The sequence below is a fragment of the Butyrivibrio sp. NC2007 genome, from assembly GCF_000421405.1.
Lineage (GTDB): Bacteria > Bacillota > Clostridia > Lachnospirales > Lachnospiraceae > Butyrivibrio.
The window spans coordinates 57,672-115,342 of record NZ_ATWY01000011.1 but is presented as its reverse complement, the minus strand read 5'-3'; the positions used below and the strand labels follow the sequence as shown (position 1 = coordinate 115,342).

Below are 57,671 nucleotides of genomic sequence, written 5' to 3'. Positions count from 1 at the left end.
TATTAGACTTATTTTATAAATAATTAATAAGAAGGTAGGGGAAATAGTGAAAGACTTAAAACATCTGATTTTCTTCGAGAATCTGCTCCTTGAGGCAAACAATGAGCTGGTTCAAAAAGCACAGGCAGATGGCAATATTTGTGTTGCCTACGCCTGCGAAAACACTCCCGAACCACTACTTAATCTTCCGGGGTGTTTTTCCGCACGTCTCCGTGCACCAAGGACAGGATCCTTGGACATCTCCACTTACTACATGACAAGCTTTCTATGCGAATACAGCCGTGCTCTTTTAGAGCGCGCCATTGAAGGAGGCTATAATTTTGCTGACGCGGTAATTACTCCGGACGGCTGCTCTATGATGAATCGCTGCATAGAGAACATGGAACTTCTTAATACTCTTGGCAAGGGTAAGGACAAGTTCTTTTTCGAGTATATGGAGATTCCCATGAAGGCCGATGACAACGGTCTTAATCTCTATGTAGTTCAGTGCAGAAACCATATTTTAAAGCCGCTTAGCGAGAAATACGGCATCGATATTTCCGATGAGGCTATCAGGAAAGCCATAGCAGATCACAACCGCGTATGCGAGCTGATCCGTGCAATAGGTGATTTCAGGAAGGAAGAAAATCCACGTATCACCGGCTATGAATTTAATGTGATCACTCTGGCAACCTATGTTGCTCCTAAATATCTTTTACTGGATAAGCTCGAAGAGACTTTAGAGGAATTAAAGACCCGCGAGCCTGATGAGAAGAATGCTTTCAGGGCAAGGGTACTTGTTGTAGGCTCTGAAGTTGACGACACAGACTTTGTTAAGCTCATTGAGGACGCCGGCGCCTATGTATGTGCCGACCGTTTCTGCTACGGCTCTCTTCCGGGCAGAAATCCTATCATTTTAAACGATGAGGAAGATCCTCTTACTCAGATCTGCAGAGCTTATATGAACAGAGGTGAATGCCCTCGCTACATGAACACTGACAAAATGGATCACCGCAGGATCTACGTGGATGAGCTTGCCAAGGAATATAAAGCCGACGGCATTATCTACCAGCAGATGAAATTCTGCGACCCATGGGCTTATGAAAAGATGATGGGTTCAACTATCCTCAGAAACACTTACGGCTATCCTGTTCTTTCAGTTGACAGGCCTTACAGCATAGGTGTATCCGGACAGATGACCACCAGAGTACAGGCCTTTGTCGAGAGCATAGAGATTAAAAAGATTCAGCGAGGTGATGCAAATGGCTAAAGAGATTGGCGCCGACAGGCTCGGTGATTTTTATAAAGAGGGATCCCTGGTCAGAAAAAGACGTGAATGGCGCGGACTTGCGGACACAATGTACGACTATTCAAGATGGCTTAAGATCATGATGACACTTGGTAAATTCGTCTTGAAGCCAAGAAATGTAAAGGCCATGTTCAGATATCGCTGGATGGCCAACTACCTGGCAGTTCCCATGATGGTTGACAGACATACACAAGGTCTTAGAGGCGAGTACCTGCGTATCTGTCACGAGGAGCAGGACCTTGTTATCGACGACGTAGCCAAGCTCCTTGACTCACTCTTTAGGGGTGATCGCAGGATCGGCAATGACAAGAAGTTTTCAGATAAGGTGGTTCTTGTTGACGAAAACGAGATGACAGCTGTAATGATGGGCTTCCCCACTCTTAAATGTCTCTCAAGAGAAACTCCTTCCACCTATGTATCGGTTCTCCTTAATCAGTACGCTGCATGCCACTATATCGATGTGGCTCAGGAATACGGTCTTGCCGGAGACGTATGCCCCATGCCCGAGGCTGAGGCAGGTGTTTCCATAGACGATGATGCTCCGATCCTTGGTGCATGCGCTATCCAATGCAACACAACCTGCGACGGTTCACTTCTTGGTAACGGTGTAATCTCCCAGCGTCTTGAGAAGGAGAATGGAATCCCTGTATTCCAGCTTGCTGCTCCTCTTCGTCACAGAGAGGATGACGTTCAGGAATATGCTGCTCAGGAGATCAGAAACGCCATCGCCTTCATCGAGAAGCACACCGGCGTTAAATGGGACTGGAAGGCATACTTTGAGTGTGCAAAGCGTGTTAACTACGCAACCGAGTGCCGTCAGGAGTGGCTTGAAATGAACCGTACTCCTTACCCTCAGGTATTTGGTTCAAACCTTGCTCTCTACACAGAGACCAACTACATGGCCATCTGCGGAAGAGTTGCAGCCTTCGAGAAGGCAGATAAAAAGATAACCAAACTTGCTCGTCAGGCTTATGCAAAAAAGAAAATGGCAGCCAAGGAATACAGACACCGTGCTATCGTTTGGGGCGTTCAGTCCCACTACTACATGGACTTCCTGGTATGGCTCCTTAACTGCTGGGGTATTGTTCCTCTTACAGATATGCTTTCAATGGTATCCACCAAGAAGCTTGTCACCGAGGACACTCCCGAGAACAGAGAACAGGCCATCTACGATATGGCATGGCTTACTGAGAACATGATCATGAGAAACAGAACCCACGGCGGTTACAAGGTTCTTCTTGATGAGCTCTGGGAGTTTGTTGAGATGTTCAACGCAGACATGGTTATCCTCTGGGAGCACATGAGCTGCAAGGCCCTCGATGGAATGCATGGTCTCTTCGAAGAAAAGGCCCGTGAAAAGGGTATCCCTCTTGTCTGGGTATCCCACGACCTCTTCGATCCACGTATCATCTCCCGCCAGGGCGTTCGTGATCAGATCAACTCCTTCATGAGGACAGTATTTAACGAGGAGCCGATTGATCCATCACTTGAAGTTCTTCCGGATGAAAAGAGCTGGTAATGGAATTTCACTTAAATCTATAACACAAGGAGAAAAAGAAATGGCAACATTTTTGCATGTTATAAAAGTAATAGTGATCGTTATCGCTGCTCTCTTCGCCCTGACCTTCACTGTCTACATCTTCAACCTTGATATGAAGCTCACAGCAGCTATCTATCCATGGCTCAACAAGCAGTACGATAAGGTTAAGAGAGATCAGCACCTTTAATATTGATCGTATATGAAAAGAAGCCTGCCACGCAATCTGCATGGCAGGCTTAATTTTTGTTGAATTACTTAATTGTCTGATCTCCGCGAGGCTCAGCATACTTACTTCCTATATTTCCATGAAGTTCTTCTGTTATGTATGCCATAACTGCCTCGTCAAGAGGAATACCTGTGTCAAACTTCTCTGTTGCCTGTGAGAAACCATAATAGGTATCTCCACCATCAGAGATGAAGTTGTTTGTAACTACAGCATATGTATCTGTCTTAGAGAAAGGCTGATCATTAATACTCTCAATTGTTACCCTGTTAATGCTTGCAGGCTTATGATAAGTTGATGCAGGATATGCCGGGCCTGCTGCATATGACTTGCCGGTATTGATGGTAAATTTAATTCCTGTTGTCTGAGGGTAGCCACCAACGGGATCCGGTGTACAGAAGGTTGAAGCCTCAAGAGCCTCAAGAAGCTGCTCACCTGTTACATATACAACAGTAACTGTATTGCCGAAAGGAAGAACCGTGTTGACGTCTTTCTTGGTAACATCTCCGGCCTTAATTGGCGCTCTAAGTCCACCACCGTTTGTAATTGCTACCGCATGGGAAGGGTCAACAGATATTGAGCCTGCATCCTTTGTAACTGTCCAGAGCATTGCCTCTGATACAAGGTCGCCCATGTTGGTCTCCTGAGTTCTGTTTCCGGGTGCTTTCTCACCGTTAAGATTAACCTCGCTCTTAGCAAATACAACATCATACTCAGCGTTTATTCTTTTGATAATGTTTGTTGTGATCGCATCTGCTACTACTTCCTTCTGAAGTCCGTCAAGACTAAGGACATAGCTGTTTTCAATCTTCTTTGTAGCATCATCGATAACAAGAACGCCGATGGTCTCAAGCTTAGTTCCTGTAGATTCCATCTGTTCCTTGCCTTCAGCACTCATAACTGTGTGTGAATGTCCATCAAAAAGAAAATCTATACCCTTTACATGATCATAGAAGATATCGCTGCTGATGCCTTCTCTTGCAGCTTCTTTATCAACTCCAAGGTGAGCAAGGCAGATAACAAGATCAGCGCCCTGTGCCTTGAGCTCATCTACCTGCTTCTGTCCACAGGCATACAGATCACCCTTTGAAAGGAATGTAAGTCCCTTAATAAATACAGGATTGGACTTAGTCTGTGTCTCGGGTGTATTTACACCAAAGAATCCAAGCTTAAGACCTGACTTTGTTGTATACATGGTATTGGGATCAAAAATAGGATTGCCATTTGCATCAAGAATGTTAGCGCAGACTGTCTTAAACTTACCAACTGCAATATTAGCGCGCAGCTGAGTCTGGCCATAATCAAATTCATGATTACCGATGGTAATTATGTCATATCCCGCTGCATTCATTGAAGTAACAGCATCAGCTCCCTTTGACTGAGCTACATAAGAAGTACCCTGGGAGAAGTCTCCGGAATCAACCAGAATAACTTCAGCTCCCCTCTTCTGGAAGTTCTGCTTAACAGATGCTATATAAGCATAACGTCCGATAGCTCCGTGAACATCATTGGAATGAAGAATGATTGTCTTGCCGGAAAGATCGGCAGGAACATCGGCAATTGTCATGACCTCTGCTATAGGATTGTAAGCAAAAGCTGTCAAAGCTGTAGCTCTTGTGGCTAATACCATTGCCAATACAAGAAGAACTGATAATACACTTTTTAAAACTCTTTGTCTTTTCATACACTTTCCTCCTAAGAAATATTTAGAGTACATCAATCATTATATAATTCACGGGCTACAATTCATACAGTATTCTGACAAATTAAAATTGGTCAAAATTGTGCAGTTTCACCATAAAAAAGAGACATCTCTTTTATGGGGCCCAGAAGATCCTCCGGCAGGAACAGTTTCCCCATTCCCGTCCCCAGATCAATCTTTGGTTTATTGGCTCCATGGAAGTCAGAGCCTCCGCTCACAGCAAGGTTGTACTTAGCTGCCAGTTCTTTTATCTGCCTCTCTTCTGAGGGACTGTAGGTTGAGTAGATGGCCTCTATTCCCTTAAGCCCGGCGTCTTTTAGCCTTGACACCAAGGCATCAAGCTTTCTGTCGCTCATATGATACAGTATGGGATGAGCCAAAATAGGTACTCCACCGGCTTCAAGCACATAGCCAATGGCTTCCTCCGGTGATATCTTTTCTCTTTCAACGTAGTATGGGCAGTTGTCTCCTATGTATTTATCAAATACCTCGTTTCTGTTCCTGGCATATCCCCTGTCCACCATGAACCCCGCATAATGGGCTCTTGTGAGCACAGCTCCCGGAAAAGAGCTGACAAGCTCCTCGTAGGATATTGGAATGCCGGCTTCCTCAGATAGCTTTTTGCACATCTTCTTGTTTCTCTCAGTTCTTGAGTCAATGAATTGCTGCAGCTTACCGGTAAATTCAGTGTTGTGATGATCTATATAGAGTCCGACAATATGAACGTCTTTCCCCTCTTCCACAGTAGAAAACTCAATTCCCGGGACAAACTCCATATCAGGATAATTCTCTTTTACATATAAAGCTCCCTCATCAAGGCCATCAACCGTGTCATGGTCGGTAAGGGCAATGGCGGAAAGGTTCTTCTCATGGGCATAGTCCATAAGCTCTTTTACCGAAAAGGTTCCATCTGAACAGTTTGAATGTGTATGTAAGTCTATTCCTCGCATTTTAAACCTCCAACATCCCCTATTTTATCATAAAAAAGAGAACCACCCGTATTGGATGGTTCTCTAAAGATCATTTAATGATCAATTATTTGTTTCTAGCCTCTTTGTAAGCCTTAACTGCAGCGTCAACGCCTGCCTTAAGACCCTCAAGACCAGCCTTGGCAACCTCAGCTGACTGCTCAGCGAGCTCCTTAGCGATCTCCTCAGCCTTCTTTGCAGCCTCTTCAAGCTTAGCCTTTGTCTCGTCATCTACGAAAGACTTTGTGTCTGCACCACACTTGTCGCACTTCTTCTCAGCCTTCTCAGCGATAGCAGCCTGAGCAGCAGCAAGTCTAGCAACAGGAACACGGAAAGGTGAGCATGATACATAGTCAAGTCCGATCTTGTGGCAGAACTCAACTGATGAAGGATCTCCACCGTGCTCTCCGCAGATACCTACATGAAGTGAAGGATTTACAGGCTTACCGAGCTTGAGTGACATCTCCATGAGCTTACCAACACCTGTCTGGTCAAGCTTAGCAAATGGATCGTTCTCAAAGATCTTGGTGTCATAGTATGCATTGAGGAACTTACCAGCGTCATCACGTGAGAATCCGAATGTCATCTGTGTAAGGTCGTTTGTACCGAAGCAGAAGAAATCAGCTTCCTTAGCGATCTCATCAGCTGTAAGAGCAGCTCTTGGGATCTCGATCATTGTACCAACTTCGTAGTCAAGCTTAGCACCTGCAGCAGCGATCTCAGCATCAGCTGTCTCTACTACTATCTGCTTAACATACTTAAGCTCCTTAACTTCGCATACAAGAGGGATCATTATCTCAGGCTTAACGTTCCAGTCTGAGTGAGCCTTCTGTACTTCAAGAGCAGCACGGATAACAGCCTTTGTCTGCATCTTAGCGATCTCAGGATATGTAACTGCAAGACGACATCCTCTGTGACCCATCATAGGGTTGAACTCGTGAAGAGAATTGATGATAGCCTTGATTTCGTCTACGCTCTTGCCCTTAGCGTCAGCAAGCTTCTTGATCTCGTCCTCAGTTGTAGGAACGAACTCGTGAAGAGGTGGATCAAGGAATCTGATTGTAACAGGGCATCCCTCAAGAGCCTCATAGAGCTGCTTGAAGTCGTTCTGCTGATAAGGAAGGATCTTCTCAAGAGCAGCTTCTCTCTCTTCTACTGTATCTGAGCAGATCATCTCACGGAATGCAGCAATTCTGTCTTCCTCGAAGAACATGTGCTCTGTACGGCAAAGACCGATACCCTCAGCACCAAGCTCTCTAGCCTTCTTAGCATCAGCAGGTGTATCAGCGTTTGTACGAACCTTAAGTCTTCTGAACTCATCAGCCCATGCCATGATACGTCCGAACTCGCCGGCGATCTTAGCATCAACTGTTGCGATCTGACCATCGTAAATGTTACCTGTTGTACCATCGATTGAGATGTAATCTCCCTCGTGGAACTCTTTTCCTGCAAGAGTGAACTTCTTGTTCTCCTCGTCCATGTTGATGTCGCCACAACCTGATACGCAGCACTCACCCATACCACGAGCAACTACTGCAGCGTGTGATGTCATACCACCACGAACTGTAAGGATACCCTGAGCAGCCTTCATACCTGTGATGTCCTCAGGTGATGTCTCAAGACGAACAAGAACAACCTTCTCGCCTCTCTCAGCCCAAGCTACAGCGTCATCAGCTGTGAATACAACCTTACCGCAAGCAGCTCCGGGTGATGCGCCAAGACCCTTTCCAAGAGGAGTAGCAGCCTTAAGTGCAGCAGCGTCGAACTGAGGGTGAAGAAGTGTATCAAGGTTACGAGGATCGATCATTGCAACTGCCTCTTCAGGAGTCTTGTGTCCCTCGTCAACAAGGTCGCAAGCGATCTTAAGAGCAGCAGGAGCTGTTCTCTTACCGTTACGGCACTGAAGCATGTAGAGCTTCTTGTTCTCTACTGTGAACTCCATATCCTGCATGTCATGGTAGTGATTCTCTAAAGTCTCACAAACCTTGATGAACTCTGCATAAGCCTCAGGGAATTCCTGCTCCATCTGAGCGATTGGCATAGGTGTACGAACACCTGCAACTACGTCCTCACCCTGAGCGTTGATAAGGAACTCACCCATGAGCTTGTTCTCACCAGTAGCAGGGTCACGTGTGAATGCAACACCTGTACCTGACTCATTGTTAAGGTTACCGAATACCATAGGCATTACGTTAACAGCTGTTCCCCATGAGTAAGGGATGTCGTTGTCACGACGATATACGTTAGCACGAGGGTTATCCCATGAACGGAATACAGCCTCGATAGCAAGCTTAAGCTGCTCTACAGGATCTGAAGGGAAGTCCTTACCAAGCTGGTTCTTGTACTCGGCCTTGAACTGCTCAGCAAGCTCTTTAAGATCTGCTGCTGTAAGGTCAACGTCAAACTTAACGCCCTTCTTCTCTTTCATCTGGTCGATAAGCTGCTCGAAGTACTTCTTACCAACCTCCATAACTACATCAGAGAACATCTGAATGAAACGACGATATGAATCATATACGAAACGCTCGAAAGCAGGATCAGGATTGCCCTTGATCATAGCTGCTACAACTTCGTCATTAAGACCAAGGTTAAGGATTGTATCCATCATACCAGGCATAGATGCACGAGCACCTGAACGAACGGAAACAAGGAGAGGATTCTGAAGATCACCAAACTTCTTGCCGTTGATCTCTTCCATCTTCTTAACGCCTTCCATAGCCTGAGCCATGATCTCGTCGTTAATCTTACGACCATCCTCGTAATACTGTGTACAAGCCTCAGTTGTGATTGTGAAGCCCTGTGGTACCGGAAGGCCAATGCTTGTCATCTCAGCAAGGTTAGCACCCTTACCACCGAGGAGGTTACGCATTGTCATGTCACCTTCACTAAACATATAAACCCATTTGTTCGCCATGTTTTTACCTTTCTTACCGGAATACAGTCCGGTAACCTTTCATATATACATTTTTTATAACTACTGTGTGATTAATACACAGGAATTACCTTATGATGGTATAAAGCTGTCAAAAATATAAATGTCAAAGTCCTCTTTAGCTGCTTCAAGCTGCTCCTGATCCTTGATAGTCCAGGCAGCGGTAACACATTTGTACAAATGTCTGCAAAGCTGCATTGAAAGACTCTTTGGATATTTGCGGTTAAACGCAATAAAATCCGGTTTTGCCAAAAAATTGAAAAACAGATTGGTGAGTATAAAATACAGTGCTCCTTTAAATTCCTCGGGCTTATCCCTGTGGAACTGATCTGAAAGCTGACCCCTGAAAATCTCGGGGCGATGTCTTCTGTACCAGATTATCCCCAACGGATTAAAAGATTCAATACAGTACACACCTTTGTAGTTTCTAAGAAGCGTATCTACCTTAGGACATACGGACAAATCTCCTCGCTCGATCTTAAGCTCAATGATAAGCGGAACCTTTCCGTCTACAAGCTTAAGAAAATCTTCAAACCTCGGTATCTTTTCTTCAGAATTTAGAATATGAAACTTCTGAAGTTCCTCAAAGGTATAATCGATAACCTTACCGGCTACGCCTATGCTGCCATCTTCGTTTCTGACTGCATCTTCCGGTATCTCACTGCCTGAGTATCTTGCTACTCTTGCCAGTGTGAAATCATGGAAAATTACCGGAACACCATCCCTGGTCAGCTGAACATCGCACTCTATTCCATATCCTGCCATAACAGCCTTGCCAAAAGCAGCCATTGTGTTCTCCGGGGCATCGGTATTGTTATCATGAAGTCCCCTGTGAGCATAAAGGACATTCAGGTATGGTTTTCTGTCAGGTCTCCTTGTCATTCTTGGCATGATAATAAGTAAGTAAAGAACTGCCAAAACTGCCAGAACTATGCATAAAACCTTGATTGTAACCATCAAATCACTTCCTGAAATTGATAAATTTATAACTTGTCCGCCAATTATTTTACATTGTCTTCCTTGATTACGCAAGAAATATAGTGCCTATAATGGAAAAAATTCTGTGAAGTGATTGTAAAAAGTTTATTTTTACACTATTCTTAATTCATATCCTATACAAAAAGGGGGATTTTGGGGGAAATGAAACTAAATTATAGGAGAACCATTCTAATTGGACTTGCATTTTTGTCCATCACAGCTTTCTGGCAGTTCTACGACAACGAGATTCCAAAGATACTCAAATACAACTTTGGCCTGGGCGAGACTCTTACCGGCGTTATAATGGCCCTGGACAATGTCCTTGCGCTGTTTCTTCTTCCGCTTTTCGGAGCTCTCTCCGACAAGACAAACACAAAGCTCGGAAAAAGAACTCCGTACATCTTATTCGGAACCATATCTGCCATGGTACTTTACTTCGTGCTCATCCAGGTAGCAAAGCCTTCCGGCAGCCTTATCTTCTTTATTATAGTGCTTCTGCTTCTTCTCGTAGCCATGGGTACATACAGATCACCTGCCGTATCGCTTATGCCTGACCTTACACCGGCTCCGCTTCGAAGCTCAGCTAATGCCATAATCAATCTCATGGGAGCTCTCGGTGGTGCTTTCACTCTGGTTCTTACCATGGTATTCATTGACAGCAATACTTCAGCTGCTGAAGTCAACTACACTCCTATCATGTGTGGCGTACTTGCGATCATGGGCATAGCAGTCCTGGTACTTCTTCTTACGGTAAAAGAGCCTGTCATAGCCAAAAAGATACAGGAAGAAGGCGGACTTCACTCCCTTGGTGAAGAGCTTGAAAACGAAGAAGGGAACAATGCAAACAAAGGTAAAGCTCTTCCAAAAGACGTATTTAAGAGCCTTGTATTCCTATTATTATCGGTTGCATTCTGGTACATGGCATACAACGCTGTCACCACTGCTTACACCAGATATGTCAGCGAAGTCTGGCACCTTAACGGTGATGGCTACGCAATGACCATGATGATTGCCATGGTTGCAGCCATCATCAGCTATGTTCCCGTAGGTATTGTTTCCAGCAAGATAGGACGAAAGAAAGTAATACTCTTTGGCGTAGTTCTCATGAGTATATGCTATCTTGTAGCAGCGCTGATGCCTGTATATAACGGAATCGTCAATGTCTTTTTCGCAATAATCGGAATCGGCTGGGCAGCCATCAACGTAAACAGCTATCCTATGGTTGTTGAGATGAGTAAATCAGGCGACATCGGCAAGTACACCGGGACCTACTACACCTTCTCAATGGCCGCTCAGGTATTTACACCTATCCTTTCAGGCTTCCTTCTTGAACACGTATCCTATAGGACACTGTTCCCATACGCCTTTATCTTCTCAACCCTGGCATTCTTCACAATGCTCATGGTTAAACACGGCGACTCAAGACCTGAAGCTAAAAAGAATGTCCTTGAACACTTTGATGTAGATGATTAAATAATGGCAAAAATAAACCGCCCGGACCTGTATATGGTCCGAGCGGTATTTTTTATTCATATTCTTAATCAGATCTCAAGTTCTTTTCCTGTGAGGAGTCTGTAAGCCTCAAGGTACTTGTCGATGGTCTTGTCGATGACTTCCTGAGGAAGGTTGTAGTCGCACTCAGGATTAGCCTTTAAGTAGTTACGTACGAACTGCTTGTCGAAGGAAGGCTGGTCATGACCGGGCTCATATCCTTCTACAGGCCAGAAACGTGAGCTGTCGGGTGTGAGCATCTCATCACCGATAACTACCTCTCCGTTCTCATCAAGGCCAAACTCAAACTTGGTGTCTGCAATGATGATTCCCTTTGTGAGGGCGTACTCTGCACATTTCTTGTAAAGAGCTATTGTGTAGTCTCTTATCTTTGTAGCATACTCAAGGCCATGTCCGGGGAAGTCTCTCTCAAGAACTTCTACGCTGCGGTCAAAATCGATATTCTCGTCGTGATCACCGATCTCAGCCTTGGTGCTTGGTGTGTAGATGGGTTCAGGGATCTTGTCGCATTCCTTAAGTCCCTCAGGGAGCTTGATTCCGCATACTGTTCCGTCCTGAACGTAGCTCTTCCAGCCTGAACCTGTTATATATCCTCTTACGATGCACTCTATAGGAAGCATTGTCAGCTTTTTACAGAGCATACTGTTACCTGTAAACTTAGGTGATCTGAAAAACTCAGGCATATCTGCCGTATCTGTACTGATCATGTGGTTCTTTACAATGTCTTTTGTCAGATCAAACCAGAACTTAGACATCTGTGTAAGAACTGCACCCTTCTTTGTGACCTTGTTCTTAAGGATCACGTCAAATGCTGAGATCCTGTCGGTAGCAACCATGATAAGGTTCTCACCGATATCGTAGATCTCACGAACTTTTCCCTCTTTTACTGGACTGTACTCCTGCATAACTGCTCCTCCTATATAGATATTGACCTTATTTATATAAAGACGTAATTAGTCGTCTTCTTCCTCATCGGCAACAGTGTTATAAACTGTACGCTTTCTGGCCATCTCATCATTTTCAAGGTACTCATCATATGTGGATCTCTTATCCACAAGTGTTCCGTCCGGAAGGATCTCCATGATCCTGTTGGCTGTTGTCTGTACAACCTGGTGGTCTCTGCAGGCAAAAAGTTCAACGCCCGGGAACTTTATCATTCCGTCATTAAGTGCGGAGATTGACTCCATATCAAGGTGGTTTGTAGGCTCATCGAAGATAAGGCAGTTTGCACCGCTGATCATCATCTTTGAAAGAAGACATCTTACCTTCTCTCCTCCGGAAAGAACCTTAACCTTCTTGATTCCGTCCTCTCCCGCAAAGAGCATACGTCCAAGGAAGCCTCTTACATAAGTGGAATCCTTGATCTCAGAATAACCTGTAAGCCACTCTGTGATGTTGTAATCGTTGTCAAACTCTTTTGTATTATCCTTGGGGAAGTACGCCTGTGAAGTTGTTACGCCCCACTTGTAGGTTCCCTCATCCGGCTCAATCTCTCCCATAAGGATTTGGAAAAGAGTTGTCTTAGCCAGCTCGTTACCGCCTACAAAAGCGATCTTGTCGTCGTGCTGAACCACGAATGAGATATTATCAAGAACCTTCTCTCCGTTAATGGTCTTGGAGATTCCGTCAACAGTGAGGACTTCGTTACCGATCTCACGATCAGGTCTGAAATCAATGTAAGGATATTTTCTGCTTGAAGGCTTGATGGTATCAAGCTCGATCTTCTCAAGAGCTCTTTTTCTTGAAGTAGCCTGCTTGGATTTGGAAGCATTAGCTGAGAATCTTGCAATGAACTCTTTAAGTTCCTTGATCTGCTCTTCCTTCTTCTTGTTGGCTTCTTTCATCTGGCGGATCATGAGCTGTGAAGACTCATACCAGAAGTCATAGTTACCGGCATAGAGCTGGATCTTGCCGTAATCGATATCAGCAATGTATGTACATACCTTATTAAGGAAGTATCTGTCGTGGGATACTACAATAACGATGTTCTCATAATTGATGAGGAACTCCTCAAGCCATGCAATAGCGTCCAAATCCAGGTGGTTGGTAGGCTCGTCGAGAAGCAGGATATCGGGATTTCCGAAAAGAGCTCTCGCAAGAAGAACCTTGACCTTCTGATTACCGTCAAGCTCCTTCATAAGCTTGTAGTGGTTCTCAGTCTCAATACCAAGTCCGTTAAGAAGACTCTCGGCATCTGACTCAGCTTCCCATCCGTTCATCTCGGCAAATTCAGCCTCAAGCTCACTTGCTCTTATTCCGTCCTCATCGGAGAAATCCTCTTTGGCGTAGATTGCATCCTTCTCCTTCATTACCTCAAGAAGACGGGCATTTCCACCCATAACGGTGTCAAGAACAACGTTATCATCGTACTTAAAGTGATCCTGTTCAAGGAAAGAAAGACGCTCACCGGGAGTTATAGCGATATCTCCATTGGTGGTCTCTATCTGTCCTGACAGGATCTTAAGAAATGTAGATTTACCTGCTCCGTTGGCACCGATGATGCCATAGCAGTTACCTTCTGTGAATTTGATGTTTACATCTTCAAAAAGAGCCTTTTTACCGACTCTAAGGGTTACATTGTTTGCACTGATCATTTAATAAATCCTCATATAATAAACTTTAGCTTGCAACAGTTCGTATTATATGGGATTGCCCGGCAAATTGCAACTGCTGTATTTCTTTATAAACTCATCCATGGGAATCGGTTTGGAATAGTAATATCCCTGAAGATAGTCAGCTCCAAGCTCTGTTACTATCTTTCTCATTTTATCATCTTCTATTCCTTCACATGTGGTCTTAAATCCCATGCGTTTAAAAGTCGATATCATGCTGGGAAGAATCTCGTCAGGCTTTTTGCAATAGTCCCATACAACACTCATATCGATCTTAATATCAACAAAGGGATAGCTCTTTATTCTGGAGAGATTTGACGATCCCGTTCCGTAATCATCCAGGGCAAATTCAAATCCCTTCTCTATCATGGCCTGAACCTGTTTGTTCATTATGCTCTCATCTGCCAGGGAAACCTCGGTGATCTCAAGGTGTATCTTCTCTGGATCAACACCATACTTTTCAACTATGGAAGCGTATCTTTCCGCCAGATCTCTTTTTATGAACTGAGCAGGAGAAAGATTGACACTCACCCACTTCATTCCAATATCTGTCATATTGTAATCTGAAGCAAACTTACATGCTTTCTCAAATATCTGTTCTCCGAGAGCATTGATCCTGCCGTTTGCCTCAGCCACAGGGATAAATAAACCGGGAGGAATGATATTGCCCTTTTCATCCCTTATCCTGGCCAGTGCCTCTGCTCCGACGAGCCTTCCGCTTTTTGCTTCTATAAAGGGCTGGAAGAAAACTTCAACCTTATCATGCTCTACAGCATACTCAAGGTTCTTCTTGAGAGCAGCCTTATCTACGTATTCATTTAGTTCCTTCTCGGTTACAACTACAGTCTCTTTCAGGTCGCCCTTATCAGCCTTCTCCATGGCATCCATAAGTGTACTTAAAAGGAAATCGGATGAAGCAACTTTTCCGTTTACGAGAGCTCCGCAAAAAGCAACCTCCAAATAAATCTCCAGGTTCTCAGATACCCATGGATTCTTAAACCTCTCTCTGATAATTTCTACAGCCTTCTCCAGGGGCATTTCCTTATCGCTGACCAAAAAGAATCTTCCGTTTCTGTAATAAAATGCATCATATTCAGGGAATGCAGTTAAAAGATACTGGCTTATCAGAGTAAGTCCCTGATCCAGCTGCCTTCCGCCATAAATGTCTCTCATTTCCATATAATTATGGATAACTATACCCAAAATCTTATGTTTTAACTTTCCGTTGTTCTCTTCGAAATAATCCCTAAAGGCATTACTGTTGAAAATTTTTCCTCTCGTCTCAAGATAAAACTCCGGATTACCGAATGCCAGATATGCAGTAATTATCGCTATTAAACAGAAACTATCCATAAGCAGATATGATGGAAAGATTTTTCTGAAGATAATCCCGGCTAAAAGCACGGCATTATAAAACAGCATCGTTAGAAAATGCCTTTTTCTGATAGTATTTCTATACTTAAGTGTGACATAAACAGAAAATGCTATATAGAAATATGAAACATAATACAGCAGGAAATAATATGGCCCGTTGTGATACTGCCCTCCATCCAGGTTATAGATAAGTCCGGTCCATGGGCTTAATAAGCTGAACATAAAACCCGCGCCAAAGGGCACACAAACAAGGGCTAAAACAGCCCTGTTTGAAGCATAATTGCGTTTAAATACAATTGAAGTAAATTCGAAAAAAGCAAGAGCTCTGCAGAAAAAGAATGCAAAGTAGCAGGCATTCAAAAGATGAGCTACCGATAAGCCCACCTCTGAAATATTACTGTCGGCCCAGCTTGCAATGATATCAAAGAATAAAACTGCACTTTCAACCCACAAAAGATACAAAAATGTCCTATTGATTTTAACCGAAAGCCTGGGTAACGAGAAATAAAACAGCAAGATTATAAATAGTACGAATAAACTATGGATTGCGTAGCCGTAATTCCACATACGGTTCCTCAATTCTTTCCTTACTGCACGTTAATAGTTAATTTAATTTTAAATAATTATTCACGCTATTACAATTGAAATAGTATTAAGACTTTATAAAACATTTTTTATTGCTGCAAGAAGATCGCTGTATTCCTCAAAAGCCTGAAGATGAGGATAATCCTCTTTTATCTTATCTGTAGTCCTGAATAAAAATCCACTCTTGGAGGCCTCGATCATAGCAAGATCGTTGTAGCTGTCTCCGCTGGCTATAGTATCATAACCGATAGACTGAAGTGCCTTAACGGTTGTGAGTTTGGAATTCTCGATTCTCATCTTAAAGCCTGTGATCTCTCCGCTTTCCGCAACCTCAAGGCTGTTGCAGAAAATAGTGGGCCATCCCAGCTTCTCCATAAGAGGAGTTGCAAACTGAGTGAAGGTATCGCTTATGATGATAACCTGGGTAAGGCTTCTGAGCTCGTCCAAAAACTCTTTTGCTCCGGGAAGCGGATCTATGGTTCTTATGGTATCCTGGATCTCTTTAAGTCCAAGGCCATGCTCCTTAAGAATTCCGATACGCCATTTCATGAGCTTGTCATAGTCGGGCTCATCTCTGGTTGTTCTCTTAAGCTCCGGTATTCCGCTGGCCTGTGAAAAGGCAATCCAAATCTCAGGTACCAGTACTCCTTCAAGGTCAAGACAAACTATATTCATGGCAAAATCCTCTTTTCTTCATTTTTTTACAAAACCTCGTTTAGTTTAGCACATTAAAGTGATGCAGACAACACTAAATTTATATCGCACCCAGAATAAACTCAGCAAGTCCGTCGTGGTCATTGTCAAACCTTGTCACCACATCAGCAGACTCTTTTACAAGGTCCGTTCCGTTTATCATGGCGATTCCGCATCCGGCCGCCTCGATCATGGAGATATCATTCTGCTCATCACCTGCTGCGTAGGTATTCTTTTCGTCAACCCCAAGGATACCGGCGAGTCTTTTGACTGCACTGCCCTTTCCGGCCTCGGAAGGGAATATCTCCATATAATTTGGATTTGAATACAAAAGAGTAAGCCTATCCCCTACCATTTCCTGAAGTGCCAGCCTAAACCTCTCCTGTTTTTCTCTGTCATGAAGCTCAATTGCTATCATCTTTGAAGGTGGCTGCTTCAAATAGGACATTACATCGTCAGTGACGATAAGCGGAGTCTTGATGACCCTTCTGTAGTACTGCATGCACTCGTTATCGTGCCTTGATACAATGTGATCTTCATTGTAGGTATGACAGTGCATATCATACTCCTCTGCAAGATCAAGGATGCTCTCCACAAGCTCCAGCGGAACTCCGGTCTTATATACGTATTTCTGTTCATCTACGCTGTATATCTCAGTTCCATTTGATCCGCACAGAAAGCTCCCTTTAAAATCAAGTCCCAGTCCATCGTAAACTGCTTTTGCGCTGTCTATCGCCCTTCCTGTATTTATACAAAAATAATGCCCTGAATCAGTGAATCTCTTCAGGGCATCTAAAGTATTCGGAGTAATCTTTTTTTCTGAATTAAGAAGTGTTCCATCCAGATCAAAAAAGAATATCTTTTTGTCCATTTTATCCCTCAACTATTAAGTATCTTCCGTCTCCGATATCAAACACCTCATCAGCATCAAGAACATTACCGCCCTCTGTATCGACGCCGGATTCCTCGAAGTATTCTTCTACCTCTTCAACTCCTTCAACAACTACAGCCATGCAGTCTTCAAGAAAAGCTTCAGCCTCTTCCTCATTGGATGCTACATCCTCAGGAAACAGCTGCCCCTGGTTTTCAAGAAAACATCTGATTACAGCTTCGTCATACTCATGCATAAACTTTTCCTCCATACCTCTCATAATAGTCCATGTTCTTTGAGTTCTTTGTAAAGCCTTGCCACAGGAAGTCCCATAACATTGTAATAATCACCCTTGATACCGGTTATGAACCTTGCAAAAAGCCCCTGTATCCCATAGGCTCCTGCCTTGTCATCGCACTCGCCGCTGTCAACATACCACTGAATTTCATCAGCGGACATTGATGCCACATCCACATCTGTGCACTCCGAAAAGGTAAAGCTCTTTAACAGTCCTTTTTCATTCCAGAAGACGCTGACTCCGGTATAAACGCTGTGTGCCTTACCCGAGAGCATTTCAACCATTTTGTAAGCATCGCTTCTGTCTGACGGTTTACCGAGTATCTTATGATTATATGATACAACGGTGTCTGCGCCGATTACAACAAGTGTGTCCTCTTCATTCGTAAAAGTTTTGTTAAATATTTCTTCGGCCTTCTGAAAAGAGAGTTCCTCAACAATCTCAGACGGAAGCTCTTTGGTCATTACCTCTTCTGAAACTGCAGGGATTATCTCAAATTCCGGTATGATTTTCGAAAGAAGTTCCTTTCTTCTTGGCGATCCGGAAGCCAGTATATATCTCATTGTTATAAATTCCCCTATCTGTTTATTATGCTTTTGGATTCATCTCCGGTATAAAGACTCTGCTACTGCCGGGATCATGCCTTTCAACCGCCTCCACAGCTTCTTTTCCAAATACCATCTGAGAGTTGACTCTCTCTGTGCCCTCAAGTTTCCTTTCTGACATCTTCTCATATACACCCTTGCTGTTCATGATGTGAGCCTTCTCTGTGTCCTTAAGTTCAACATCAAGAATATGCCAGAGTTTCTCCTTAAGTCCCGGATCCTCTACAGGGAAAAGAATCTCAACCCTTCGCTCAAGGTTTCTGGGCATCCAGTCAGCACTAGATGCATACATCTCAGGACTTCCGCCGTTTTCAAAGTAGAATATCCTGCTGTGCTCAAGGAAGTTTCCGACTATGGATCTGACGGTGATATTCTCGCTCACTCCCTCTACGCCTGCTCTAAGACAGCATATACCTCTTACTATGAGATCAACCTTAACACCTACGCTGCTGGCTCTGTAAAGCTCTGCAATGACGTCTTTGTGGCAGATGGCATTCATCTTGGCAACTATCCTTGCCCTCTCGCCCATACGTGCATGCTCTTCTTCTCTCTTAATGAGATCAATGATCCTGTCCTTGAGCCAGAGAGGCGCGATGGCAAGCCTGTTCCATCCAAGTGGCTCGCTATAACCGGAGAGCATGTTAAATACAGCCGTTGCATCCTCACCAAATGCCGGAGCACAGGTAAAGAGACCAACGTCAGTGTACTGCTTGGCTGTCGAGTCGTTGTAGTTACCGGTTCCAAGGTGGACGTATCTCTTTATACCATCCTCTTCACGTCTTACAACAAGAGTTATCTTACAGTGAGTCTTAAGTCCAACAAGACCATATATTACATGGCATCCGGCTTTCTCAAGCATCTTGGCCCAGACGATGTTGTTCTCTTCATCGAACCTTGCCTTTAGCTCAACTAAAACCGTTACCTGCTTGCCGTTATCGGCAGCCTTTGCAAGGGCTGCAATAATGGGAGAATTACCGCTGACTCTGTAAAGCGTCTGCTTGATGGCAAGAACATCCGGATCCACAGCTGCCATCTCAACAAACTTAACCACATTCTCAAAGGTCTGATATGGATGATGCATAAGGATATCGCCCTTTGAGATCACATCAAAGATGTTCTCTCCCGTTTCAAATTCCGGAACGCTCTGAGGAGGATAATAGCTGTGTTCCTTGAGATCATCAAAGCCCTCGAGCTTGTACATCTTCATAAGGAAGGTCAGGTCGATCGGGCCTTCGATGCTGTAAATCTCGTTATCTTCCACTTCAAGTTCTGAAGTTATCTTTTTAAGAAGCTTTTTATCTATACCCTTTTCAACTTCAAGTCTGATGGCCTGACCCCACTGACGACGCTTGATCTGCTTCTCGATCTCTTTTAAAAGATCTTCCGCCTCGTCCTCATCGATAGAAAGGTCGGCATTTCTTCCGACTCTGTAAGCTGAGCAGGTGATAACATCATAGTTTAAAAAGAGCTTGTGCATGTTGCGAAGAATAATCTTCTCAAGAAGAATGACCTTCCTTGGCTTGTCACTGTCATCTCCCTCAGGAATCTCAATGATTCTTGGAAGCACGTCAGGAACCTGAACCGTTGCAAAGTCAATCTCATCGCTTTTCTCCTTCTTTTTAAGAAGAGCTGCGATATTTAAAGACTTGTTCCTGATAAGTGGGAACGGTCTTGAAGAATCCACTGCCATCGGTGTAAGAACCGGGTACACATATTCATCGAAGTATCTGTCGACAAACTCAGTCTCCCTGGAAGTAAGGTCCTTATCTCCCACTACCTCAAGTCCCTTTTCCAGCAAAAGAGGCTTAAGCTGAGTGTTGTAGATGTCATATTGCTTATCCACAAAGCTGTGAACCTGCTCCAAGACCTTCTCAAGCTGTTCTCTTGCAGTCATTCCGGCTATATCAGGCTTTTTGTAACCGGCGTTGATCATGTCTTTTAATGAAGCTACCCTGACCATAAAAAACTCATCAAGGTTGCTGGCAGAGATAGAAAGGAACTTAATTCTCTCAAAAAGCGGATTGGATGTATCCTCGGCCTCAGAAAGAACTCTTGCATTAAATTGCAGCCAGCTGAGCTCTCTGTTTATATACAGTTTTGGATCTTCAAAATTGATGGATGACTTGTCTTTTGCCATTTGCTATTCCTCACATCATTTTCTTTTGTTTGATGACCGGCATTATGCCAAATACTTCTTCAAAGAAGGCCGCTCTGTTGGTGAACAGGCCCTTCTCCAGCGTGATGTCCGCCCTTGTATCAATGTTGATGATAAGCTGTTTGTCTTTTATGCTGACCTTAATGTCCTTGAACTTCTGCTTGTGTGTTCTGTCAAGGCCGTTGGCAACACGAAGGATTGCCGTGAGCTTGGCAACCACAAGGTATTCCTCCTGTGAAAGGCCCTCGAGATAAGGACTCTTACTGCCGAAGTAGTCGAATTCTTCGTGATTGTACCTTACAACGTTGGCCACAATGGTCCTCTCCTTGTGAGAAAGACCTATGATCTCCGTAGACATGATGATGTTGTAGGAGCAGTCTCCGAGGTTGACCATACTGATGTATTTGCCACAGTCATGGAGCATTGTTGCAACCTGCAAAAGAAGGCGCTCTCTTTTTCCAAGTCCGTGGAACTTCTTGGTGTTGTCAAATATCGCCAGCGCAATCTGCTGCAGAGTCTCTCTTCTTGACTTACTTCCCATATATCTCTTGGAGATGTTCTGAGCGCAGGAAATGATATCATGTTCAAAATCGTGGGGCGACTTGATAAAGTTCTTTTTCTCAGCGTATTCATAGGCGATGCCATCACATAAAGTAACGCCCGGAGCCCATAGGTTCTCGGCATTGGTGATATCCATGATGCACTTTATAAGGATAGCGGAAACATACAGGAGAGATACGTTCTCTTCAGGGATATCGAGTTTCTTGGCTACCTGCCTTGCGTTGATATCCGCTGCATTCTCAAGTACCTGTCTGTACTCCTCATTAGACGCATAACCTATGACCTTGCCTTCACTCTTAAACTTTCTGAGTACAGGTGATACATAGTCGTCGATAATTATCAGGTTTTCAACTCTTCTGTCTTTTAAATACATCTTGGAAAAGACAGCGAGCTGAGAATTTACAAGTTCAGAAATAAGTTCGGGATACTCTCTTCTTGTGGCATGCACTGTCTGCATGACAGCATTAAGTCTTAATACACCGGTCTTAAGGTTCTGGGTTGCGATAAGAGCATCCTTCTCAAACAGCGATATCTGAATACTTCCGCCGCCAATATCGATGATCGCAGTAGGTTTTTTGATAACCTCCTGGAACTGTTCATTCTTAAGAGCGATGGACTTATAATCAAGAAATCTCTGTTCAGAGTTACTCAGTACATCGATATGCAGATGGGTCCTCTGCCTGATGAGCTCCTGAAGGATCACGATATCTCTGGTCTCTCTGATGGCGCTGGTTCCGTAGGCCTTGTAGTGAGTTGCCCCGTACTCCTTCATTTTCTGGCGAAACTCAGAGAGAATCCTTATCAGCTCATCAACATGGCTACTGCTGATACTTCCCTTGGCATAAGTTTCTGTTCCAAGATCCATGCGATGTCTTACGTGATCAAGCTCCCTTACTCCGTTCTTGTCGGAGAGCTCAAAGATCTTCATTGCCATTTCATATGAGCCAACATCAATTGCTGCAAAAACTTCACCGGTCATATTCGCTCCTTAAAACGCTAATTAGTAATTTCCAAGAATCTTCATCATCTTTGCTTCTTCTCTAAGGCCTCTTAAAGCGTTCTTAACAGAACTGTCCTCTAGATTTCCGTCGAAGTCGATAAAGAATCTGTACTCCCAGTTTCTGTCCTCAATTGGCCTTGACTCTATCTTGGTCATGTTAAGGCCGTTGTAGATAAAGTGAGACATGATGTGGTACAAAGATCCTGCCTCATGAGGAATCTCAAGGCACAGGCTGATCTTGCCTGCCCCCTTAAGGAATACCTTTTGATTGGTAACAACTATAAATCTAGTGGAATTGGACTCCGCCTGATTTATAGCCTCTTTTATAATTTCAAGACCATAAATCTCTCCGGCCCTCTTACTTGCTATGGCCGCCTGGGTCTTGTCTTTATCCTCAGAGACCTTCCTTGCTGCAAAGGCGTTATTCTTCATGCTTATCTGTTTGATATCACTGTGCTCTGCAAGGAATCTTGATGACTGCATAAGTGACTGTGGATGAGAATAAACAGTCTGTATGTCCTCAAGCTTTGCACCGGGAATGCCTAAAAGACAGTGCTTTATGTCAATTATCTGCTCTCCTACAATGTAATTCTCATACTCAGTCAGAAGGTCGTATACTTCACTGACAATGCCCGCTGTGGAATTCTCTATGGGAAGAACCGCGTAGTCTGCGCTTCCATCCTCCAGTGCTCCGAAGGCATCTCTGAAGGTATCCACGTGAAAACTGTTTACACCCTCTCCGAAGAATCTGATGGTTGCTTCTTCAGAATAGGCTCCCTCTGCCCCCTGGTAGCAGACTCTCCTGGCAGAATCCAAAAGAGAATCTATCTGAATAAAGGGAAGTCTCAGCGATGCGCCTTTTTCAGAGAGCTTCTGATACTGAAGCTTTCTTGACATAGACATTATCTGGGAAAAGAGCTCTTCCACCCCGATACTGTTAAACTCAGAATGGGTAAGGCTCTTTACGGTCTTTATCTTCTCAAGCTCCCTCTCCCTGTCATAGACTTTTTTGCCGTTTTCTATCTTGTAATCCGCAATTGCAGAAGAGACTTCCATCCTCTTTTCATATAGCTCAACTAAAGAAGAATCTATCTCATCAATCTGTTTTCTCAGGTCCTTTAAATCCAAGTGTCTGCTCCTCCACGTACTTTTTCCATTATTTTACATGATTAATGATATAACAAATTACTTCTTGATAGCAAGAAGACACTCGCTATATAATAAAAAGCGGAGGGAAAAGAATGAATAAGAAATTTGCACTGTTTTTCATACTGATGCTTCTGGTCATAACCGGTGCTCTTACTCTCTATTTCATTGATAAACATGTCCCTATGAGTCCTACCGATTCAGGTAATATTCCCGGCAACATGCAAAACGGCGGTCTGTTTTTTGAAATGGACGGCAAAGTATATTTTTCAAATGCATATGACGATGGATGCCTTTATTCCATGAATGTTGATGAGTCCAAGCCCAAGCGCCTTACAAGCATGGGCTGCAAATATATCAGCGGTGCTAACGGATATCTTTATTTCTATATGGATTCCACCAGCAAATCCTCCAAGGTCACAGGTCTTGGCGCAGCTTCCAAACAGTACGGTATCTACAGATGCAAGACTTCCGGCCGCGATCAGGTTTGCCTCGTCAGAGATTTCTGTGGCGAGACCCAGCTCTGCGGAGAATACCTCTACTATCAGATCAAGGATGCCAATGGCGGAACTCTTCACAAGATCAAGTGCAACAAGAAAGACAACACTCTGGTGGCGGATGAGCTCATCTCTCCTATGTGTTATGACAACGGTATTATCTATTACACCGGCGTTAACAATGATCATGATATTCACGCTCTCCATACAAAGGACGGCGATATTACCACTCCTGTTATAAGTGGTTTTTATTTCTTCCCTGTAGTCAAGGACGGATACCTTTATTACCTCAACGGAACCTCCAACTACAGCCTCTGGAGAACCAATCTCACAAACGGCGAGCAGCAGCTGGTTACTTCAGACAGATGCGATTGTTTCACTATTGATAACAATCATATTTACTATTCCTATTCAAATGCCATGAATCCTTCTCTTCGCAGATGCGATCTGGACGGTGGCAATAAAGTTGTTCTCTTCGAAGGCGTTGTCAACAGCATTAATGTGACAAGCCGTTATGTATATTTCAAAGTATTTGGTGACGACAATACTTACTTTCACATTCCTGTAGATCTGTCGGCTCCCGCGTCGGCATTTACAGTCATAGCGAATTAATGAATTAAGCGCGTATTCTATTTCAGGATACGCGCTTACATTAAGTATAAAATAATAATAGGGAGAGAGTATGAACACATTAAGACACATGATGAATCCTCTGGACTTTTCAGTGGAGGAGCTGGAAGAGCTTTTTGACCTGGCAGGCGATATAGAAAGGAACATGGAGGGCTATGCTCACAAGTGTGACGGCAAGATCCTTGCTACCTGCTTCTATGAGCCAAGCACCAGAACAAGACTGTCCTTTGAGACAGCAATGCTGCGCCTTGGCGGCAAAACGCTGGGCTTTGCAGATGCATCAAATTCCTCTGCAGCCAAGGGAGAAAGCGTTGCAGACACAATAAGGGTAATCTCCTGCTTTGCAGACATCTGCGCCATGAGACACCCCAAGGAAGGTGCTCCTATGGTAGCAGCCACCAAATCAGGAATCCCGGTGATCAACGCAGGTGACGGCGGACATCAGCATCCGACCCAGACCCTTACAGACCTTCTCACCATCAGGTCTTTATATGGCAAACTCGGCGACTTTACCATAGGCCTTTGCGGAGACCTTAAATTCGGCAGAACCGTCCACTCACTTATAAATGCCCTCAGCAGATATGAAGGCATCCGCTTTATCTTTATTTCGCCAAAAGAGCTAAGGGTCCCCGATTACATAACAGAGATGCTCACACAAAAGAACATCCCCTATGAAGAAGTAATAAAGCTTGAAGAAGTAATGCCTCAGCTTGATTTCCTCTACATGACAAGAGTTCAGAAGGAACGTTTCTTCAACGAGGAAGACTACATAAGACTCAAAGATTTCTACATCCTCAACAAAGAGAAAATGGCAAAAGCCAAAGAGAGTATGTATATTCTCCACCCTCTCCCAAGGGTAAATGAGATATCCGTTGAAATAGATGATGACCCAAGGGCAGCTTACTTTAAGCAGGTTCAGTACGGACTGTACGTAAGAATGGCTCTGATACTCACACTTCTTAATATCAAATAAATCGGGAGGAACAGATAATGCTTAATATTGGAAAAATAGAGGAAGGCTTTGTTCTTGACCACATCCAGGCAGGAAAAAGCATGCAGATATACAGACACCTTGGACTTGATAAGCTCGATTCCACAGTTGCCATCATAAAGAACGCCAAGAGTAAGGCAATGGGTAAAAAAGATATTCTTAAAGTTGAATGTGACATCGATTCCCTGGACCTTGACGTACTTGCTTTCATCGATCACAACATCACGGTAAACGTAATTAAGGCCGGTGAGATCATCGAAAAGAGGTCTTTGGTTCTTCCTAAAGAGATCACCGGAGTTATCAGATGCCACAACCCAAGATGCATCTCATCAATCGAGCAGGAACTGCCACAGATCTTCTATCTCGCCGATGAGAGAAAAGAGATCTATCGCTGCAAATACTGCGATGAGAAATACTCAGAGAGTACCATAGACAGACTTTAATGCTATACTGCAAAAAAGCGCCTGCTTCAGGTTAAAGAAGCAGGCGCTTTGTTTGTTTTCAATATTTACTTGATGTAACCGTTCTGTCTGTTGTGAATGTCATCGCGGTTTTTCTCACGGCGCTTCTCTTCGCCTCTGAGCATCTCCTGCATGTAAGGATTGTCATTGGCACCTGAAACAGACAGTGGTCTTGTTTCGTTGTTGATGTAGATGTCCTTTGATGATTTTCCAAACATAGTAACACCTCCCCAGGTATTATATAGTCAACTATATTATAACACATTCGGAAGAAGTGAGTCAGTGGGGACGTTTCAGTTTGACTCATTTTGTGAAGCAAAATGAGTCAAACTGAAACGTCCCCACTGACTCACTTCTTTAATCGAAGAATCTACGTGTTGGATATTAAACGCATTGCTCCACTGCGTTCTCGCAATACTAAACACATTCGGAAATCGCGCCGTATAAAGACACGTCGCTTCTTTCCTCATGGTGTTTAGTCGTCAAATAAAAAAACACAGTCACTCTTGCAAGCAAGTGACTGTGTTTTTTAATTTTCCTCGTTTAATATCCAAATTCCTGTGCCCAGTACCAGCTGCCGTCGCCTGTCTGGCAAATAGCGATACCAACTGTCTTGTATCCGCCATCCATAATATTAGCAGCGTGTGTAGGTGAATTCATCCATGCTGTGTAAACAGCATCAGCTGACTGATACAGCTTAGCAAGATTCTCACCATACTGGCAATTTGAATCAACTGTCCAGAATGCTGATCCGTTAGGTCTTGTGTGTGAGAACATTGTTGTGATCTCATTAGCACGAACCTGTGCAGCATCTGTAAGTGGCTGGCTCCAAGTAAGCGCTGAAAGACCTCTTGCTACTCTCTGCTGATTCATGATATTAAATACAGCAGTGCAGGCATCAAGTGCTGCCTGAGATGATGCAGCTGATCCTGCAAGGGCAATTGCTTCATCATCAATCCAGATCTCTCCGGCTCCCTCTTCCAGACCTCTGACAGCAGCCTGATCATCGACAATCGCATCATTCGTTGCACCACATGCAAGAAGTGTGAATGTCATGACAGCAGTCAGTGTCATTGCAAGTACTCTTCTTAATCTTAACTTCTTCATAATCCATTACTCCTGTACACTTTTTCACAACCTAAACATAATTACCTATGTTCTTAACTAAATACTAACCTACAAAAAGGGTGTTTTCAACACAAAAAAGCATAAAATTTAGCGAAAATAAATATTTATTTCATCAAAAAAGAAGCCAAAATGAAACTTTATTTTACTTCCACAAGCTCTATTTTGAAATTAAGCTCTTTTCCTGCCATCTCGTGATTAGCATCGAAGGTGATCTGTGTGTCGTCCTTGGCTGTAACCTTAACAGGAATAGGCCTTCCGTAGATATCCTGAAGGTAAACTTTCTGGTCAACTGTAAGCTCTTCTGATCCCGGAAGATCTGAAATATTCATTGTAATAAAAGCACTTGGATCAACATCGCCATATGCTTCTGAAGGCTCTAAGTGAATATCGATGATATCTCCGACATTCATTGTTGCAACAGCCTTATCAAAACCGTGAATCATCATTCCTGTTCCGCAGATAAACTCTAAAGGTTCTCCTCTGTCATAGGATGAATCAAACTTGGTTCCGTCATTAAATGTTCCTGTGTAATGAGTTCTGCAGGTCTTACCGATATTCTGGCCTTCAAAATCAGGCTCGTATGTATGGCATCCGCCGCATCCACCGCAGCCGCCTTCTGATCCGCCACAGCATCCGCCGTCGCCACATCCCTCGTCTGCTCCGCAGCAGCACTCTTCTCTCTCTTCGTAATCGCTCATATTAATAGTCCTCCAAATAAAATACCCGACCATTATACATTTTTAGCAATTACCTGTAAATACATGATCCAGTTCTTTTTTTGCCACATCTCTTAACCTGTAGATAAGTCCTACATCCGTGGCAGGTCTGTCAAGCTTAAACCTTGGAAAATATCTGCTTAAATGAAGGGCGACCTTCTCTTTTCCCCTGCCATCATCCAAGGACGCTACCCATTTCGACAGCTCTTTTATCTCATCCTCTGTATCGTTATAGCCGGGAACCACAAGGGTTGTGACTTCTACATGACAAGTCACCACCGCCATGCTTATAAAGTCCATTACCATCTGCCTGTCGCCACCAAGCACATCCTTATAATAGCTGTCGGTAAATCCCTTTAGATCAATGTTCATTGCATCTATATTGGGGATCACCTGCTGCGCCACTTCTGCGCTCACGCATCCGTTTGACACAAGCACAGTCTTCATGCCCCTCTCATGGACCTCTTTAGCCGCATCCACCACAAACTCATAGCCCACCAGAGGCTCATTATAGGTAAACGCAACTCCAATGTTCCCCTCTGACTTATACTCCAGGGCAATATCAGCGAGCTCTTTTGGCGACATCTCTCTGTAGCCATAAAGATACTCCTTCCCAAAATCATAGGAAATCTCGTGATTCTGGCAGAACGGGCATCTTAAGTTACAGCCATAGCTTCCCACGGATATGATATTTGATCCGGGGTAAAAGAGATTTAGAGGCTTTTTCTCTATCGGATCAAGGGCGATGGATGTTATATGGCCATAGTTTCTTGCTACGACCTCTCCGCCTCTGCATATCCTTGCTTTGCAAAGACCTATCTGACCCTCTTCCAGACTACAATGGTTGTGACAGACATTACATTTTGGCATACCTATCCCTCATACGAAAAATCAGTAGTGGCGAATAACTTCAAAGCGCTCCAGGCTATAGTCCTCATCCTCATAGATTCCGGCCTTCTGACGTGCGATATCGATCTGCTGCTCTATGCTGTCAACGCCGTCGAGATTAGGTAAAAGAAGACCTCTTTTTCTTCCGTGGGTCACAATGACTCCGTATCTCTTGACATCAAGCTGATCCGGGCTATCTATCGGCTCAGGCTCATCCAGAACATCAACACTCATCTCAAGGTATGGAAGCTCATCCTCCTTGATCATAGGAAATCTCGGATCGTTTGTGCCGGCGCTGATGGCATTTTGCATTATCTCATCAGCGATGCAGGAGGTTGTCGGAAGTATGGTTCCGATGCAGCCTCTAAGAGCTCCGTCCTTGTGTATGGACACAAAGGTTCCGGCTCTTCTTGCAAACATCTCGCCGTCCATATCAGACCACTTATCACCCTTTATGTCCTTTTTGGTGATCCTCTTGCCCATGGTGATATAGCTCTCAAGCGAATATCTGGCAAGCCTTACATAAGGATCTTCATCCTGCTTTCTCTTCTCAAGCTGTGCTTTCTTTTTATCTCTCCACTTCTCAAGGAAATGCCTGTTTTCATCAGTGCCTCCCACCTCGAAGGTGCAGATGCCATAACCAACACCAAAGGTAGCCTCATGAGAGAGCTTATGCGCAGTAACGGCTAATCCGTCCAGCGCGCCTGCCATCATGACAAAAGACCTGTGGCCACACTCGGCAGCTTTGTCGCAGAAGGTTTCATCAAAGTCAAGGAGCCTGTCAAACTCACCGCTACCGCATACTTCCATTATTCTCTCATCATACTCAGGTCCTTCCTTGGCAAAACCATAAGGCCCATCTTCCTTCATCTTGTGCGAGAGATCTCCGCTGGCAACGTAAACTGCCCTTACGCCGGTCCTTGCGACCGCTTCCGCAATTATCTGTCCCATCTCATAGTGCATAGGAAGTGAAAGACCTGACAGACCAATCCTTACAATCTTAAAGTCCTTATATTTCTCTCTTATGTAGTACAGAGGGATCATTGTTCCGTGGTCAAGCTCAGGGTTTCTCTCGCCCATAGTTCCTGCAGGAAAGCCCTGGATTTCCATGCTCTTTATGTCATCCTTCTCCTGTCCGTAGGAGTCGGAAATAGCACAGATTTCGGCGACAAGATCTGTATCATATTCCACATTAAATTTCACCTGGCCTGCTCTGAACTGCCCCATATCTCCTGTAGCTCTTTTACCCGGAGAAACATGGAAGTAATCGGCATACATGACGCTGTGAGGGCTTGAAATAATGATGGTCTCAGGCGCAAGTTCTGCTATCTTTTCAGCCACCTGCCTGTATGCATCAGTTGTTGCCCTGATCTTTTCCTCTTCGCCTCTTCCTACCTCAGGAAGCATGATAGGCGGATGTGGTACCATAAAAGCTCCTACTATTGGCATATCTGGTTCCTCCCTCTTTATTAAAAATCAACAAGCGACTTCATATCCATTGGAAGTTCAGCCTCAAAAGACAGCTCTTTTCCCGTTATAGGCTGCATAAATTCAAGGTGTGCAGCGTGAAGAGCAGCTCTCTTCATTCCGTGGCTGTTCTTAATCTCTTTTCCGTAAAGATTATCTCCCAAAAGCGGATGCCCAATATAAGACATATGAACTCTGATCTGATGAGTCCTTCCGGTATCAAGACATAGCCTGACAAGCGCATAGTCTTCAAACTGTCTGACCAGCTTATAGTGCGTAATAGCTTCTTTCCCGCTCTCCATGACCTTTCGGATCATGCGCGCGCCCTCTTCCTGGCCGATTGGTGCATCGATTGTTCCCTGCTCATTTTCAAGGACTCCGCTGACAATGGCCAGGTACTCTTTTCTCTTGGACATGTTTCCCTTCTGATTTGAGAGTATCGCAGCCGCATGTCTGTTTTTTGCGAATATCAAAAGACCTGACGTCTCCCGATCAAGTCTTCCAATGGTGCGGACTACATGGTTCTGGCCTGTGCGAAGATAATAACCTGCCAGGGCGTTTGACAAAGAGTCCAGGTGGTGGGCATAGGATGGATGCACCACCATATCTCCGGGTTTATTAAGAAGGATCAGATCCTCATCCTCGTAGACTATGTCTATCGGGTCATTTGAGGGGATCACATCACCCGAGTTATCAGTATCTTCATATATCTTGACCTTTAATATGTCACCGGCACTTACAGTCTCCCTAAGCCAGATCAGCTTGTACTGCGCATCCCCGGCCCTCTTTATCATCACTCCGTCTTCAAACTGTTTACACCTTGTTATCTCTCTGGAGGATAGTTTCAGCTTACCGGACATGATCTCCCTGACCTTAAGCCCGGCCTCATTAACCGTTATCTTGATTTCAATTTCTCTTACACTTTCAGACATTAAAATCCGTACCTTAACCTTCATTTCCTTACTACTAATGATACGCTATTTACCCCTGTTTTTACAGTAAAAACGGCATGCATACAAAAAGCTGCCGGCAAAGTTTCCTTTGCCGGCAGCCTCAAAGCTTCCAAATTGCAATTACTTCTTAACCGAAGCACATTTGCTGCAACATGAGCAGTTTCCGCCACTGCATCCGCTACAGCCCTCTCCTCTGAGCTCTTTCTTAAAAGTCTTTATTGTTGCTCTTCCGGAGAAAAATACAATTACCGCAAGTGCGATTACGACAACTGCGTTTCCGATAATAGATGCCATATCGCACCTCCTTTCTAACTAAAAACATTGCAAACTGCGTTTATTCATTAAGCTGTCATTTTAACAGCCATCTCTTTTCCCTCACCCTCAGCTGCCTGATAGCCTTTTCTGAAGATAAGGTAGAGAAGTCCTGCAAGAAGAACTATTCCTGCGATGGTTCCAATTCCGAAGGAAACCTGTCCAAGGATAAGTCCTCCGATATTGTAAACGATAAGAGCAAGAACATAAGCCCATCCTGTCATATATCCGATTGCTGCCCAGGTCCACTTAGCGTTGTTCATCTCACGCTTGATGGCTCCAATTGCTGCAAAGCATGGTGCGCACAGAAGGTTGAAGATCATGAACGCATAAGCTGCAATAGGTGTATAATCAGCTGCAACTCTGTCCCAGATCTGATCACCGTTTTCTTCAAGCTCTTCTTCTTCGTTGTCATAATTATATAGCACGCCAAAGGTTCCAACAACATTTTCCTTGGCAACAAGTCCTGTAACAGTTGCTACTGCAGGCTTCCAATTGCCAAAGCCAAGTGGTTTAAACACAAATGAGAATGTATTACCAACGCCTGCAAGGAGTGATGCATCCATAGGGTTAACTTCATCTTCTGAGATATCCATTTTCTCTGCCAGAGAAGAAACATATTCATCTGTCACAAGGCTTTCATCCTCAAAGAGATTATCAACAAGTCCAAAGCGTCCGTTTACTGAGCCGAAGGATGACAGGCACCAGATAATAACTGAAGAAACTACGATAACGCTGCCGGCTCTCTTAATAAATGACCAGCCTCTCTCCCATGTGGCACGAAGCACACCTGAAACAGAAGGAACATGGTATTTAGGAAGTTCCATAACGAAAGGAGCAGGAATTCCGGCAAATGCCTTAAACTTCTTAAGAATGATTCCGGAAAGGATGATTGAACCGATTCCGATAAAGTAAGCTGAAGCTGCAACAAGTGGTGATCCACCGAAGATCGCACCTGCGATGAGTCCGATGATAGGAAGCTTAGCACCGCATGGCATAAAGGTTGTGGTCATGATGGTCATCTTTCTGTCACGCTCATTCTCAATGGTACGGCTGGCCATAACACCGGGAACACCACATCCTGTTGCTACAAGGCAAGGAATGAAACTCTTTCCTGAAAGACCAAACTGTCTGAATATACGGTCCATAACGAATGCAACACGGGCCATGTATCCAACATCCTCAAGGATTGAAAGGAGCAGGAAAAGAACTAACATCTGCGGTACGAAACCGATAACAGCTCCAACACCTGCAACAATACCGTCCTGGATAAGTCCGTATAAAACTGTACCCTCTTCTACATGGAGAATACCAAGAAGTGTATCAAAGAATCCGGGAACCCACTCACCAAAGATCACATCATTGGTAAAGTCTGTAGCTCTTGTTCCGATTGAAACACTCCAACCACCCATGGCGATGGCATATACGAAGAACATGATAAGAGCGAAAATAGGAAGACCCAAAATTCTGTTGGTAACAATCTTATCGATCTTATCTGATACAGTAAGCTCGCCCTTTGCAAGGCCCTTCTTTACTGCCTTATCTGTAACCTTTGTGATATAGGTGTATCTCTCGTTTGTGATAAGTGATTCAGCATCATCATCAAGAGCGCTCTCACACTGCTTTGTAACAGCCTCGATCTCTTTGAGCTGATCTGATGTAAGATGAAGCTCTTTTACAGCTTTCTCATCTCTCTCGAAGGCCTTTACTGCATTCCAGCGAAGGAATTTCTCATCGCTGCGATCCTTAATGATCTCTTCAATCTTTACTACCGCATCCTTAACTTCGCCAGTAAGGAAATCACTGTTGTGGCTTGCTTTTCCAATCTTGGCTGCTGTAACTGCCTTCTTGACAAGGTCCTGTGTTCCCTCGCTCTTAAGTGCTGAAAGCTCAACAACTTCACAGCCAAGTGCATCTGAGAGTGCCTTGATATCGATCTTGTCGCCGTTCTTGTGAACCAGATCCATCATGTTAAGTGCTACAACTGTTGGAATGTTCAGCTCAAGGAGCTGAGTTGTAAGATAGAGGTTACGCTCGATGTTGGTTCCGTCAACGATATTGATGATGGCATCGGGCTTCTCTGTTACAAGATAGGTTCTTGATACTACTTCCTCAAGTGTGTATGGAGAAAGAGAATAGATACCGGGAAGGTCCTGGATCACAACGTCCTTGTACTCATCTCCCTTAAGCTTACCCTCTTTCTTTTCTACAGTAACGCCGGGCCAGTTTCCAACGTACTGTCTGCTTCCTGTTAAATCATTAAAAAGTGTTGTTTTACCACTGTTTGGGTTACCCGCAAGTGCAATCTTTAATTCCATTTATTGCCTCCTAATGTGTGATAGCTTTAAAATCAGGTTTTTGGTGTTAGCAAAAGCTAACCACCCTTCTAAAAATAATCTGCATAACTTTCATGCAGAATTAAAATGGAAATATCGGTCTTACTCGACCTCTACGAACTCTGCATCAGCTTTACGAACGGTAAGCTCGTATCCTCTTACTGTAAGTTCGATAGGGTCACCCAGTGGTGCAACCTTTCTTACGTAAACTTCTGCTCCCTTGGTCAGTCCCATGTCCATGATCCTGCGCCTTGTAGGGCCTTCACCATGGAGTCTTACAACCTTGGCATTGCCGCCAATCTCCACATCTCTAAGTGTCTTCATTACTTTTCTCCCTCTATTTTGAAATTTTTAGTAACAACATAAAATTATCCGCATCAGATAAAGATGCGGTTTGCAAGTGTCTTATCAAGAGCTATGCGGCTGTCCTTGACATTAACGATAAGGTTTCCGCCGTTCTTGTTTATGATGGAGATCTCTTCTCCTGTGACAAAGCCAAGTGTTGCAAGGTGCTGCCTGGTCTCGTCATTTCCTGTGATCTTCTGAATTTTTAAAAGCTGTCCGCTATCTGCAAAAGTAAGTGGCATCATGAATACCTCCTATAATGTTAGCATACGGTATCTACTGTTACCTTTAGCTAACTCGATTCATTACTAGGATATTCCGAGTTTATCATGTTGTCAATTGCTAACAGATAATTTTTGTCAATTTCATCATTTTTATTGCAATAAAAAGTACTGATGCAGTATTTTTTGTACAATCTGCATCAGTACTGATTTTGTGCAATTATATTTTGTTAGCCTTAACTAATACCCTTGATGTGTTTTATGACAAGGTCACATCATCCTTTTTTATCACGCATCCTCTCGATAGCATCCATAGCAAGCTTACTTCTCTCACACTCAGAAGCTGAAAGAGAAATCTGCCATGCCAGTGGGCTTCCCTTCATATGCTCAGATGCATAGGAAAGACCGTTTGTACGCTCATCAAGGAAGGGCCTGTCGATCTGGTTGGGATCACCAAGGAGAATGATCTTGGTGTCCTTGCCGGCTCTGGTGATAATGCCCTTAGCCTGAGTAGGTGTCATGTTCTGCGCCTCATCGATGATAAGGAAGGTCTTAAGAATGGATCTTCCTCTAATGAAGTTAAGAGCCTCGCACTGAACTATTCCTCTCTCAAAGACTTCATCAGTCTTGCCCTGAAGCTCCTTCTCATCTTTGTATCGCTCCTCTTCATTGGAGTCTATGAGCTGTTCAAGGTTATCAATGATAGGTCTCATAAGAGGCGATATCTTTTCCTGCTCATCACCGGGTAAAAATCCGATGTCATCATCAAACTGCGAATTAGGTCTGCATACCAGGATCCTTCTGTATTCACCGGTAGGACGATTTATCATCTTCTCAAGGCCGACTGCCAGTGAATAGAATGTCTTGGCTGTTCCTGCCATACCCTTTACGATTACCAGCGGCGCTACATCTGCCGGCTGCATAAGCGCTTCCTGAAGGAAGTACTGTCCTGCATTTCTTGGCTTAACACCGTAGGGCTGACTCTTTTCATACTCAAGCTTCTTGATAAATCCCTTGCAGACACGTCCCATCTGGGTCTTACCCACAGACTGATCCGCTCTTACTACAACAAACTCATTTTCATATAAATCAGGTTTGTACTGCTTCCCCTCCTCATCACAACAGTAAACGGCTTCTACAGGGATTCCTTTCTTCTTGAAATCCTTGAAAAGATCCTCCGGAGCATAGACATCAATACGTCCTGAGTACTGCTCGCCGCCTCCTGCAACCTGCTCGGTTGTAAAATCTTCTGATTTGATATTAAGAAGCTGAGCCTTAATACGCATCAGAATGTCCTTAGTTACAAGAATTACCTGTTCCTTGCTGCTCTCCTTAAGTCCCTTGCACACTTTAAGTATGCGGTTGTCAGACTTATACTCTGACATATCCTTCGGAAGCTCAACATCCTTGAAGTTCTTCTCAACTCTAAGAAGTCCTCCATTGTCAAGCTCTACACCCACAACCAGATCTCCCTGGCCTCTGAGCTGTTCGAGAATCCTGATGGCTTCTCTTACATTGGCTCCACGCTCACCTTCATCCCTCTTGTGCGTGTCAAGCTCCTCCAAGACTACCAGCGGAAGAACGACCTCGTTATCATCAAAGCACTTGAGAGCATGGGGTGCTTGAATCAAAACGTTGGTGTCCAGTACGTAGATCTTCTTCATGCGTAGGTCCCCCTCTATTTGTATGACTTTGAAATCATTATACCATATATTGTGGTAATGCAACATAAAATAAAAAAAGAGCCTGTATCAAAATATGATACAGGACTCTTATCGTTGTTATAAAATCAGAACTCGCAGGACTGTGGTGTTCTTGGATAAGGTATTACGTCACGGATATTTTCTACGCCTGTTAAGTACATGATAAGACGCTCAAATCCCATACCGAATCCGCTGTGGATGCATCCGCCGTATCTTCTGGTATCAAGGTACCAGTCGATGCCTTCCTTATCAACGCCCATCTCATCCATTCTCTCTATGAGCTTGTCGAGATTCTCTTCTCTCTGGCTTCCTCCCATAAGTTCTCCTGCCTGAGGAACAAGGAGGTCAACTGCTGCAACTGTCTTGTTGTCAGGATTTACCTTCATGTAGTAAGCCTTGATGTCCTTGGGCCAGTCAGTAACAAATACAGGTCCGCCGAAGTAATCTACGATATATTTCTCATGCTCTTTTGCAAGGTCTTCTTCGTAATCGGGCTTGAAATCCCACTTAACATCAGCTTTTTTAAGAATATCAATGACATCGTGGTGTTTGATTCTTGTGAAATCAGTATTTACGATGTTGTCGAGCTTATCTTTAAGTCCCTTGGCAACGAATTTGTCGCAGAAATCAATTTCCTCAGGGCACTTGTCGCAGACATACTTAACAACATACTTAAGCATCTCTTCTTCGATATCCATAAGGCCGTCAAGATCGCAGAAAGCCATCTCAGGCTCGATCATCCAGAACTCATTTGCATGAGTCTGAGTGTTTGAATTCTCTGTTCTGAAGGTTGGTCCGAAGGTGTAGATGTCACCGAAAGCCATTGCAAAGGTCTCACCCTGAAGCTGGCCTGAACCTGTGATAAACGCCTGCTTACCGAACAGATCCTTCTTGAAATCAACCTTGCCGTCCTCAGTCTTTGGAAGATCATTCATGTTAAGAGTTGTGATCTTGAACATCTGATCTGAACCTTCACAGTCAGCGCAGGTGATAAGAGGTGTATGAACATATACATATCCTCTCTCCTGGAAATAGCTGTGAATAGCCATTGCTGCAACGCTTCTTACTCTGAATACCGCACTGAAAAGGTTGGTACGTGGACGAAGGTGTGCAACAGTTCTAAGGAACTCTCTTGTATGTCTCTTGGGCTGGATCGGATAATCCTCCGGGCAATCACCCAAAAGCTCAACGCTTGTAGCTTTTACTTCAAAAGGCTGCTTATTCTCGGGAGTAAGTACCAGTGTTCCGACAACCTTAACACTTGCACCGACACCAATCTTGGAAGCATCAGCGAAATTGGACAGCTCCTTGTCGTATACTACCTGTAAATTCTCGAAAAATGAGCCATCGTTGATATTAAGGAATCCAAAATTTGACTGTGCTCTGTTGGTCCTTACCCATGCGCATACAGTCACTTCCTTTGATGCATACTCAGATGTTTTTGTAAATAACTCCCTGATTTTAGTCCTCATCTTTTTTCTCCTCAAAATAATACTATTAAGAAATATTATCACCTTTCGCGAATATTGCAAAGAGTTTTAATAGCAGTTATCAGCCTTTCATTTGCATTATGGTCTTTGATTGCGATTCTGTAATACCCCTTATCAAGGCCTTCAAAAGTTTTGCAGTCCCTGATCAGTATTTTCTGCTGAAGCAGCCTGTTATAGAGATCTTCATCGCTCCAGATCAGAACAAAATTGGTATCAGACGGGTAGGTGCTTATTCCGATCTGATCAAGTTCATCTGCCAGATATGCTCTTTCTCTCCGGATCACTTCAAGAGATTCTCCTGTAAAAGAGCTTTCTCCTGTAATTTCAGCGCACCTTATCCCCACGCGATCCGCAAACACCGACATGTTCCATTCAGGCAAAAAGTGCCTGAGTCTCCCTACATTTTCTGCTGAAGCTATGGCAAATCCCACTCTGACTCCCGGTATGGAAAAGAGCTTTGTATAAGCATCTACAACAAAGAGCTTCGGATATTCGCTTATGAAATTTCTGGCACTTACCGAAGTTTCCTCGCAATCTCTTTTACCTGATAATCTAAAGAAGCATTCATCTACAATGAGCGCAGCACCGACTGCCCTGCATTTATCCAATATCTTAACGAGTACGCGCTCGGGTATCAGTCTGCCTGTCGGGTTGTTGGGATTCCCAAGAATAACAAGGTCAATGTCTTCTGTTATTGCATCTATAAAGTCCTCATTCAGGACAAAGCCATCTGCCTCTCGAAGCAGGAAGCGCTTGATAGCACAGCCTTTTGCAGCGCCGAGTGCATGCTCGTAGCCATAGAAACTCGGGATTGGTAAAAGAGCTTTTTTCGGCCTTAGCATATTTACTATAGCCATAAGTAATTCTGATGCTCCATTGCCACCTACTATGTTTTCTGCCGTGAACTTCGCATTCTTCTGAGAAAGCCTGTTCTCCGCTTTTGTTACAGCGGCTGCAAATTCGCTCTGCATAATATCAGGGTAATTTGCGACCTGATCTGCTGCAGCTTTGATTTCATCAAGAACCTGCACCGGGCATGGAAGCGGATTTAAGCTCACTGAGAAATCCAGCTCTATTTTCTTGTCATAAATCTCTCCGCCGTGTAACATACAAGCTCCTGAATCTTTTTTCACCAATTATCTATAATACGAAATGCTAAGAACTACTGCAAGAATGACCATCAGGACAATACAAAGAGACTCTGTCCCATACATTAGTCTGCAGGCCCTTTTAATGTCTTTTCTCTCAATAGGTCTGTCGTCATCCCCTATATAAGGCTTTTTTACAACCTTGCCAAAATAGCTGGCATCTCCCGCAAGTCTTACTGAAAGCGCTCCTGCAAGAACGCTCTCGGTCTGAGCTGAATTCGGAGACTTATGATTGTAGCGATCTCTTTTAAATATCTTGGCAGCTCCCTTTGCCGAATACTCTTTTCCCAAAAAGAATGATGCACCTATCATAAGAAGTACACTTATCCTGGCAGGAATGTAATTAAAGACATCATCCATCTTAGCTGCAAACTTCCCGAAATACTCATATCTGTCATTGTGATAGCCAAGCATGGAATCCATGGTGTTCACTGCCTTATACACCAGTCCGAAGACTGCTCCGCCAAGGAAACAGTAAATAAGAGGCGCAATGACTCCGTCGGAAGTATTCTCTGCCACAGTTTCCACCGCTGCTCTCACGACTCCGTCTTCATCCAGCACGTCTGTATCTCTTCCTACGATCATGGACACTGCGGCTCTTCCGGCATCAAGGCCGTCTTTTTCCAGCGCATCATACACTTTCATGCTCTCATCTTTCAGGCTCTTTGCTGCTAGGCAATATGCTGTGAGAATTGCCTCTACCGCAATTCCAAGGTAGCTGCTGTAAAGATGTGTAAAAAACCAGATCGCAAAGCCGACGACAAAGGTAAGTGTGACAACGATCACCCATAAGAGAGCTCCGAGACAGAACTCCTTTTTGGTATTCCGTGCCTTTTCCTTAGTTTCTTTTCCAAGAAACGCCTTTTCCAAAAGGTTTATAACTCTCCCCATAAGCCTTACGGGATGAGGCATCCGGTGCGGATCTCCGACGATCCTGTCTATTAAAAATCCAATAAAAAACGCTATAAAATGTTCTATCATAATCTGACCACAAAGAAGTAAACAGCAAGCACAAGAAGGCCGATCAGCTCTCCTCTTGCAACAAACATGCCTGCCGTATCTCCTGTAACTCCGCCGAATTTCTTATTGCAAAGATATGCATAGTAAAAACAAAAAATGATAAGAGCCAGAAAGACAATAGCTCCTGCCACCAGATTTATGTATATCATAAAAAGGCCTGAGGCAGAAGCAAGAAACGTCAGAAACATAAAATCGGCGCTCCCCGTCTTTCCCGCTTCTCTGCTGAGCATTCCGTCACTCTTTGCCTTTGGAAGGACAAGACTCAAGACTCCGCAAAGAGCTCTTACAAACACGAACAGAAGCGCAAAAAGATATATTCCCATGTAGCTTGTATCGCCTTCACCTGCGTAGGCAAGCAGATAAGCTCCAAGTACAAACAAAAGAGAAAACCTGGCAAACCCGATCACTGCAAAAGCTCCGATATGCGGATCCTTCATGATTTCCAGGCTTCTCTCCCTCCCCGAATATGAAGAGAGGGCATCACAGACATCCATATAGCCGTCCAAGTGAAATCCGCCGGTAATAACAACAGGCACAAGGCAAAGAAGGAGCGATGTAACAAACACGGGAACATCAAATCGGCAGCACAAAAACCACAGACCGATTTCCAGCCCTCCGATCACCATCCCGATCAGAGGAAGGAAGCTTATAGCATGGCTGTACTCCTCCTCTTCCCACTTAAACTGCGGAACAGGAATCCTTGAGTACATGGAAAATGCAATTAGTATACTCTTAATTATTCTCACTCTTTTGCCATTCTCCTTCGACAAATTCATAGACTGTATCAGCTAAGTTTCGCAGCCTTCCGTTCACCTCATCAAGGCATGTGATATACTCTTTTGTCTCCTCATCAAATTCATCTCTCTGTGCAAAAGAGTTTGTCACTATCACTACGTTTTTAGCTGCCCGGCAGATTTGTTCCACATCTGAAACAGCGGCCCCTACAGCACTGTCTCTGAGGCTTTGAGCACCTTCAGTTTTCATAAAGTTCTCATCGTGCATCACATTCCCAACCAGGTTAGATATGCACTCAATGAGCACTGTAGAATCCTTAAGATCCGGCTGTCCCGATACAGCTTCCCAGGCCCTCACAGGCGCTTCTATGGTAAAAAAGCCTTTCCCTTCCCGAAGCTTTCTGTGCTTTTTTACTCTTTCGTATCCCGCTTCGTCCAAAACCTCCATGGTGGCAAGATATATTCTTTTGTTTTCTCCCGAAAGCTCAAGTGCCACATTTTCTGCCAGCTCGCTCTTTCCGCTGTCCGGTACTCCTATGACCAAAGCAACCATCAATCAAACCTCTCATAATCATCGATCTCGTAATCAGCAAACTTAGCTGCATTGTCGTAAAAATCCATCGCCACATCAAGAAGTGAAAATGCCATTAAAGCTCCTGTTCCCTCACCAAGCGCAAGATTTCCGTTCATAAGAGGCTTAAGTCGCAGCTCACTAAGCGTAAAGACATTGCCCTTCTCTCTTCCTGCGTGGGATGCGATCATGTACTCAGAAGTTCCGGGGGCAATGGCATTTGCCACCATTGCTGCGCATGTACTGATCACACCGTCAAGCATAACAGGTATATGGTAGATTCCGGCACCTATGCACACTCCGGCAAGGCCTGCAATATCCAACCCTCCTAAAGTTCTCAATATTTCTAGAGCCCTCTCTTTTTCACCAAGACCATCAAATGAATATTTGGCAAGGCCTTTTCTAATAACATCTATTTTCCTGAACAGTCCCTCGTGTGAAAGTCCTGCTCCTCGCCCTGCTACATCAGATGGGTCAAGCTCTAAGATGGCGCAGATCACAGCAGAAGACGTAGTGGTATTGCCGATTCCCATCTCTCCGGTTGCAAGGATATCTGTGCCTTTCTCCGATAGTTCTTTTACCAGGCCTATCCCTGTCTCTATAGCGGAGAGTACTTCGCTCTCACTCATGGCAGGCTCATCAAGAAAACTCTTTGTTCCCCTGCTGACCTTTCTGCTTAGAACACCCTCTATCTCTTCGTTGCAATCAATACCGATATCAACAGTAATAACTTCAGCACCCACTTTCCTTGCCATGGTGTTGGCGCTGCTGATGCCTTTTCCGAGGGCTACTGCCACAGCCCTTGTGATCTCGCTCCCGCTTTGGGATACGCCCTCTTTTACAATTCCGTTGTCTGCGCACATGACAACCAGGGTCTTTTTATCAATCTCAGGGTGTTCGCTGTTTTGGATCGCACCGATCCTGCAGATCACATCCTCAAAATCTCCCAGAGAATCCAGGGGCTTTGAGATCCTATCCCAGTTTCTTTTCACCTGCATAAAGACCTTTTCGTCAGGCTTATCTATATTCAGATCAAACAGTTCTTCCTGTGTCATACCAAAATCCTACATTCCTAAAAATCTCTCTATAACCTTCCTGCATGAAGGATAGTAAAGGTGTGCAAATCCCGCAAAGACATTTCCCTTTGACTGATATCCGCTCCAGGACCTGCCACTGCTTAGCTTAGTAACAGTAGCAGCTTCGCCGTTATCCGTCGTATCGTAGTAATGGAATTCATGGCCTCTTACGCGGTCTTTTTCCGTCAGATAAGGGTTATCTAAAGCTTTGCTCACAGACACATAACCAAAATGCGAGAGCTTACCTGTCATGAATGAACTGCCATTAAGCGCTCCCACCATATCATATTCGCTGCCCTCTTTATCTTTTAGCTTCTCCTGCAGGTAGAGAAAGCCTCCGCACTCTGCAAGGATTGGCATCCCTAAGTTTGCAGCTTTTTTGATGCTATCGCGCATGCTCACATTTTCCGAGAGTTCTTTTGCATAGAGTTCAGGATAGCCTCCGCCTATGATAAGCCTCGATACCTCCGGAATTTTTCTATCATGGATCGGGGAAAAGAACTTTATACGCGCTCCCATTTTCTCAAGGAGTTCAAGGTTCTCCTCATAGTAAAAACAAAATGCTTCATCCCTTGCGACGCCCACAGTCACGTCAAACTGCGGATACGGCTTCTCTTCCGGGACACTTATGGCTCCGGCCTCTTTCGCTATCTGCATAAGGCCGTCCATATCAAGACTCTTTAAAAGCTCATCAGAAACACTGTCAACTCTTGAAAGGAGCTGTGGAACCTCCGATGGCATAACCAGACCAAGGTGTCTGCTCTCAAGAATGCCGTCCTTTAGTACAGGAAGCGCTGCTATTACGGGAATCCCAAGTTCTCTCTTGATAAGGGTTGAAAGCTCGGAAACAAGAGCCGCTGATACCCTGTTAAGAATAACACCCTTTATCACGCGATTGCTGCCGTACTCAAGATATCCCTTTATCATGGCAACCACGGATTTGCTCATGCCCTTTGCATCAACAATAAGTATCGCCGGGGTCTTTGTCCTTACGCACAGGTCATATGAAGATCCAAGCCCTTCCTCGGCTCCAAGGCCGTCATAAAAGCCCATGACGCCCTCAATAATGCCGATATCGCACCTCTTTGAGCCTTCGATGAGGTTTCTTTCTACTCCCTCTTCTCCGGCCATTATAAGGTCCAGATTTCTTGAAGGAACCGACAATACGCTTTTGTGAAACATCGGATCTATAAAGTCTGGTCCGCATTTAAAGGCGCAGGGACTAAAGCCCTTTTTTACAAGAGCACGCAAAAGCGCACAGGTTATCAAAGTCTTTCCGCTGCCGCTTTTTGGAGCGCACAAAAGAACTCTTGGCAGTACTTTTTCTCTTTCCATCACCATCCACCTAAACTTCAAAAGCTATAACAAACACCGGATTCATCCCATCTGCCATGTGATAGGTTCCTACTTCCTTAAACCTTGCTGCGCTAAGCTGAACCACCTCAGTGTTTGCTGCTCCCATGGCACTGATCACTTCCATGGTCTTTCCAAGGGTCTCAAGAGTTACGCAGTTGACTACGAACCTTACAGGCCCGTTATCCTTCATGCAGCTCTTGATTATTTCTTCAAGATTTCCACTGCTTCCACCTATAAAGACATGGCTTGGCTTTGTAAGACCGGCTAGAGCTTCGGGCGCCTTTCCCTCAACTATCTCCATATTCCCAAGGCCGAATTTATCTCTGTTCTTATATAGGAGCTCTATGGCCTTTTTGTTTTTCTCTATGGAAAAGACCTTTACGCCCGGGTCAGTAAGTGCAGCTTCAAGTGATATTGAGCCTGTTCCGGCACCAACATCATAAAGTACACTGTTTTTGGTAAGCCTAAGCTTTCTTACAGACAGTGCCCTTACTTCCTCCTTGGTCATGGGCACATCGCCCCTTATTATCTCATCATCCGAAAGTGCCGGAATCAGCTTGTTCTTAGAAGCTTCAGGGTTCTCGATATACATTAAGGTCTTGCCTTTAACATCACTTTCCAAAAAACCTTCTGCCCCATACTCGCTTATCTTCTCTGCTTCAGTTCCAAGCTCGCATCCAAATATCACTCTGCATTCTTTGGGCAATCTCTTTGCTGTCTCAAGTGCCGCTTCTGCGCTATTTGCAAGAAGAATTACTTTCTCATTTTTCCTGACAAAACCGCCCACATCGCATTCTCTGCCGTGGTTTGAGATTATCGTCACATCTTCAAGAGCAGCGCCGAGCCTTGCTGCAAAGAGTGATACCGAAGATATTCCGGATATCTTTTTTACTGTGTAGCCCTCTTCTTCAAATATTGCAGAAGCTTTCTTTGCTCCGCTGCAAAGGCTTATATCTCCTGAATACACCACCAGAGGAGCCTTATACTCATGATGCTCCTTTAGAAATTCCATAATCTTCTCTCCCTCATACCAGTCCTTTTGAGGAGCGGAAATTCCTTTTATTCTCTCAAGAACCGTCTTTGCGCCAAAGACAATATCTGCTTCCTTCATGGCTTTTGAAAACTCAGCTGTATAGAACCTCTCATCACCGGGGCCTACGCCACCTAGAGTTATTCTTCTGCAAGGTTCTTCTAAAGGCTCTTTTCCCAGGATAGCAAGGATCCTATTTAGTATTTCTCCGGCTTCCAGGCCATCATTAGAGATATCATTCTTCTCAGGATTTCTTATAACGATTGTCTGTGCATTGCAGTTATCAGCAGCCCTTAGCTTCTCCGAAAATCCTCCTGCCTCTCCGCTTTCCTTGGTAAGGATGACCGATGCATTTATCTCTCTTATCAGAGCCTCATTCATGGCCACTGAAAAAGGTCCCTGCATTGCAATTATCTGACGTCCCCGTAGCCCCGCTTCATGGCACTTTTCGATGCTTGCAACATCCGGAATGATCCTGACATAAACTCTGGATATGTCTGAAATCCCACTTGTAATCTCTTTTAAATCCCTGCTACCTGTAAGAAGCAGTATGTTTCCTGCTCTCTTCTCAAGCTCTTTTGCCGCCTCTGCCACATCTTCAACATATGTCACGTTTTCTTCATTTGCCTCAGAATCTGCAGTTTTTCTCAGTAGCCTTAAATAAGTAAAAGACTCTTTTTCACAGGCGCTCTTTATCTCCTTGGAAGCCTTGATAGCGTAAGGGTGCGTCGCATCAACAACTGCAGCAAACTCGCCACTTCTAAGAAGGTCTGCAATTGCGTTTCTGTCCATGCGTCCCACAAGCAGAGATGCTTCTCCGCTCTCCTCTTCAACTGTCTTTCCATATTCTGTTGCAACGCTGACCACATGCGGAATTCCCAGTTCCTCTAATTTACTTGCAAGCAGTCTTCCTTCAGTGGTTCCGCCGAAAACAAGAATCTTATCTCTCACTTTGATATCCTCTGGCTGTGACCATAAGTCCCATTATATTTCTGGTTGATGAATTGCCGATAAACACCGTCGAGAACATATCTGCGGAAGCTTCTTTCAGCTCCCCAAGGGTAAGGACTTCTGAGTTCTCACCGTCTCTTCCGATGTTCCTTGCAATTCCGCACACCCTCTCCTCTTCAATCTCCTCAAGAAGTATCTCACAGGCCTTCTTTAAAAATCCGGCTCTCGACTTACTCTCCGGATTATAGAGCACAATGACCATATCCGTCTGTGCTGCAGCCCGGAGCCTTTTTTCAATAAGCTCAAAAGGTGTTAGTCTGTTGCTTAAGCTGATGCAGCAGAAGTCATGTATAAGCGGAGCTCCCAAAATGGCTCCTCCACTGATGGCCGCTGTGACACCTGTTGTAGCCTTTATGGAAACTTCCGGAAAATCGACGCCCATTTCATAGACAAGTCCCAGAAGTCCGTATATTCCCGCATCTCCGCTGCATATAAGGGCAACCTTCTTGCCTGTATCCGCCTCCTTTAAGGCAAGCCTTACCCTCTCCTCCTCCTTCATCATCGGAGTGCTGATAAACTTTTTATCCTCAAACATGGGACGCACCAGATCGCAGTAGACAGTATATCCCACGATCACGTCGCAACCGTTGAGCACCTTGGCGCTCTTTATAGTCATATCCGAATACTGTCCCGGTCCAAACCCAACCACATACAAACTCTTCTCACTCATCGGTAAAGCTCCTCCCTAAAACTCCAACTGCCAGTGTCATACCGTTTTCTGCTCTCTTTTTCATGATCATTCTCCTGCAGCCATAGGCCAAGACTGACCTCTCGCAGACATTGTCAGCCCCTGTTGTTTCTCTCACAAACTGCGAAGCTGAAAACTCCCCTTCCTGCTGCATTAGCAGTTCCTGCGAAAAAGTCTTAAATTCGGCTCCAAGACTTTCTGCGAGCTCTATTATCCCCACCTCTTTACTCTTTAAATCTATAGAGGTAACAGCTAAAACACTCCTTTTATCGAGAGAAAGCTCATCAAGAATTCGGTCTGCAAATTCTATAAGCTCTCTTCCCTCTTTCCCTTTTCTGCAGCCTACGCCCAGCACTATGCACTTCGGAATCAGCTGTAATTGTTCTATATCGCAGGTCTTCGGTGAGATGGTAAAAGAGCTGTCTCTTTCTTGCAGCTCATCAGAATTCTTAAGTTTTATCAGACTATCTCTATTGAATGAGGTTTCAAAAACATCTTCAAATTCCGGATCCACCATGTAAAACGCTTTGTTATGTTCAAGAAGATATGCAGAAAAAGACTTAGCCTTTTTCATATCGTTAATTACAAGGCCGTTGTTTTTGGAAAACACATCAACAGCAAACTCTCCCCTTACATCGCTGGCTGTTGTGATAACGGCTGTAGCCCCGATAATGTCTGAAAGCTCTTTTGCCGCAGCAACTCCGCCGCCATGGTGTCCTGAGAGAATGGGTATTACAAACCTGCCCTCTTCATCAATGACGATCACAGCCGGGTCTTCAGTCTTGTCAGTTATATACTGAGCAATCGCCCTCACAGCAATTCCGCAGGCTCCGATAAAAACGAGAACATTTCCTTTTTTGAAGTTCTCCTTAGTCCAGTCCGAAAGTCCTCCGGTTTCCAGCTTATCCGGGCCACAGGCACCTGTTTCTCCGGGAATCTTCAAAAGGATCTTTTCCATCAGCTGCCTTCCGGCCGCGGTAAAGCATATGAACTTGTAGTTATTCTTTGATGCCCTGTCCATACATTTTTTCCTTAAGCTTTTTGATCACCTTCGGGTAGTTGTCCCTAAAGTGAGGAAAAGCACAGTTCTTACAATTCTTGATGCCCTTATCGTTCCATACGTAGTTTCCGCCGCAGTCCTCATGATCGTATAAGGGGCAATAGCAGAACATGCAGTTAAACTCTTCTTCCGGCACATCATGGCAGGGGAATGACTTACAGTTTCTGTTAGTAAAAAAGCTGGTTCCTCCTGCACTCTTTGTGCCGATAATGCTCTGCATCACCTTTTCATACATATCGCCATTTAGGTCAAAGAGCTGCTTTAACAGACCTTCCTCGATAACTTCATCAGGTCTTTTAACAAGAACATGCCCATCGTCATAGACAAGAAGAAGTCTGTCGCAATAGGAAAGTGCAAGCTCAAGTTCGTGGAGCGAAGCTACAATTGTCACGCCTTCGCCCGATAGCTTTTTTAATGTCTCCATGAGCTCGTATCTGTGTCTTATATCCATGTAGGAAGTGGGCTCATCCATCACAAGGAACTTTGGGTCCTGGGCGATTGCTCTGGCAATAAGGGTTCTTTGTTTCTGACCATCGCTGACATCTGAGTAGGCGATGTCTGAGAGCTCTTTTATCTTCATCAGCTCCATTGCCCTGTCTATCTGGGCATTATCTTCCTCTCTCAGCCTTCCAAGTCCATCGGTAAAAGGAATCCTTCCGGCAGATACCACATCCCTGCAGGTCATAAGGATCGGCTTTACCCTCTCGGTGGTGACAACGGACATGACCTTCGATATCTCTTTTGGTAAAGCTTTGGAAACGTCCAGGTCATCTAAAAGGACACTACCTCCGATAAGCGAAAGGCTTCCGTTTATGCTCTTAAGGATTGTGGATTTACCGCCGCCGTTGGGGCCAATGATGCCAATGATCTCGCCCGGCGTGACAAAAAGGTCCACATCTCGAACCACTATTTTTTTGTGATATCCGGCTACGACCTTATCAAGTTTCATTATTTATGTTTCTCCTGATTATCATAAAGATAACGATAGGCGCTCCAAAGAGCGAAGTTACAGCAGAAATGTTCAGCTCAGTCGGCGCAAAAAGGCTCCTGGCCAGAAGGTCACTGAACATACAAAATACTGCGCCTGACATAAATGCCGCCGGCAACAGGACTATTGGTTTTGAGGACTTTAATAGCTCCCTCATAAGAAAGGGAACGGCGATTCCTATAAAGGAAACGGGTCCGACAAAGGCAGTTACACAGGCAGAGAGGACACTTGATAGCAGTATAACTTCACTTCTTGTGACCTTAACATTTACTCCAACGCTTCTTGCATAGCCCTCTCCAAGCCTGAAGGCATCCAGAGACTTACCAAGGAGCATCACCAGGAAAAAGGCTGCTCCTACGATCACTAGGGCGTATTTTACGCTTCCCATGTCGATTCCGGAAAAGCTTCCCTGGGACCAGCCGTGGAGATTGACAATATCAGAGTCATCGGCAAATGCAATGAGAAAATCCGTAACTGCGCTGCAAATATAGCCCACCATGATTCCGGCAGCCAGAAGAACCATCATGTTCCTTACGGCTTTTGATATAATGATGATAAATCCCGTTGTGAGGATTGCTCCGGCAAATGCAGCCAGTATCAAAAGAAGTGATGAGGATCTGCCTGTACTTCCGACAACAAAGATCAGCACCAGTGCCACCATCATCTTGGCTCCCGATGAAATTCCGAGAATATAGGGGCCTGCGATGGGGTTTGAAAAGTAAGTCTGCAAAAGAAATCCTGAAGTAGCAAGGCCTCCGCCAAGAATAATGGTCATGATCACCCTGGGAAGTCTTATATCCATGATGATGGCTCTTGTCTTCTCATCACACGCTCCTCCTGTGATTGCCCTTAGGACCTCTGTAAATCCGATATGAACATTTCCGATCCCGACACTTAAAAAGAACCCGACAAGTATCAGAACTGCAAGGGATACATATACTATCACCCCTCTTAGAGATCTTTCTCTATTCATTAGTGCTGCTTCCTTCTCTGAATCCGGTAGTAAAAGTAGCATCATAGAGCTTGGACTTATCATAGCCCTTTGGCGCCACTACATCTCCGACAATAATAAGAGCTGTTTTTGTTATATTATGCTGCTCTGCAACTAAAGCAAGGTTTTCCAGTGTTGTTACGTACTTCTCTTCATCCGGCCAGGTAGCCTTATAGACAATGGCGCAGGGAGTATCCATGCTCCTTCCTGCCTCTGTCAGCTCTTTTACAAGTCCATCTATGTTACCAGCGGATAAGAAGAATACCATGGTCGGCTCCTTATCAGGGACCGGAGTCCTGCCCGGCATTCTGGTAAGAAGTACGCTCTGGCTTATCCCCGGAAGCGTATACTCGAGGTTAAGCGCCGAGGCAGCTCCGCAAAAAGAGCTGACTCCCGGAGTGTAATCATACGAGATGCCCAGCTTATCAAGCTCATCCATCTGCTCCCGGATAGCGCCGTAAATGCTTGGATCTCCGGTGTGAAGGCGAACGATCTTTTCGCCACTTCTCTCTGAATCCTTCATAAGATCTATGACTTCTTCAAGACTTAGCCTTGATGAATCGTAGACCTGACAGTCAGGCCTTGCCTTGCTTAAGAGCTCAGGATTAACCAGAGAACCGGCATAGATGATAACATCCGCTTCCTCAATGTATTTCTGTCCTCTGATTGTTATAAGGTCCACAGCTCCGGGACCGGCACCAACAAAATGTACCATCAGCCTTCTCCTTTTATCTCAAGAAGCACGTCTTTTGCGCCGGGGCTCTCTGAGAGAAGTCTGTAACCATCGGCAAATATGATGGTCTCACAGGTGATCTTCCCCTCTGCCCAGCTCTCCATATTTTCCTTAATGCTCTCAGCTATGTGGCAAAAGACCTTTTCCTTATATCCAAATTCATCGATGATTCTTAAGGCTTCATCTGTCATCACGCACTCATCGAGCTGACTTTTAATTTGTGCAAAACGCTCTCCCGGTGCGAATTTTGAAACCGCGTCTGAGAGGATCTCCATCCTGTGATCTCCGTATTTTGAGTGAGTGTTTTTTATGCCTCCGGCCACCTTCACAAGTTTCCCAAGATGCCCCACAAACAAAAGCTTCTCAAACCCTGCATTCAGTGCCATCATCAGGGTGTCATATACAAAGTTAGAGCATAGAACTGCCCTGTCCTCGTCTATCTGGTATTCGTCTGTTATGAATTTCAGACCATAGTTGCCGGGTGCCACAAGCAGTACCTTTTTTCCCAGGGCCTTCTGCATGTTTATCTGCGCCTTAATGGTTCCAAGGATTCCTTCATCACTCATGGGCTCAACGATTCCCGTGGTACCGAGGATTGAGATTCCGCCAACTATACCAAGCTTTGGGTTAAAGGTCTTTTGCGCGATTTCCCTTCCGTCCGGTGCGCTGATGATAACTGTAGCTCCGTGGGATTTTGCTCCATTTGTTGCAAGAACCTCTTCTATGTTCTCTCTTATCATCTTCCTCGGCACAGAGTTAATGGCAGCTGCGCCAATGGGCTGATCAAGCCCCGGCTTAGTGATCCTTCCAATGCCTTCTCCTCCGTCAATCAGGATTTCTCCGTCATCCCTTAGAGACACCTGAGCTCTTATCTTCATACCATGAGTTGCGTCGATGTCATCCCCGCCATCCTTTATGACTGAGCAGGATACGCCAGCTACTGTCCTCTCAATATCTATGATCTCAGCTATATAGGTTATGCCCTTTGGTGTAACAATACTGACCTGACTAATATCCTCGCCTTCAAAGAGCATCATAAGGCAAGCTTTTGCCGCCGCTGCAGCACAGCTTCCCGTTGTATATCCACATCTTAACTTCTTGTCATCCTTGAAGGTATAGAGTTCTTCCATTTATTCAGTCCGAATCATTGTGAGTCACCGGGGACGTTTCAGATTGACTCATTGCACACAATGAGTCAATCTGAAACGTCCCCAGTGACTCACATGTTATATAGAATCGAGTTGCAGATAGCTGCTGCAACTCCGCTTCCGCCTTTTCTTCCCGCATTGATTATATAGGGAACGTCCATGTTTCTGATCAGGTCTTTTCCCTCGACCACGTTTACAAAGCCCACCGGGACTGCGATTATGAGCTCAGGTCTAAAGCCCTTTTCCTGCCATAATCTGTTAAGGCTTGCAAGAGCTGTGGGCGCGTTGCCGATAGCAAAGATCAGCGGAGCATTTATCTCAATTGCCTTCTCCATGCTGATATAAGCTCTGGTCACACCTCTCTCCTTAGCCAGCTTTGCCACTTCTTCATCTGCCATGAAGCAGTGAACTCCTCCCCCATACCCTGCAAGAGTTTTCTTGTTAATGCCTGCAAGTGCCATGTTGGTGTCGGTTACAATATGTGCTCCGCTCCTGATGGCAGCCTTGGCTTTTTGTATCACGCCTTCAGAAAACTCCAGCGTATCAGCATACTCAAAATCAGCCGTGGTGTGAATAACCCTTACCACGGTAGGCTCTACCTCTTCAGGAATGATCTTCCCGGCCTCTGCAAGCTCTTTTCTGATAATGCGAAAGCTTTCTTTTTCAATTTCCGATGGCAGTATTTCCTTAAATCCCATAGTTTCTTCCTATATTCCGATGGCCCTGTAGATTAGGTCTAAATCAAGACTTTCTCTAAGACAATCAGCAAGTTTATCAAGCTCTTTTTCCAAGACCATGGAGTGACTCTCAATCTTTGGAACAGGCTTTTTTATTTTCTTTCTCTCAAAGAGAATTGATAACAGCCCCTCTGCAATCTCAGGCTCATCAAAGAAGCCGTGGATATAAGTTCCAAGAACACTCCCCTCTGTTATAACCCTGTCCGACTTCCAATCAGCCTGTGTCCTTCCCATGTGGATCTCATAGCCTTTATACTTCTTCCCGTTCAGGTTTTCGTAAACGCCGCTTATATTTGAGAGAACACCTTCCACCTGCTTTAGGTCTTTCTCATCAGCAAAGGTCGTATCCGCAGGCAAAAGACAAAGTCCCGCCTCTTTACTCTGATCTGCGCCTTCACCTTCAATACTCCTTCCAAGGATCTGGAAACCACCACAGATTCCAACCACTAAGGTCCCTCCTAAAGAAGCTGTCCTTACGGCACTATCAAGTCCTTTTTCCTTCATCCACTTAAGGTCGGATAATGTATTCTTTGTTCCGGGTATAATAACAAGATCGGCTTCGGCAACGGCTCCAGCCTCCTGGGTATAGATTAATTCCACGTCTTCGATATTTTCAAATACTGAATAGTCTGTGTAATTACTGATAAATGGAAGTCTTATGACAGCGATTTTCACCTTACTGCCACCTTTAAATCCATCCCTTTCCTTTAGTATATCAGAAAGGGAATCCTCCTCATCAAGAGAAAGCTCCATGTAAGGAACAACTCCTGCAAAAGGAATGTCGCAGTACTCCTTAAACATCGTAAGCCCCGGCGTAAGGAGCGAAACATCTCCTCTGAACTTGTTGATGATAAGTCCCTTTACCCTGTCTCTTTCATCTTTCGGCATAAGACTTACCGTGCCAAGGAGCTGTGCAAAAACGCCGCCGGGGTCTATGTTTCCAACAAGAAGAACCGGTGCATCCACAAGCTCTGCAAGTCCCATGTTCACAATATCTTCGCTTCTTAGATTGATCTCCACGGGGCTTCCTGCGCCCTCAATGACAATGATATCCGTATCCTGTGAGAGCCTCTCATAGGCTGCCATTATATCCGGCACATATTTTCTCTTATTCTTAAAGTACTCCCTTGCATCCATATCACCTATGGGAAGTCCGTTCACGATAACCTGTGAAGCCCGCTCCCCTGTAGGCTTTAAAAGTATGGGGTTCATATCGGAGGATACTTCTCTGCCGGCAGCCAGAGCCTGCAGAGCCTGAGCCCTTCCGATCTCTCGTCCGTTAGGAGTGACATAGGAATTAAGGGCCATGTTCTGGGACTTAAAAGGCGCGACTCTAAAACCCTCCTGCCTTAAAAGGCGAAGGATTCCGGCCGTCAATATGCTCTTTCCGGCGCCACTCATGGTGCCCTGTATCATCAGATTTTTAGCCAAGTATGTCCTCACTTCAGTTTGTAGAAAAACTCCGTTGTCTCTTTTCCCTCTGCAATAACCTCGAAGAGGTCAGAAATAATTGTTCCTGCTTTATTGGTAAACTGATACAGCGATTTATCACAGGCCCATACATCGCCGCTTTGAACTGCCTTAAAGTCCTTAAAGGTCACGTCCATATCCGCAAGTGCCTTAAGATCCTTTGGCGCATCCTGTATCGTTCCGTTGTAGATCAGAATATCCGCATCCTTAGCATAGTCATAGAAGGCCTCTATGCTGACAGTAACCGATGATGCAGCTTTTTCATCGCTCTCTGTATCCGGTGCAAGGTAAACTCCGCCGGCCTTTTCTATCATTTTAACAAAGTAATCGTTTCTTTTTCTGGTGACTATCTGGTGACTTGAGTTAAGGGAAAAGAATGCAACGCTCTTGCCTTCAACGCCTTCAAGATCAATATCTTCCACCATATTGCGCTGTTTCATAAAAGCTTTATCTGCTTCATCTTCCCTATCGCAAAAGGCACCATAGACCTTGATCCACTCAAGCCTTCCAAGCGGATCTTCCTCATAACTGGACCTGTCAATAAAGGTCGCAATTCCCAGTTTTTCGAGCTTTTCCAAAACTTTTGGAGTGTGCAATATCATGGTGTTTTCAATCACCAGATCCGTCCCCTTCTCCATCATCATCTCGTAGTCGGGAGCGCTGTATTTTCCGCCATACACCAATTCCCCCGCCTTCATGGCATTTATGGCAGACTCAATGTACCAGTCCTCCTGCTTTGTTCCTGAGAGGCTTATCTTATCAACCGCTCCCAGTTCATCAAACTGACACATAACGGCTGACGCAGCAAGATATATGCTTGTAAGCGGCTTTTTGATGATAAAGGTATCCGGAGCATCGATGGCCGGTGCATCAAGTCCATCCGGCACTACAACGTAATTCCTGCCATCACTTACCGCCACCACCAAAAGGTCTTTTTCATATCTGTGTATCTTATACTCTTTTGCAAAAGAGTTTTCGTCTGTTGAAATATATGTAAAGCCCGCAATATCAATAGGTGACATGTCAGATGTTCTTGCTGCATCTATCACCTCTTCTTCCGGGGCACTACTTTCATCTCCAATATTAAAAACAAGTGTGTAATCAATAAGATGAGGCGTTCCCATGGCAGTGGTATCCGCCTGAACTTTCATCTCTTTTTTCAGTCTAACAGGAATCTGAAACTCTGATCCCTCATCCGTACTGATGGGATAGTAGGTCTTTCCACCCACGATCATATAATCATAGTTTGAGCTGCTCCAGATAATATCTGCAACAGCCTTTCCTCCCGTGACAGTAATATTGCACGGGCTTTGTATGTTTGCCTTCCCCGATCCTCCCGATAAAGTAACGGAAGCGGCATAATTCCCATCGGGAATCCTGCCGCATCCGGACAATAACAAGAGCATTATCAGGATCAGCAAATAATGCTTAATGTTAATAGTCTTATTTAAGTGCACTCTTTACATGCTCCACATAAAGTTTCTGAACATCTTCAATTCTTCCAAGGCCTGATATCTGACACTGAACAGCTTCAAAAGAGCCATCGGCTTCAAATCCGCTCTTCCAGGAATCCTCATCATCTCCGGCCATATCGTTGTTGGCATGATCGCCTGCAACAACCATGAGAGGTCTGAGTACAACCTTCTTGTATCCGGCTTCCTTAACCTTATTTATAACCTCTGAAAGCTCAGTCTCTTCAGGCTCGCCCTCAACGGTTCCGATGAATACGTTCTTGTAGCCAAGCTCATCCATTTGGGTCTGCATCTGAGAGTATGTGATCTTAGCTGTGTGAGATGTTCCGTGTCCCATAAATACAAATGCAACACCGACATTCTCTGCATTTTCAAGAGAATCAAAGCCTGCCTCATATACAGAAGCCTGTGTAACTGCCTTGGCAACAGTTTCCTTATCGGCATTGATGACTGTCGCATCTTTTCCTACTTCTCCGAGAAGAGGCTCTGAAATTACTACCTTTTCAAACTTATCTTCATATTTATCTACAGCTTCTATAAGCTCGTCATACTCTGCGCCATGCATAAGGTGTGTGGGCTGGATCACAAGCTCTTTTACACCGTTTGAAACTGCACGCTCAAGAGCCTGCTCAACGTTGTCAATCTTCTCACCGTCTCTTGCGTAAATATGATTGATAATGATCTGAGCTGTGAATGCTCTTCTTACGCTGTAATCAGGATATGCTTCTGCAAGCGCCTTCTCGATTCCGCCGATATCCTCTGCTCTACTGTCGTTAAAGCTTGTTCCAAAGCTTACAACAAGGAGCTCTTTCTCTCCGATCTCATCTGCGTTTAAAGGATCATCAATAGAAGCATCTCCTGTGTCATTACCGAAGTAATCAGGATCAGCAAACTCGCCTTCAACCAGCTCTTTCTGCTCATCTGTAAGTTCGTCCCATGCCTTCTTGGCAGCTTCACACTCAGCATAGGTGTTATCTGTATAAGTCTGGACATAGATTGCGTCAATAAGCTCAGCTACCTTATCTGCCATAGCCTGATCATCCTCCCCGGCATCTTCCTGAACATCTGATACAACTACTTTGTGGTCATACCACTTCTCTTTAGTTCCGATAAGTGCAAGATCAAATTCCTGATCAAGGTATGGAACGGGAACATCAAAGCCATTTACTTCCTCAGTTGTACCGTCCTCATAAGTAACTGTATCTGTAGTGGGCTCAAGGAGTACTGCTCCATCCTTCTGAGCATCCTCAGCAGTTCCGGGGAAGAGGTTTACAATGTTCTTGGATGGAAGTGTGATGTGGATTGTCATCTGGCCATCCTTGACAGTAAGAGTACCTCTGTCTCCATAAGCTTCATTTATATGGAACATGCTTCCGTCTGTTGTAAACTTTGCGCTGTAAACGCCATCCTCTAAGGCTGCCTCAGCATTTGTTTCTTCTGGCGCTGCTTCAGTTACTTCTTCTGCCGCCTCCTGCGACGTCTCCTCTGCCGGAGCCTCCTGCGCGCTCTGCTCCGCTGCTGTACAACCTGCCAGCATACTGACTGACAAAGCTGCCACCATGAACATTCCTAGAAATTTCTTTTTCATAATAGCCTCCTGTTTTTTATTCATGGGCATTAAAAAATCCCTTGTTTTCACAAGGGATTGGCTATCTGTTGCACAGCAAAACAAAGCAAGATCCATGCTCCTGCTTTTATTTCTTCGTACCGTCAATTCCTCGTGACTTAGGATTTCTCCCATGTACAGCGACTGGCAGGTCTCCCGACTTATCGAGTAGCCTTACGGCTTTGCTCTTTAAACCTTCCCGGATTTCTCCAGTGGCATACATAAAGAGCTCTCGAAACACGGTGACGAGATCGCGCAGGACTTGCACCTGCTTCCCTTTTCACCTGCACGGCCAAACGGCCCGCAGACACCATCCGCTTTATTTAACTTACTTTGCTATAATACCACACCTGTCAAGAAAGAGAAAACAGTTCCTTAAGTAAGGACATCTGTAAGGACTTCTATCATGTTCTTTACATCTATAGGCTTTGCTATATGGGCATTCATTCCCGCATCTTTGGCCTTTTTGACATCTTCCGCAAAAGCATTGGCCGTCATGGCAATTACAGGTATCTTTCTTCTCTCTTCATCATCGAGCTCTCTTATGGCTTTCGTCGCTTCATAGCCACCCATGACAGGCATCTGAATATCCATAAGAACTGCGTTGTAGTAACCCGGTTCAGCAGCCTTTACTTTGTCCACAGCTTCTTTTCCATTCTCTGCAGTCTCTACAGTAAAGCCCTGCTTCTCCAGCAGCTTAATCGCAATCTGCCTGTTTATGGGCATATCATCTGCAAGAAGAAGTCTCATGGAACTGAAGTCTGCAACTCCTGCCCTATTCTTTGCTTCAATTGCCTCTGTTTCTTTCTGTATATCTTCCTGGCTCTGTCTATCCAGCGATAGCTTTACAATAAACTCAGAGCCCTTGTTTTTCTTGGAATTAACCGTAATGGTTCCGCCCATGAGATCAACTATATTCTTTACAATGCTCATTCCAAGGCCGGTTCCCTGAATGCCACTTACAGTCGTATCTTTTTCTCTCTCAAAGGCTTCAAATACTTTCTTTGTAAACTCCTCGGACATACCGATTCCGTTGTCCTTAACGCTTATCATATAATCTGCGCAGCCGTCAACAACAGCTGTAGTCTGCTTTAAGGTAACCGATATACTGCCGCCCTCAGGAGTGAATTTATAGGCATTGCTGATAAGGTTAAGCAGTACTCTGTTAAGTCTGTTTATATCACAGTAAACATGCGGATCCTTTAGATCTATGCATTCCACTTTAAACGTAATATTCTTCTCGTGCATCTGCAGTTCAAAGAGATCTCTAACATCCTCAAAGGTCTTGCTTAAGTTTACAGGAACAGGCTCAAGGTCCATCCTTCCGCTCTCGATTCTGCTCATCTCAAGGACGTCATTTATAAGTGCCAGCAAATGATGGCTGGATCCTTTTATCTTATGCAGATAATCCTTTAGTTCTTCATGGGTAACAGCTTCATCCTCAGCTAAATTGATATAGCCGATAATGGCATTCATAGGAGTCCTTATGTCATGGGACATATTGGACAAAAAGACCGTCTTGGCCCGGCTTCTCTCATTGGCCTTGATGGACTCAACTGAAGCAGCCTTCTCTCTCCTTGACATAATCCTGTAAATGCTGAACATGATCACAAGAGCAATAATGATTAGACTCATCTGGATCAGGCTGTTT

At 44.5% G+C, this 57,671-nt stretch carries 50 protein-coding genes, 1 pseudogene and 1 riboswitch (1 of these 52 only partly in view); of the genes and pseudogenes, 7 read left to right on the top strand and 44 right to left on the bottom strand.

The window, feature by feature from the left end:
• Positions 1–46: 46 nt before the first annotated feature.
• Genes G632_RS0110335 through G632_RS22165 form a run of 3 tightly spaced genes read left to right on the top strand, consistent with a single transcriptional unit; the run spans position 47 to position 3,015 of the window.
• Entirely contained in the window at positions 47–1,249 is a 1,203-nt protein-coding gene (locus tag G632_RS0110335) for a 2-hydroxyacyl-CoA dehydratase family protein (RefSeq protein ID WP_022769058.1), read from the top strand.
• A complete protein-coding gene (locus G632_RS0110330) occupies positions 1,242–2,807 on the top strand; it encodes a 2-hydroxyacyl-CoA dehydratase family protein (RefSeq protein ID WP_022769057.1) in 1,566 nt (521 codons plus the stop codon). The genes G632_RS0110335 and G632_RS0110330 overlap by 8 nt, the downstream gene beginning before the upstream one ends.
• 40 nt (positions 2,808–2,847) lie before the next feature.
• On the top strand, positions 2,848–3,015 hold the full coding sequence (locus G632_RS22165) for a hypothetical protein (RefSeq protein WP_022769055.1): 168 nt from the start codon (positions 2,848–2,850) through the stop codon (positions 3,013–3,015).
• Positions 3,016–3,079: 64 nt separating this feature from the next.
• Here the strand turns inward: G632_RS22165 and G632_RS0110320 are convergent, their stop codons facing one another.
• The 4 genes from G632_RS0110320 to G632_RS0110305 all read right to left on the bottom strand — a co-directional run bounded on the left by G632_RS0110320 (position 3,080) and on the right by G632_RS0110305 (position 9,610).
• A complete protein-coding gene (locus tag G632_RS0110320) occupies positions 3,080–4,735 on the bottom strand; it encodes a bifunctional metallophosphatase/5'-nucleotidase (protein ID WP_022769053.1) in 1,656 nt (551 codons plus the stop codon).
• A 92-nt stretch (positions 4,736–4,827) separates the two neighbouring features.
• The gene (locus G632_RS0110315; protein ID WP_022769052.1) at positions 4,828–5,703 is read right to left on the bottom strand and encodes a PHP domain-containing protein; all 876 of its coding nucleotides are present in this window, start codon (positions 5,701–5,703) and stop codon (positions 4,828–4,830) included.
• Positions 5,704–5,788: 85 nt separating this feature from the next.
• Positions 5,789–8,635 carry a pyruvate, phosphate dikinase gene (gene ppdK, locus G632_RS19625; RefSeq protein WP_022769051.1) on the bottom strand — a complete coding sequence of 949 codons (2,847 nt, stop codon included), beginning with the start codon at positions 8,633–8,635 and terminating at the stop codon, positions 5,789–5,791.
• Between the two features lie 90 nt (positions 8,636–8,725).
• Complete coding sequence (locus G632_RS0110305) at positions 8,726–9,610, bottom strand: glycerophosphodiester phosphodiesterase family protein (RefSeq protein WP_022769049.1); 885 nt, start codon at positions 9,608–9,610, stop codon at positions 8,726–8,728.
• A 183-nt stretch (positions 9,611–9,793) separates the two neighbouring features.
• Here G632_RS0110305 and G632_RS0110300 point away from each other — a divergent pair, with 183 nt between their 5' ends.
• Positions 9,794–11,104, top strand: a complete 1,311-nt coding sequence (locus G632_RS0110300) for an MFS transporter (protein WP_022769048.1) — start codon at positions 9,794–9,796, stop codon at positions 11,102–11,104.
• A gap of 68 nt (positions 11,105–11,172) precedes the next feature.
• On the opposite strand, the gene G632_RS0110295 is transcribed toward G632_RS0110300, so the two are convergent.
• The 10 genes from G632_RS0110295 to pheA all read right to left on the bottom strand — a co-directional run bounded on the left by G632_RS0110295 (position 11,173) and on the right by pheA (position 23,025).
• The gene (locus G632_RS0110295; protein ID WP_022769047.1) at positions 11,173–12,048 is read right to left on the bottom strand and encodes a phosphoribosylaminoimidazolesuccinocarboxamide synthase; all 876 of its coding nucleotides are present in this window, start codon (positions 12,046–12,048) and stop codon (positions 11,173–11,175) included.
• A gap of 48 nt (positions 12,049–12,096) precedes the next feature.
• Positions 12,097–13,737, bottom strand: a complete 1,641-nt coding sequence (locus G632_RS0110290; RefSeq protein WP_022769046.1) for an ABC-F family ATP-binding cassette domain-containing protein — start codon at positions 13,735–13,737, stop codon at positions 12,097–12,099.
• A 45-nt stretch (positions 13,738–13,782) separates the two neighbouring features.
• Positions 13,783–15,582, bottom strand: coding sequence for an EAL domain-containing protein (locus G632_RS0110285; protein ID WP_196802287.1), 1,800 nt, complete (start codon positions 15,580–15,582; stop codon positions 13,783–13,785).
• Positions 15,583–15,789: 207 nt separating this feature from the next.
• Positions 15,790–16,389 carry a bifunctional phosphoserine phosphatase/homoserine phosphotransferase ThrH gene (gene thrH, locus G632_RS0110280; RefSeq protein WP_022769043.1) on the bottom strand — a complete coding sequence of 200 codons (600 nt, stop codon included), beginning with the start codon at positions 16,387–16,389 and terminating at the stop codon, positions 15,790–15,792.
• 79 nt (positions 16,390–16,468) lie between these two features.
• Entirely contained in the window at positions 16,469–17,278 is an 810-nt protein-coding gene (locus G632_RS0110275) for a Cof-type HAD-IIB family hydrolase (RefSeq protein ID WP_022769042.1), read from the bottom strand.
• A 1-nt stretch (position 17,279) separates the two neighbouring features.
• Complete coding sequence (locus G632_RS0110270; protein ID WP_022769040.1) at positions 17,280–17,534, bottom strand: hypothetical protein; 255 nt, start codon at positions 17,532–17,534, stop codon at positions 17,280–17,282.
• Positions 17,535–17,554: 20 nt separating this feature from the next.
• The gene (locus G632_RS0110265) at positions 17,555–18,139 is read right to left on the bottom strand and encodes a Maf family protein (RefSeq protein WP_022769039.1); all 585 of its coding nucleotides are present in this window, start codon (positions 18,137–18,139) and stop codon (positions 17,555–17,557) included.
• 25 nt (positions 18,140–18,164) lie between these two features.
• A complete protein-coding gene (locus tag G632_RS0110260) occupies positions 18,165–20,318 on the bottom strand; it encodes an RNA degradosome polyphosphate kinase (protein ID WP_022769038.1) in 2,154 nt (717 codons plus the stop codon).
• A gap of 10 nt (positions 20,319–20,328) precedes the next feature.
• Positions 20,329–21,876: a Ppx/GppA phosphatase family protein gene (locus G632_RS0110255; RefSeq protein ID WP_022769036.1), complete on the bottom strand. Its 1,548-nt coding sequence runs from the start codon at positions 21,874–21,876 to the stop codon at positions 20,329–20,331.
• Between the two features lie 21 nt (positions 21,877–21,897).
• Complete coding sequence (pheA, locus tag G632_RS0110250) at positions 21,898–23,025, bottom strand: prephenate dehydratase (RefSeq protein ID WP_022769035.1); 1,128 nt, start codon at positions 23,023–23,025, stop codon at positions 21,898–21,900.
• Between the two features lie 113 nt (positions 23,026–23,138).
• Between pheA and G632_RS0110245 the strand changes: the two genes are divergently transcribed.
• The 3 genes from G632_RS0110245 to G632_RS0110235 all read left to right on the top strand — a co-directional run bounded on the left by G632_RS0110245 (position 23,139) and on the right by G632_RS0110235 (position 25,604).
• Complete coding sequence (locus G632_RS0110245; protein WP_022769034.1) at positions 23,139–24,152, top strand: DUF5050 domain-containing protein; 1,014 nt, start codon at positions 23,139–23,141, stop codon at positions 24,150–24,152.
• 70 nt (positions 24,153–24,222) lie between these two features.
• Positions 24,223–25,143: an aspartate carbamoyltransferase gene (gene pyrB / locus G632_RS0110240; RefSeq protein WP_022769032.1), complete on the top strand. Its 921-nt coding sequence runs from the start codon at positions 24,223–24,225 to the stop codon at positions 25,141–25,143.
• Positions 25,144–25,160: 17 nt separating this feature from the next.
• Positions 25,161–25,604: an aspartate carbamoyltransferase regulatory subunit gene (locus G632_RS0110235; protein WP_022769031.1), complete on the top strand. Its 444-nt coding sequence runs from the start codon at positions 25,161–25,163 to the stop codon at positions 25,602–25,604.
• Between the two features lie 65 nt (positions 25,605–25,669).
• On the opposite strand, the gene G632_RS21990 is transcribed toward G632_RS0110235, so the two are convergent.
• From G632_RS21990 to G632_RS21205, 30 genes and pseudogenes are all read right to left on the bottom strand, one after another.
• Complete coding sequence (locus G632_RS21990; protein ID WP_022769030.1) at positions 25,670–25,840, bottom strand: hypothetical protein; 171 nt, start codon at positions 25,838–25,840, stop codon at positions 25,670–25,672.
• Positions 25,841–26,165: 325 nt separating this feature from the next.
• A complete protein-coding gene (locus tag G632_RS0110225) occupies positions 26,166–26,729 on the bottom strand; it encodes a CAP domain-containing protein (RefSeq protein WP_022769028.1) in 564 nt (187 codons plus the stop codon).
• Positions 26,730–26,887: 158 nt separating this feature from the next.
• A pseudogene (locus G632_RS19620) lies at positions 26,888–27,442 on the bottom strand (FKBP-type peptidyl-prolyl cis-trans isomerase); the annotation flags it as partial.
• Between the two features lie 48 nt (positions 27,443–27,490).
• Positions 27,491–28,336 (bottom strand): AmmeMemoRadiSam system radical SAM enzyme, encoded by an 846-nt coding sequence (amrS, locus tag G632_RS0110215; protein ID WP_022769026.1) that lies wholly within the window; start codon positions 28,334–28,336, stop codon positions 27,491–27,493.
• Between the two features lie 21 nt (positions 28,337–28,357).
• The gene (gene amrA, locus G632_RS0110210; RefSeq protein WP_022769024.1) at positions 28,358–29,803 is read right to left on the bottom strand and encodes an AmmeMemoRadiSam system protein A; all 1,446 of its coding nucleotides are present in this window, start codon (positions 29,801–29,803) and stop codon (positions 28,358–28,360) included.
• A 20-nt stretch (positions 29,804–29,823) separates the two neighbouring features.
• Entirely contained in the window at positions 29,824–30,777 is a 954-nt protein-coding gene (locus G632_RS0110205) for an RluA family pseudouridine synthase (RefSeq protein WP_081647131.1), read from the bottom strand.
• 117 nt (positions 30,778–30,894) lie between these two features.
• Positions 30,895–31,068, bottom strand: a complete 174-nt coding sequence (locus G632_RS21985; protein ID WP_022769022.1) for a hypothetical protein — start codon at positions 31,066–31,068, stop codon at positions 30,895–30,897.
• A gap of 47 nt (positions 31,069–31,115) precedes the next feature.
• Positions 31,116–33,404 carry a ferrous iron transport protein B gene (gene feoB / locus G632_RS0110195; RefSeq protein WP_022769020.1) on the bottom strand — a complete coding sequence of 763 codons (2,289 nt, stop codon included), beginning with the start codon at positions 33,402–33,404 and terminating at the stop codon, positions 31,116–31,118.
• 120 nt (positions 33,405–33,524) lie between these two features.
• The gene (locus G632_RS0110190) at positions 33,525–33,746 is read right to left on the bottom strand and encodes a FeoA family protein (RefSeq protein ID WP_022769019.1); all 222 of its coding nucleotides are present in this window, start codon (positions 33,744–33,746) and stop codon (positions 33,525–33,527) included.
• Positions 33,747–33,799: 53 nt separating this feature from the next.
• Positions 33,800–34,012, bottom strand: coding sequence for a FeoA family protein (locus tag G632_RS0110185; RefSeq protein ID WP_022769018.1), 213 nt, complete (start codon positions 34,010–34,012; stop codon positions 33,800–33,802).
• A 251-nt stretch (positions 34,013–34,263) separates the two neighbouring features.
• Positions 34,264–35,652: a PhoH family protein gene (locus tag G632_RS0110180; RefSeq protein ID WP_022769016.1), complete on the bottom strand. Its 1,389-nt coding sequence runs from the start codon at positions 35,650–35,652 to the stop codon at positions 34,264–34,266.
• Positions 35,653–35,777: 125 nt separating this feature from the next.
• On the bottom strand, positions 35,778–37,163 hold the full coding sequence (gene asnS / locus G632_RS0110175) for an asparagine--tRNA ligase (RefSeq protein ID WP_022769015.1): 1,386 nt from the start codon (positions 37,161–37,163) through the stop codon (positions 35,778–35,780).
• Positions 37,164–37,201: 38 nt separating this feature from the next.
• On the bottom strand, positions 37,202–38,290 hold the full coding sequence (locus tag G632_RS19615; RefSeq protein WP_022769014.1) for a pyridoxal phosphate-dependent aminotransferase: 1,089 nt from the start codon (positions 38,288–38,290) through the stop codon (positions 37,202–37,204).
• 27 nt (positions 38,291–38,317) lie between these two features.
• Positions 38,318–39,310, bottom strand: coding sequence for an adenosylcobinamide-phosphate synthase CbiB (cbiB, locus tag G632_RS0110165; RefSeq protein ID WP_022769012.1), 993 nt, complete (start codon positions 39,308–39,310; stop codon positions 38,318–38,320).
• Positions 39,307–40,095, bottom strand: a complete 789-nt coding sequence (locus tag G632_RS0110160; protein ID WP_022769011.1) for an adenosylcobinamide-GDP ribazoletransferase — start codon at positions 40,093–40,095, stop codon at positions 39,307–39,309. The genes cbiB and G632_RS0110160 overlap by 4 nt, the downstream gene beginning before the upstream one ends.
• The gene (locus G632_RS19610; protein ID WP_022769010.1) at positions 40,082–40,636 is read right to left on the bottom strand and encodes a bifunctional adenosylcobinamide kinase/adenosylcobinamide-phosphate guanylyltransferase; all 555 of its coding nucleotides are present in this window, start codon (positions 40,634–40,636) and stop codon (positions 40,082–40,084) included. Before G632_RS19610 ends, G632_RS0110160 begins: the two co-directional genes overlap by 14 nt.
• Positions 40,636–41,709, bottom strand: coding sequence for a nicotinate-nucleotide--dimethylbenzimidazole phosphoribosyltransferase (cobT, locus tag G632_RS0110150; RefSeq protein ID WP_022769008.1), 1,074 nt, complete (start codon positions 41,707–41,709; stop codon positions 40,636–40,638). The genes G632_RS19610 and cobT overlap by 1 nt, the downstream gene beginning before the upstream one ends.
• Positions 41,710–41,718: 9 nt before the next feature.
• Positions 41,719–43,065, bottom strand: a complete 1,347-nt coding sequence (locus G632_RS0110145; protein WP_022769007.1) for a cobyrinate a,c-diamide synthase — start codon at positions 43,063–43,065, stop codon at positions 41,719–41,721.
• Positions 43,066–43,075: 10 nt separating this feature from the next.
• Positions 43,076–45,067 carry a precorrin-6A reductase gene (gene cobK / locus G632_RS0110140; RefSeq protein ID WP_022769006.1) on the bottom strand — a complete coding sequence of 664 codons (1,992 nt, stop codon included), beginning with the start codon at positions 45,065–45,067 and terminating at the stop codon, positions 43,076–43,078.
• Complete coding sequence (cobJ, locus tag G632_RS0110135; RefSeq protein ID WP_022769004.1) at positions 45,057–45,797, bottom strand: precorrin-3B C(17)-methyltransferase; 741 nt, start codon at positions 45,795–45,797, stop codon at positions 45,057–45,059. The genes cobK and cobJ overlap by 11 nt, the downstream gene beginning before the upstream one ends.
• Positions 45,790–46,836: a cobalt-precorrin 5A hydrolase gene (locus G632_RS19605; protein WP_022769003.1), complete on the bottom strand. Its 1,047-nt coding sequence runs from the start codon at positions 46,834–46,836 to the stop codon at positions 45,790–45,792. The genes cobJ and G632_RS19605 overlap by 8 nt, the downstream gene beginning before the upstream one ends.
• Positions 46,814–47,824 (bottom strand): ATP-binding cassette domain-containing protein, encoded by a 1,011-nt coding sequence (locus G632_RS19600; protein WP_022769001.1) that lies wholly within the window; start codon positions 47,822–47,824, stop codon positions 46,814–46,816. Before G632_RS19600 ends, G632_RS19605 begins: the two co-directional genes overlap by 23 nt.
• Entirely contained in the window at positions 47,814–48,836 is a 1,023-nt protein-coding gene (locus G632_RS0110120; RefSeq protein ID WP_022769000.1) for a FecCD family ABC transporter permease, read from the bottom strand. Before G632_RS0110120 ends, G632_RS19600 begins: the two co-directional genes overlap by 11 nt.
• The gene (gene cobM / locus G632_RS0110115; protein WP_022768999.1) at positions 48,829–49,569 is read right to left on the bottom strand and encodes a precorrin-4 C(11)-methyltransferase; all 741 of its coding nucleotides are present in this window, start codon (positions 49,567–49,569) and stop codon (positions 48,829–48,831) included. The genes G632_RS0110120 and cobM overlap by 8 nt, the downstream gene beginning before the upstream one ends.
• The gene (gene cbiD / locus G632_RS0110110; RefSeq protein ID WP_022768997.1) at positions 49,569–50,717 is read right to left on the bottom strand and encodes a cobalt-precorrin-5B (C(1))-methyltransferase CbiD; all 1,149 of its coding nucleotides are present in this window, start codon (positions 50,715–50,717) and stop codon (positions 49,569–49,571) included. The genes cobM and cbiD overlap by 1 nt, the downstream gene beginning before the upstream one ends.
• An 89-nt stretch (positions 50,718–50,806) precedes the next feature.
• Positions 50,807–51,433 (bottom strand): precorrin-8X methylmutase, encoded by a 627-nt coding sequence (locus tag G632_RS0110105; protein ID WP_022768996.1) that lies wholly within the window; start codon positions 51,431–51,433, stop codon positions 50,807–50,809.
• A 9-nt stretch (positions 51,434–51,442) separates the two neighbouring features.
• Positions 51,443–52,903 carry a cobyric acid synthase gene (locus G632_RS0110100; RefSeq protein ID WP_022768995.1) on the bottom strand — a complete coding sequence of 487 codons (1,461 nt, stop codon included), beginning with the start codon at positions 52,901–52,903 and terminating at the stop codon, positions 51,443–51,445.
• Between the two features lie 8 nt (positions 52,904–52,911).
• On the bottom strand, positions 52,912–54,399 hold the full coding sequence (locus G632_RS19595; RefSeq protein WP_022768993.1) for an ABC transporter substrate-binding protein: 1,488 nt from the start codon (positions 54,397–54,399) through the stop codon (positions 52,912–52,914).
• On the bottom strand, positions 54,386–56,002 hold the full coding sequence (locus G632_RS19590; RefSeq protein ID WP_022768992.1) for a sirohydrochlorin cobaltochelatase: 1,617 nt from the start codon (positions 56,000–56,002) through the stop codon (positions 54,386–54,388). The genes G632_RS19595 and G632_RS19590 overlap by 14 nt, the downstream gene beginning before the upstream one ends.
• A gap of 147 nt (positions 56,003–56,149) precedes the next feature.
• Positions 56,150–56,350: riboswitch (cobalamin riboswitch) on the bottom strand.
• Positions 56,351–56,395: 45 nt separating this feature from the next.
• A protein-coding gene (locus tag G632_RS21205; protein WP_196802286.1) for an ATP-binding response regulator crosses the window boundary here: on the bottom strand, positions 56,396–57,671 show its final stretch. 1,607 nt of this gene lie beyond the right edge of the window; only the last 1,276 of its 2,883 coding nucleotides appear in the window; the start codon falls outside the window, past its right edge; the stop codon is at positions 56,396–56,398.

What these genes read in the sequence shown, in the direction of transcription:
- G632_RS0110330 (WP_022769057.1), top strand. Translation starts at nt 1,242, where the DNA reads ATGGCTAAAGAGATTGGCGCCGACAGGCTCGGTGATTTTTATAAAGAG.
- G632_RS22165 (WP_022769055.1), top strand. Translation starts at nt 2,848, where the DNA reads ATGGCAACATTTTTGCATGTTATAAAAGTAATAGTGATCGTTATCGCT.
- G632_RS0110320 (WP_022769053.1), bottom strand. Translation starts at nt 4,735, where the DNA reads ATGAAAAGACAAAGAGTTTTAAAAAGTGTATTATCAGTTCTTCTTGTA.
- G632_RS0110315 (WP_022769052.1), bottom strand. Translation starts at nt 5,703, where the DNA reads ATGCGAGGAATAGACTTACATACACATTCAAACTGTTCAGATGGAACC.
- ppdK (WP_022769051.1), bottom strand. Translation starts at nt 8,635, where the DNA reads ATGGCGAACAAATGGGTTTATATGTTTAGTGAAGGTGACATGACAATG.
- G632_RS0110305 (WP_022769049.1), bottom strand. Translation starts at nt 9,610, where the DNA reads ATGGTTACAATCAAGGTTTTATGCATAGTTCTGGCAGTTTTGGCAGTT.
- G632_RS0110300 (WP_022769048.1), top strand. Translation starts at nt 9,794, where the DNA reads ATGAAACTAAATTATAGGAGAACCATTCTAATTGGACTTGCATTTTTG.
- G632_RS0110295 (WP_022769047.1), bottom strand. Translation starts at nt 12,048, where the DNA reads ATGCAGGAGTACAGTCCAGTAAAAGAGGGAAAAGTTCGTGAGATCTAC.
- G632_RS0110290 (WP_022769046.1), bottom strand. Translation starts at nt 13,737, where the DNA reads ATGATCAGTGCAAACAATGTAACCCTTAGAGTCGGTAAAAAGGCTCTT.
- thrH (WP_022769043.1), bottom strand. Translation starts at nt 16,389, where the DNA reads ATGAATATAGTTTGTCTTGACCTTGAAGGAGTACTGGTACCTGAGATT.
- G632_RS0110275 (WP_022769042.1), bottom strand. Translation starts at nt 17,278, where the DNA reads ATGGACAAAAAGATATTCTTTTTTGATCTGGATGGAACACTTCTTAAT.
- G632_RS0110270 (WP_022769040.1), bottom strand. Translation starts at nt 17,534, where the DNA reads ATGCATGAGTATGACGAAGCTGTAATCAGATGTTTTCTTGAAAACCAG.
- G632_RS0110265 (WP_022769039.1), bottom strand. Translation starts at nt 18,139, where the DNA reads ATGAGATATATACTGGCTTCCGGATCGCCAAGAAGAAAGGAACTTCTT.
- G632_RS0110260 (WP_022769038.1), bottom strand. Translation starts at nt 20,318, where the DNA reads ATGGCAAAAGACAAGTCATCCATCAATTTTGAAGATCCAAAACTGTAT.
- G632_RS0110255 (WP_022769036.1), bottom strand. Translation starts at nt 21,876, where the DNA reads ATGACCGGTGAAGTTTTTGCAGCAATTGATGTTGGCTCATATGAAATG.
- G632_RS0110245 (WP_022769034.1), top strand. Translation starts at nt 23,139, where the DNA reads ATGAATAAGAAATTTGCACTGTTTTTCATACTGATGCTTCTGGTCATA.
- pyrB (WP_022769032.1), top strand. Translation starts at nt 24,223, where the DNA reads ATGAACACATTAAGACACATGATGAATCCTCTGGACTTTTCAGTGGAG.
- G632_RS0110235 (WP_022769031.1), top strand. Translation starts at nt 25,161, where the DNA reads ATGCTTAATATTGGAAAAATAGAGGAAGGCTTTGTTCTTGACCACATC.
- G632_RS21990 (WP_022769030.1), bottom strand. Translation starts at nt 25,840, where the DNA reads ATGTTTGGAAAATCATCAAAGGACATCTACATCAACAACGAAACAAGA.
- G632_RS0110225 (WP_022769028.1), bottom strand. Translation starts at nt 26,729, where the DNA reads ATGAAGAAGTTAAGATTAAGAAGAGTACTTGCAATGACACTGACTGCT.
- amrS (WP_022769026.1), bottom strand. Translation starts at nt 28,336, where the DNA reads ATGCCAAAATGTAATGTCTGTCACAACCATTGTAGTCTGGAAGAGGGT.
- amrA (WP_022769024.1), bottom strand. Translation starts at nt 29,803, where the DNA reads ATGCCAATAGTAGGAGCTTTTATGGTACCACATCCGCCTATCATGCTT.
- G632_RS0110205 (WP_081647131.1), bottom strand. Translation starts at nt 30,777, where the DNA reads ATGAAGGTTAAGGTACGGATTTTAATGTCTGAAAGTGTAAGAGAAATT.
- G632_RS21985 (WP_022769022.1), bottom strand. Translation starts at nt 31,068, where the DNA reads ATGGCATCTATTATCGGAAACGCAGTTGTCGTAATCGCACTTGCGGTA.
- feoB (WP_022769020.1), bottom strand. Translation starts at nt 33,404, where the DNA reads ATGGAATTAAAGATTGCACTTGCGGGTAACCCAAACAGTGGTAAAACA.
- G632_RS0110190 (WP_022769019.1), bottom strand. Translation starts at nt 33,746, where the DNA reads ATGAAGACACTTAGAGATGTGGAGATTGGCGGCAATGCCAAGGTTGTA.
- G632_RS0110185 (WP_022769018.1), bottom strand. Translation starts at nt 34,012, where the DNA reads ATGATGCCACTTACTTTTGCAGATAGCGGACAGCTTTTAAAAATTCAG.
- G632_RS0110180 (WP_022769016.1), bottom strand. Translation starts at nt 35,652, where the DNA reads ATGAAGAAGATCTACGTACTGGACACCAACGTTTTGATTCAAGCACCC.
- asnS (WP_022769015.1), bottom strand. Translation starts at nt 37,163, where the DNA reads ATGAGGACTAAAATCAGGGAGTTATTTACAAAAACATCTGAGTATGCA.
- G632_RS19615 (WP_022769014.1), bottom strand. Translation starts at nt 38,290, where the DNA reads ATGTTACACGGCGGAGAGATTTATGACAAGAAAATAGAGCTGGATTTC.
- cbiB (WP_022769012.1), bottom strand. Translation starts at nt 39,310, where the DNA reads ATGATAGAACATTTTATAGCGTTTTTTATTGGATTTTTAATAGACAGG.
- G632_RS19610 (WP_022769010.1), bottom strand. Translation starts at nt 40,636, where the DNA reads ATGGTTGCTTTGGTCATAGGAGTACCGGACAGCGGAAAGAGCGAGCTG.
- cobT (WP_022769008.1), bottom strand. Translation starts at nt 41,709, where the DNA reads ATGACACAGGAAGAACTGTTTGATCTGAATATAGATAAGCCTGACGAA.
- G632_RS0110145 (WP_022769007.1), bottom strand. Translation starts at nt 43,065, where the DNA reads ATGGAAAGAGAAAAAGTACTGCCAAGAGTTCTTTTGTGCGCTCCAAAA.
- cobJ (WP_022769004.1), bottom strand. Translation starts at nt 45,797, where the DNA reads ATGAGTGAGAAGAGTTTGTATGTGGTTGGGTTTGGACCGGGACAGTAT.
- G632_RS19605 (WP_022769003.1), bottom strand. Translation starts at nt 46,836, where the DNA reads ATGGACAGGGCATCAAAGAATAACTACAAGTTCATATGCTTTACCGCG.
- G632_RS19600 (WP_022769001.1), bottom strand. Translation starts at nt 47,824, where the DNA reads ATGAAACTTGATAAGGTCGTAGCCGGATATCACAAAAAAATAGTGGTT.
- G632_RS0110120 (WP_022769000.1), bottom strand. Translation starts at nt 48,836, where the DNA reads ATGAATAGAGAAAGATCTCTAAGAGGGGTGATAGTATATGTATCCCTT.
- cobM (WP_022768999.1), bottom strand. Translation starts at nt 49,569, where the DNA reads ATGGTACATTTTGTTGGTGCCGGTCCCGGAGCTGTGGACCTTATAACA.
- cbiD (WP_022768997.1), bottom strand. Translation starts at nt 50,717, where the DNA reads ATGGAAGAACTCTATACCTTCAAGGATGACAAGAAGTTAAGATGTGGA.
- G632_RS0110105 (WP_022768996.1), bottom strand. Translation starts at nt 51,433, where the DNA reads ATGGGATTTAAGGAAATACTGCCATCGGAAATTGAAAAAGAAAGCTTT.
- G632_RS19590 (WP_022768992.1), bottom strand. Translation starts at nt 56,002, where the DNA reads ATGAAAAAGAAATTTCTAGGAATGTTCATGGTGGCAGCTTTGTCAGTC.